This window comes from Brenneria sp. L4-2C, from assembly GCF_040240335.1.
In the GTDB taxonomy this organism is placed as follows: domain Bacteria; phylum Pseudomonadota; class Gammaproteobacteria; order Enterobacterales; family Enterobacteriaceae; genus Brenneria.
In genome coordinates this window covers 57672-115342 of the sequence record NZ_JBEIAC010000014.1, presented here as the reverse complement: position 1 = coordinate 115342, position 57671 = coordinate 57672, and the positions used below count along the sequence as shown (strand labels likewise).

The window sequence follows — 57671 nt, the reverse complement described above, 5'->3', positions numbered from 1 at the left end:
CATTCCGCGCGGGTTGCCTTTCTTGGGCCAAAAGGCTCATATTCACACCTGGCGGCCCGCCAGTACGCCGCCCGGCATTTTGAGCAACTCGTTGAGTGCGGTTGCCAGAAATTCCAGGATATTTTCAATATGGTGGAAACCGGTCAGGCTGACTATGCCGTATTACCGATTGAAAATACCAGTTCAGGATCCATTAACGACGTCTATGACCTGCTACAACACACCGGGTTATCCATCATCGGCGAACTGTCGAATCCGATTAATCACTGCGTTTTAGTGGCTACCGATACCAGCCTGGATCAAATAGAAACGGTGTATAGCCACCCTCAACCATTCCAGCAGTGCAGTCATTTCATCAATCGCTACCCTAACTGGAAAATTGAATATTGTGAAAGTACCGCCGCAGCAATGGAAAAGGTGGCTGCGCTCAACTCCCCCAAAGCCGCGGCGCTGGGCAGTGAAGCAGGCGGAATGCTGTATCAACTGAAGGTGCTGGAACACAACCTGGCCAACCAATCCCAAAACATTACCCGCTTTATTGTGCTTGCCCGTAAGCCCATTGAGGTTTCTGAGCAGGTTCCGGCAAAAACCACGCTGATTATGGCCACAGGGCAACAGTCCGGGGCGCTGGTTGAAGCGCTGCTGGTGCTGCGCGAGCACGGCATCATTATGACGAAGCTGGAATCCCGACCGATTAACGGTAATCCCTGGGAGGAAATGTTCTACATTGATGTACAGGCGAACTTGCGCAGCGATGCGATGAAAAAAGCCCTAAAAGAGTTAGCGGCGATTACGCGTTCATTGAAAGTTTTAGGCTGCTACCCCAGTGAAAACGTCGTTCCCGCAGACGTCGCCGAGTAAAAAAAACCATCCCGGCTAACGGCCGGGATGGCTGAATGTGAAGATGATGAATCGCCTGCGCGGCGCTTATTGGCGGATGTCGTTGGCCTGACGTAATAACGTCCGGCTTTCGGCCTGGAATCGACCCGCATAGTCGCCAAACCAGTGCTCAACTTTTTTGAAGCTATTGATAAACTCGGCTTTATCGCCCTGTTCCAGTAGCTCGATAGCCTCGCCAAAGCGTTTATAATAACGCTTAATCAACGCCAGATTATTCTCGGAAGACATAATGATATCCGCATACAGTTGCGGATCCTGAGCAAACAGCCGTCCTACCATTATCAATTCCAGACGATAAATCGGCGATGACAACGCCAGCAGCTGTTCGATCTGCACGTTCTCTTCCGCTAAATGCAGGCCATAGGCGAAAGTGGCAAAATGGCGCAGCGCCTGAATAAACATCATATTCTGATCGTGCTCCACCGCGCTAATACGATGTAGCCGCGCGCCCCATACCTGAATCTGCTCCAACAGCCATTGATAGGATTCTGGCTGACGGCCATCGCAATAGACCACCACCTGTTTCGCCAAACTGCCGCTGTCCGGCCCAAACATCGGATGCAGCCCAAGCACCGGTCCGTTGTGCGCCGCCAGCATGGCCTGCAAAGGCGCATTTTTCACCGAGGCTAAATCCACCAAAATACAATCGTCAGGCAGCTTAGGCAGACGGGCGATAACCTGCTCAGTCAGATGAATCGGTACGCTGACGATCACCATACCGGCGTCAGCCAGCAGGGTTTCCGCCTGCGGCCAGTCCTCTTGTTCCAGGATCTTGACCTGATAGCCCGACAGCGTCAGCATTTTTTCAAACAACGACCCCATTTGCCCACGCCCCCCCACAATCACTATCGAGCGGAGTTGCGGACATAGCGTTTTAAATCCCTTCTCATTCTCACTGGAATAGGACTCGCGCATAACCCGGCGCAGGATATCCTCAATCAGGTCGGGCGGCACGCCTAATTGGGCCGCCTCTTTACGGCGCAAACTGAGCATTGTTGATTCACGATCTGGCACATAGATAGGCAAGCCGTAACGGCTTTTGACCTCACCTACTTCCGCCACCAAACGCAACCGGCGTGACAATAGCGTTAACAGCTCTTTATCTACCTCATCTATCTGATCACGCAATGCGGTCAGTTCAGCTACCATTACTGTTACTCTCCTGAAAGTTTTACCCGCTCTGCGCCGATTTCCTGATGAACGGAACGCAGTAGCGTTTCTGTATTTTCCCAACTGATGCAGGCATCCGTTACCGATACGCCATAGCGCATTTTCGAACGCGGCTGTTCTGATGGCTGGCTGCCTTCATTAAGATGACTTTCCAGCATCAGGCCGATAATAGATTGGTTGCCTGCCTTAATCTGCTCGACTGCCGACTCGACCACGATAGGTTGCCGACGGTAATCTTTATTTGAGTTGCCATGGCTACAATCTATCATCAGGGAGGGTTTCAGTCCCGCCTCAAGCATCTGTTTTTCACATTCTGCAACATCTTGCGCACTGTAGTTCGGCTTTTTACCGCCGCGCAAAATAACGTGACCATCGGCATTTCCCTGCGTGTGCAACAGGCAAACCTGTCCGGACTGGTTGATTCCCATAAAACGGTGCGGCATAGACGCAGCCCTCATCGCATTAATTGCCGTTCCAAGGCTGCCGTCCGTACCATTTTTAAAACCGACGGGCATTGACAAACCAGACGCCATTTCCCGGTGCGTTTGTGACTCCGTGGTGCGGGCGCCAATTGCCGACCAACTGAACAGATCGCCCAGATACTGCGGATTATTGGGATCCAGCGCTTCAGTCGCCAGCGGTAACCCCATATTGACCAGTTTGAGGAGTAATTCACGAGCGATATGCAACCCGGCTTCCACATCGCAGGAACCATCCATGTGGGGATCGTTGATTAACCCTTTCCAGCCGACCGTGGTGCGTGGTTTTTCAAAATAGACCCGCATAACGATATACAGCCGATCGCTCAACTCGGCGGAGAGGGATTGCAAACGACGACCGTATTCCAAAGCCGCATCGGTATCGTGGATGGAACAGGGGCCGCACACAATCAGTAAACGGCGATCGCGTCCATGAATGATATCGGCAATCGTTTCGCGCGCGCGGGCAATCGCTTTTTGTTCGTCATCACTCAGAGGAAATTTGGCTTTTAACTCATCTGGGGTGATAAGCACTTGTTCTTCAACAATATTGATATTATTAAGCGAATCTTTTTGCATGTTCATATATTCCTGATAAATCCTGTATGACGTGATAGATGAATGCGCTCTATGCATTATGGCTACACCATATCACGAACCGTAAATTTTTCAATCCATAGATGTAAACTAAATTTACCACCACACAAAAACATCTGAAAGAGAGTCCCCTGCTCTTTACTGCTGTTTTTCATCATTCCAATCCCTAACCTGAATAATGCTAGAATCAGCGGAATATAAAGGGGGTTACGATGCTGAAAGCCATCATCATTGATGACGAACTACCCGCTCGTGAAGAGCTTGCCTTACTGCTGGAAAATGAACCTGACATAACGATCCTGGCCCAATGCGGCAACGCGCTGGAGGCGATACCGGCCATTCATCGCTTGCAACCTGACGTGATTTTTCTGGATATCCAGATGCCGAAAATCAGCGGACTGGAATTAGCCGCAATGCTGGATCCGGAAAACATGCCGTATGTCGTGTTTGTCACTGCCTATGATGAATATGCCGTGCGCGCGTTTGAAGAACATGCGTTCGACTATCTGCTAAAGCCACTGGACTCGCAGCGACTCGGCAAAACGCTGACGCGTTTACGTCGAGGCACAAGTGTAAATAAAAATATACAGCTAATTACCGAACCCTACCTGCGCCACATTCCATGCAACGGCCATAACCGCATTTTTTTACTTAAGGTCGATGAAGTGGAATATCTCAGCGCTGAATTGAGCGGAGTACATGTTGTTGGGATAAATGAGTCAGGCTATACGCAACTTTCTCTGAAAACGCTGGAAGAAAAAACGCCTTTCGTCCGCTGCCATAGGAAATATATGGTCAATACGGAGCTACTGAAAGAAATTAAGCTCCTGGAGAACGGTGCGGCGGAAGTGCTCACCAACACGGGAAAACATATTCCTGTCAGCCGACGCTATCTGAAATTATTAAAAGAAAAATTAGGCATCGTATAAAAATAGTGTGATTTTTATGATAATGCCCACACTGACGAAAGGTCTCATTATGAAATGCAGTTACGTCCTGGCTGTAATTCTTATTATCGCAGGGTGCCAAAATAACGTCTCTACGCCAATGGCCAGTGGAGAAAAAGACTTCTGGTATGAGGCCGGTTACCAGGACGCCGTGTCGGGCATGGTCGTCAAAGACAATAGCGTGCTGGAGGAGTGGTTCGGCAATCCGCAGGTCGATCGCGAGTCCTATTTGCGTGGATACGGCGCGGGACAGGCGAATTTTTGCCGAATCGACAACATGCGTGCGTGGGGGAAATCCGGCAAAAGTTTCCCCGCCAGTTGTGATGGCGTTGCCGAGGCCGAGAGCCTGAAAAATCAATGGCAACAGAGTGTCGAGTAATCCCCTGCCCCGTCATATCCAACCGCACACGCTCTGGCACAATTTCAGAAACCGCTGAATGCCATTGTAATTTCAATATGAGATAATAACGAAGGTAAAACAACCAGCGGAATAGTTAATTACTAACGGAGTAGTAACATGTCAAAAACCAATCAGCCCGGCGGCGCAACCCCTCACGCCGAACTGTTATCTCACCAAGATTCCTCTTTTGACCACCATGATGCCCTGATGGAATCCGCCAGAGACAGGATCCGTCAGTCAGGCGATCTTCCCGCCGCGTCCATTGAACAGCAACTCGCCATCCTGGAAGAGCTTGCCACCTTCGAACTGGGACGCTTTTTATTGCAGCATAATGGATTGAATGCCTACTGGACGCATCATCTGGTGACATACCGCGACGATGGATCCGCTGCCAATTTCAGCGGCCAGCTTGAGGCGCTTATTCACCAGCAGTTGCCTAGCGTACTGGCGACCCGTGAACGGTTCGGCATTTTCCGGCAGCAGTTGCAGCAGTTATTACGTCCCGGTATCGTTATGGCATCCGTTCCCTGCGGATTTATGGGCGATCTGATGCTGCTCGATTATAGCCATCATCAGGATGTCAGCTTAATCGGGGTCGATCTGGATCAGCAGGCGCTGGAAGGCGCACGACAACTGGCGGTTCAACGGGGTCTTGAAAAACAGTTATCGCTCTATTGCCATGATGCCTGGTCACTCAATCTGGGAACCCACGTCGATGTATTAACCAGCAATGGGCTGAACATTTACCAACCCGATGACGAACGCGTGACCGCATTATATTGTGCGTTTTTTGATGGATTGAAGCCCGGAGGTACGCTGGTGACCAGCTTCCTGACGCCGCCGCCGGCGCTGTCAGCAGACTCGCCCTGGCGAGAGGCCGACCCAACCCTGCTGGCGTTTCAGCAGTTGCTTTTCTCGCGTATCCTCAATGCGAAATGGACATCTTTTCGCACCCACGCGCAAACGAAGTTCCAATTGAGAAAGGCAGGATTCAGCGACATAGAGTTTATCAACGATCGCATGCACATGTTCCCCACGGTCGTCGCGCGCAAACCTCGCTAAGTATTCAATCTCGTCACATAAAAAAGGGCTTAGCCATTGGCTAAACCCTTCATTCGTAACAACTTTCGGATGTTGCGAAAGCGCTATCTTAGTTAAGACGCTCTTTAATACGGGCAGACTTACCAGTGCGTTCACGCAGATAGTACAATTTGGCTTTACGTACGGCGCCACGACGTTTAACAGTAATGCTATCCACTACTGGAGAATGTGTCTGGAAAACACGTTCTACACCTTCGCCGTTGGAAATCTTGCGAACAGTGAATGCAGAATGCAGACCGCGGTTACGAATAGCGATAACCACGCCCTCGAATGCCTGCAGACGTTTTTTGCTACCTTCAACAACCCATACCTTCACTTCTACGGTATCACCCGGACGAAATGCAGGTACGTCCTGCTTCATCTGTTCTTGTTCAATTTGCTTAATAATGTTGCTCATAATATGTCTCTTACCCTAGGTAAACTGATATCTGGGTTCGTCTGGTCTCGCCAAAACGACCACCTAATACTTTTGCTGCTCAGACTGATATTCCTTCTGGAACTCAGCCAGCAACGTTGCTTGCTCGTCAGTCAGAGCTAGGCTTTTCAGAAGTTCAGGTCTTCTAAGCCAGGTTCGGCCCAGCGACTGCTTCAAACGCCAGCGACGTATTTCAGCATGGTTGCCTGACAGTAAAACTGGCGGAACATCCATACCGGCCAACACTTCAGGACGAGTAAAATGAGGGCAATCCAACAATCCATCAGCGAAAGAGTCTTCTTCTGCTGAGGCCTGATGACCCAGAACACCCGGTATAAACCGGGAAACAGAGTCAATCAGGGTCATTGCCGGGAGCTCCCCACCGCTGAGAACGTAATCGCCGATTGACCATTCTTCGTCAATTTCGGTTTTAATTACGCGCTCATCGATTCCCTCGTACCGACCACAAACCAGGATCATTTTCTGATTCGTCGCGAGTTGGCGCACGCCTTCCTGATCTAATTTACGACCCTGAGGCGATAAATAAATCACTTTGGCACCTTCGCCTGCCGCTTCTTTTGCCGCATGAATCGCATCCCGCAAGGGTTGCACCATCATCAGCATACCGGGACCGCCGCCATAAGGGCGATCGTCCACGGTGCGATGCCGATCGTAAGCGAAGTCTCTCGGACTCCAGTACTGTACGTTCAGCAGGCCATTTTTAACTGCCCGGCCAGTGACTCCGTAGTCAGTAATTGCGCGGAACATCTCTGGAAACAGGCTAATAACCCCAATCCACATAGTCTCGTTCCACTTCGTACTACCGGTCAATTCAGAGTTCAAAAACCAGGATCCCAATCTACTTCAATAGTTTGAGCAGAAAGGTCAACATGCTTGACAACCTGTTCAGAGAGGAACGGAACCAACCGCTCCTTGACCCCAAAGGCATCTTTCAGGTTAGCCCTTACCACCATCACGTCATTTGAACCGGTTTCCATCATATCGATGACTTTCCCCAGTTGATAACCTGCTACGGTCACGACCTGACAGCCAATAAGATCTTTCCAGTAATAATCACCTTCATCCAGCGCGGGCAACTGCGACGAATCGACGTTAATCTCGCAATTAGTCAGTAGATTTGCCGCATCACGATCGTCAACACCTTTGATCTTGATGATCAGATCCTGATTGTGATGTTTCCAGCTTTCAATCTCGACAAGCTGCCAACCACTTTTTGTCTGGATAAACCAAGGTTGATAATCAAAAATGCTCTCGGCATCTTCGGTGGATGAAAACACTCTGAGCCAACCTCGGATGCCATAAGTAGACCCCATCTTACCCAAGATAATCGGGTTAGCGGGTCCCGTCGGGCTGAGTTGCTTGCTCATTGTCACCACCGCAACAGATTATGCTGCTTTTTTAGCGTCTTTGATCAGCGAAGTTACGCGATCAGAAACAGTTGCGCCCAGACCGACCCAATGTTCGATACGATCCAGATCCAAACGCAGCGCTTCTGCCTGACCGGTTGCGATCGGGTTGAAGAAGCCTACGCGCTCAATGAAGCGACCATCGCGCGCATTGCGGCTATCGGTCACGACAACTTGATAAAACGGGCGTTTTTTAGCGCCGCCACGTGCCAAACGAATTGTTACCATAACATCCTCTTTAGTGAATAAAACAACCGGGCCCCATCGAGGAACGGGGCCCAGTGTCATATAAAAAGCCCCAAAATTTTACTCATTTTGGCGCAAAAAGCAATCTAAAGCGTATAAGCTTGCGAGACTTTGTCTATTCGCCGGGTTTTCCGCGCTTAACGTCCCGGAAATCCTGGCGGCATCATACCTTTCATGCCACGCATCATTTTCGCCAGACCGCCATTTTTCATTTTCTTCATCATCCGTTGCATATCATCGAACTGTTTGAGCAGTCGATTGACATCCTGAACCTGCATCCCCGACCCCATCGCGATTCGACGTTTGCGCGAACCTTTAATGATTTCAGGTTTTGCCCGCTCTTTATGCGTCATGGAGTTAATAATCGCTTCCATACGCACCAGAACTTTGTCATCCATCTGCGACTTAACATTATCGGGCAACTGGCCCATACCCGGCATCTTACTCATCATGCTGGCCATACCGCCCATGTTGCGCATCTGCTTCAACTGTTCCAGAAAATCGGTCAGATCGAAGCCGTCGCCTTTTTTCAGCTTCTTGGCCAGTTTCTCAGCCTGCGTGCGGTCAACCTTGCTTTCAATATCCTCGATAAGGGAAATCACATCTCCCATGCCAAGAATACGGGAAGCCACGCGCTCGGGATAAAATGGCTCAAGCGCTTCCGTTTTTTCGCCTACGCCGAGGAATTTGATTGGTTTGCCGGTAATATGGCGGATAGACAACGCCGCGCCGCCGCGGGCGTCGCCGTCAATTTTGGTCAGGATCACGCCGGTCAACGGCAGCGCTTCATTAAAGGCTTTGGCCGTATTCGCCGCATCCTGCCCGGTCATGGCGTCAACGACAAACAGGGTTTCCACCGGATTAATCGCCGCGTGAACCTGTTTGATTTCGTCCATCATGGCCTCATCGACATGAAGACGACCGGCGGTATCGACCAACAACACATCATAGAATTTCAGCTTGGCGTGCTGAAGCGCCCGATTGACGATATCGAGCGGCTTTTCCTGGGCGTCTGAGGGGAAAAAATCGACCCCGACGCTTTGCGCTAGCGTTTCCAACTGTTTGATGGCCGCCGGCCGATAGACGTCGGCAGAAACCACCAGTACTTTTTTCTTTTGTTTTTCTTTAAGAAACTTGCCCAACTTACCAATGCTGGTGGTTTTACCCGCCCCTTGCAGGCCGGCCATCAAGACCACGGCCGGCGGTTGAGCGGCAAGGTTCAGCTCCGCGTTAACCTCGCCCATGGCGCTGACCAGTTCATTTTTAACGATCTTGACGAACTCTTGCCCTGGGGTCAGGCTCTTATTGACTTCGTGGCCGACAGCCCGCTCTTTTACCCGGTTAATAAAATCCCGCACCACGGGTAAGGCGACGTCAGCTTCGAGTAACGCCATACGAACTTCACGCAGCGTTTCTTTTATATTGTCTTCAGTCAACCGCCCGCGGCCGCTGATATTGCGCAATGTGCGCGATAGTCGATCGGTTAAATTTTCAAACATATCTCATGCTCAATGTAAGACAAAGCCGCTACCGCGACGCGAATGGAACGGATTATAACACGAAAGCCGCGGCGATCTCTGCGCCGCGGATGGAGAACAGTTGGTGCCTATCACGACTAACGCTATACTGACTGCTCACTTTACTCAGTTGATAGTTAATAACCTACTCGTATGTCTGTTTTCGCTATTGTCGCTTTGGTCGCCTACACACTAAGCCTTGGACTGATTATTCCCGGTCTGCTGCGCAAGAACAGTGCATATCGTCGGCTGGCAATACTTTCGGCCAGCGTTGCGCTTATCTGTCATGCGGTAGCGCTTTATCAACGTATTTTTGATGTCCAGGCCGGACAAAATCTCAGCCTGTTGAATATCGGCTCCCTTGTCAGCCTGATTATCTGCACCGTGATGACCATCGTGGCTTCACGCAATCGCGGATGGTTCCTGCTGCCCATTGTGTATACTTTTGCGCTCATCAACCTGGCGTTTGCCAGCTTTATGCCTGGCGAATTCATTACGCATCTGGAAACGACGCCGGGGCTGTTGTTCCATATCGGCCTGGCGCTATTCTCCTATGCGACGCTGATCATCGCCGCGCTCTATGCGCTACAGCTGGTATGGCTCGATTATTTGTTAAAAAATAAAAAGCTGCGCTTTACTGCCGATATGCCGCCGTTGATGAGCATCGAGCGTAAGATGTTCCACATCACCCAGGTTGGCGTGGTCCTTCTGACCCTGACGCTGTGTACGGGGTTGTTCTATATGGATGACCTGATCAACAACAAAGAGAATCTGCACAAGGCAATCTTTTCGTTGTTTGCCTGGTTCATCTATATCCTGCTGCTGTGGGGACACTACCACGAAGGGTGGCGCGGACGCCGCGTGGTCTGGTTCAGCCTGGTTGGCGCGCTGCTACTGACATTGTCCTACTTCGGCAGCCGGGTGATACAGCATTTCGTGGCCGCCTGACGACGGTCTAGCATCAGATAAAAAAGAGAGCCGTAACAGCTCTCTTTTTTATTTTGCCGATCAGATATGTAGTTCCGACAGCTTCTCTTTCGGCAACGCCAGTTCATCATTATGGTTGATGCCGATATCGCGATCCAGAATATGCCGGGCAATCTCCTGGGCTTCGGCCAGCGAATGCAGTTCATACGAACCGCACTGATATTCGTTAAGCTCAGGGATTTTACGCTGGTCGGTCACTTTCAGCACATCGGCCATAGCGGCTTTCCAGGCATCGGCGACACGCTGCTCATCAGGCGTGCCGATTAAGCTCATATAGAAGCCGGTACGACAGCCCATTGGGGAAATATCAACGATCTCTACGCCATCGCCATTCAGATGATCGCGCATAAAACCGGCAAACAAATGCTCCAGCGTATGAATCCCTCGTTCCGGCATCACTTCGATATTCGGGCGGCAAAAACGCAGGTCAAATACCGTGATTGTATCGCCATGAGGGGTTTTCATGGTTTTGGCAACCCGGACAGCGGGCGCAGCCATACGAGTATGATCTACAGTAAAACTATCTAGTAATGGCATCAGGCCACCTCCTCATAGAAAAAATTCATTTTTTCTCATTTCCGGGAACTTTTCTTTTTCATGCAAGTCTGAATACTTGAAAGACGCGCATTTATCATCATCATCCCTATTCGAGATGTTCATTTGGCCACATTGATATGTGGCCTTTTCTTTTTTATTGCGCCGCCAGGTACGCTTCAAAACTTATCTTATCATCTGCTTCGATCTGCCGCTGACGTCGCCATGAGCGTTCACTTTCCGCCGCCAGCTGTTCTTCTGTCAATATCTGCAACGGTTCATCGCACAGCATCTTACGATATTCTTCCGCCAGATGAAGTCCGACCCCGCGATTACCGCCCTCTTTCATCAAGTTCAGCAAGCGACCAGAGAAGGTGCTTTCCGGATCGTCAAAACCAATAATCAGTTCATCGCAAACCTGCTGATAATAGGGCTGAGCGTTGCCGTTATCCAAAACTTCCGCAACTCGACGTAAATCGTTAAACAATGATTTCCCGACCTTGGCAATAGCATGCTGCGCTGTTTCACAGCCCATGCCGATCGTCTGCCCCGGTTTACGGCCTTCCAGTATCACCCGATTCCAGTTTTTACGCGTGCATAACAGTTCATCCGCACTCATCTCCGGCGCGTCCGCCAATGCGCACCAGATCAGGAATAAATCGAGGAAACGCACCTGACTGGCATCAACCCCGGTAGGCGAGAAAGGATTGATATCCAGCGAACGCACTTCAATATATTCAATCCCGCCGCGCAACAAGGCATCAGAGGGCGATTCACCGGCCCGGGTCACACGTTTCGGCCTGATTGGTGCATAAAGCTCATTCTCAATCTGCAATACGTTGGTGTTTAATTGCAGGTAGCGCCCCGCTTTCTTCATCCCAATCTTCGCATACTCTTCCGAAGGGGTTTTGATCGCCTGTTTCAGCGCCGCCACATAGGTGTTCAAATCGTTAAACGTAATGCCCAAATTGCTTTGTGACTTATTAGTGTAGCCGAGATCGCTCAGGCGCAGAGATGTTGCATAGGGCAGATAGCACAATCCCTTCTCGGTACGTTCAAATGGCAGCGACGTTTCGGCGCCTTGCAGGAAGGAAGAACAAATAGCGGGTGACGCGCCGAACAAATACGGAATGACCCAGCCAAAGCGGTAGTAATTTCGGATCAGGCGAAAATATCCGGCGGAAACTTCCGCTTTACCGCTTTCCATATCGCTGACGCCGGCTCGGGCTTGCCAGAATGACACCGGCAATGAAAAGTTATAGTGTACGCCGGAAATCGTCTGCATCAGCGCGCCATAGCGATTCTTCAGCCCTTCACGATAAAGAGTTTTAAACCGCCCGATATTGGATGAGCCATATTGCGCCAGTTCGATATCTTGTTCATTAGCGATAAAGCACGGCATACTCAATGGCCACATCAGTTCGTCGCCCAAATTACGAGCGACGTGACGATGAATATCGCGCAAAAATGCCAGCAGATGATCGACATCTTTATCGACCGGCGTAATGAACTCTAACAATGCTTCAGCAAAATCCGTGGTAATCCATGGATGTGTTAATGCCGCACCTAATTTCTCTGGATGACTGGTTGCGGCAAGCTGTCCATCTGCCATAACGCGCAAAGTTTCGCGTTCAATTCCACGCTGGATACAGTTCACTGCCTGAGGATTATTTTCCAGCCAGGAAAGAGCCTGTGATATATCCGGGATCAAATCGACCTCCCGATGTTAAATGTAATGTTTGTAAGCATAATTGAAACTTGATGGACCGCACCAGACCTCATTTTCCGGTTAAGACCACCATGCGATGCCTTGTAAGGTTATCCCTGTCAGGACGATATAGCGCAGCGCTTTGCCAATACAAATAAAAATCGCCGAGCTCATCCAAGGCATGCGTAACCAACCCGCCAATACACACAACAAATCGCCAACTACCGGAACCCAGCTAAATAACAATGCAGCCGAACCGTAACGCTGCAACCAGCGTACAGCCAGACCATATCCCATCTGTTGTTTTGGTTGAGGTAGCAAGCGCCCTATTAAAACATTGGTTAATCCGCCCAGGGTATTCCCCACCGTTGCGACCATAATCAGCAAAAAGGGTCTGGCGCTTTCAGAAACCAACAAAGAAACCAGCACGACTTCCGAACTGCCGGGCAACAACGTCGCACTCAGTAGGCTACTCCAGAAGAGAGAAAAAGCGGCCCATAACTCACTCACCGTTTACGAACATCGACCACGGCCATTTTTGCCCTTACGGCAGCTTCAATGCCATAATCCGCATCTTCAAATACCACGCAGTTTTCCGGCGCGACGGCGATCAATTCGGCGCAACGTAAAAAGGTATCGGGAAAAGGCTTATGATTATCTACGTCATCCGCCCCTACGATAGCATCAAAATAATCGCGTAAACCAAGGTGGTTCAGGAGCTTGTCAGCCAGACCATGGGTACTCCCGGTGCCAACCGCCATCGGACGGCGTCCCCGATAGTCTTTAACGATATCGATCAACGGCAACGGTTTTACCGTATCCAATAACATCTCCTCCACCACCGCCGCTTTTTCGGCCGCCAGTTGGTAGGGGTCGATATCAACCTGATGACGACTAATAATAGCCTGAGCAATTCGCCAGGTGGGCGAACCGTTAAGCGCGGTCATCGCAGCGGCATCATAGTTAACCCCATATCCCGCCAGCACTTGCTGCCATGCTTTCTGATGCGTGGGTTCCGTATCGAGGATGGTGCCGTCCATATCAAAGATCAGCCCTTGATAGCGATCGTACATCATGACTCCATGATCACTGAAAAAAGAGAGATCTACTTTAGCGTAAAGTGAAAACATTGTCGCTCACTCAATAACCATATAAGAATCATGCCATTAGCCGTGCAGATAATAGTTTTGCCGCACGAATGCCGTGAACGCCACGCGGCATCACGCAAAATAGGGAGTTAATAACACAGGTAAGTGTAATACACACAAGCCGGTAGGCCGGACAGATGGCGCAGAATATGCGGACGCTTGAAATGTTTAAGCGATGTACAACAAGATTAACGCAGAAGAAAAATGTAACCGTTCGATACAGAAGTGAAAAAAGGAAGAAGAAGATATAGACCAGACGAGGCGTGCTGCTGTTCCGATTAAAGATGGTGCATCCGGGAGGATTCGAACCTCCGACCGCTCGGTTCGTAGCCGAGTACTCTATCCAGCTGAGCTACGGATGCATCGGAATGAAAACGTCTGTTTAGTGAATCAGCGCATGGCGGTTAAGCCAGATAACCCAAGGTATTCAAGAATGGTGCATCCGGGAGGATTCGAACCTCCGACCGCTCGGTTCGTAGCCGAGTACTCTATCCAGCTGAGCTACGGATGCATTAATAATTCTTTGTATAGCGTAGTGTTTGCTTGTCACTATCGGCATCAGGGATACCGTTTATTACCTGCCATTTATAATATGGTGCATCCGGGAGGATGACTCGGCAAAGCCTCGCCCTTCGGGCCGTTGCTAAAGCAACGTTATCCTCCCTTGTCATGATATGCCGCTAAAAGCGAAACAGATCAGACTGGGTTGCTGCCATTCCAACTTAGTATGGTGCATCCGGGAGGATTCGAACCTCCGACCGCTCGGTTCGTAGCCGAGTACTCTATCCAGCTGAGCTACGGATGCAAAATAAATGGCGGTGAGGGAGGGATTCGAACCCTCGATGCAGCTTTTGACCGCATACTCCCTTAGCAGGGGAGCGCCTTCAGCCTCTCGGCCACCTCACCAAACCTTACCTGCGATTGTCATCAGATGTTTCTTGCTGACCCTCACCGGTACTGCGTGGCGCACATATTACTTTCCCGGTCTTATAAGTCAAATACTTTTTCCCAAGTTATGTTTGTTTGCGCAATTCGCACCCAAGACGAGCAGATTCACAGCAAAAAGGGCATTTTATCAACAGAAAAACAGACGCTTATCTTGTCGTAAGAAAAGATAATCAAAAGCGCCAGGGCGTATTGATAAACATGCGAAGAGGGAAAAACACGGGAAAGCGACAATAGCGTCTCGTTTCCGCGAGACGCTTTGTCAATCAATAGGATGTCGGTTGCGATTTTTCTGCCTGAATTCGCTGATAGATTTCTTCACGGTGGACAGAAACATCTTTAGGAGCGTTAACACCAATACGCACCTGATTGCCTTTTACCCCTAGTACGGTAACCGTTACCTCATCGCCGATCATGAGGGTTTCGCCAACTCGACGAGTCAAAATAAGCATTCTTTGCTCCTTGAAAGATTATAAAGAGTCGGGTCTCTCTGTCTCCCCGTCATCATCCATCATGTGCCGTGAAAACGTAAACCTAGATGGAGGATATCACCCTCGCCATCTCACTCATAGTTTGTCGCTACTGTTAGTTTAGTCGATATAAGTAGCTTGTGCCTTTGTTATCACAACAAGACTTGCAAGCCGATTCAACTTCCTAACATCGAAAGTAGCCTCGTATTCATCTTGCTTGCCGGAAGCCTTTTCGGCAAGACAAAAACGCCAAAACCAATGAAGTTATGGCGTTTTGTTAGGATAACACTCTGATTTAATATTTATAGCTTATCAGCCACCCAAGGTTCAATGCTGGCCAATGCTGCGGGTAACGCGGCGATATCGCTGCCGCCGGCCTGCGCCATATCAGGGCGCCCGCCGCCTTTACCGCCTACCTGCTGAGCGACAAAGCCAATCAACTCGCCGGCCTTCACGCGATCGGTCAGATCTTTCGTGACGCCGGAGATGAGACTGACCTTACCTTCCGCCGTCGTTGCCAGCACAATAATGGCCGATCCTAATTGGTTTTTCAGATCGTCCACCATGGTGCGGAGCATTTTAGGCTCAACATTGTCCAACTGAGTGACCAGCAGTTTCGCACCGTTAATCTCTTTCGCTTTGCCTGAAAGCGAGGAGCTTTCCTGCGCGGCCTGCTGTGCCTTCAACTGTTGGAGCTCTTTTTCCAGCAGACGAGTACGCTCAAGTACAGACCGTACCTTATCAACCAGATTATTACTATCACCTTTTAGAAGCTGAGTGACATCCTGTAGGACGTCGCTCTGGCGGTGCAACGCAGACAGCGCGTTTTCCCCGGTAACCGCTTCAATACGACGGATGCCGGCCGCCGTACCGGACTCGGAGACGATCTGGAACAGGCCGATATCCCCCGTACGACCAGCGTGAGTCCCGCCGCACAGTTCGATGGAAAAATCACCCATGGTAAGAACCCGGACGTGATCTTCATACTTCTCGCCAAAGAGCGCCATCGCCCCTTTTTCCCTGGCATCCGACAACGCCATTACCTCGGTCTGTACGGCCAGGTTACGGCGAATCTGCGCATTGACGATATCTTCCACCTGGCGAATCTGCTCCGGCTTCATCGCTTCCGCGTGCGAGAAGTCGAAACGCAGGTAGCTGTCATTAACCAGAGAGCCTTTCTGAGCGACATGATCGCCCAAAACCTGACGCAACGCGGCATGCAACAAGTGAGTAGCGGAATGATTCAGACGAATGCGATTACGGCGTTCGTTATCAATAACCGCTTCCACGCTGTCACCGACCTTCAGCGTCCCCTGAACCAGCTTACCGATATGACCGATGGCCTGCCCGTATTTCTGTGCATCCTCAACGGCAAAGTTAACGTTGGCGCCTTTTAATTCGCCCCGATCGCCTACCTGACCGCCGGACTCGGCATAAAATGGCGTTTCATTCAGAATAACAATGGCCTCCTGGTCCGCGTTAATCTGATCAACCGCGTTGCCATTATGGTAAAGCGCGATGATTTTCGCCTGTTGCTGGTTTTGTTCATAGCCGGAGAACGGCGTCTTCACATCGACGCGCACAAGATTATTGTAATCGACCCCAAAGCCACTGGCCTCGCGCGCGCGCGCGCGCTGCGCATCCATGGCGCGCTCAAACCCTTCTTCATCGACTTTCAGACCACGTTCACGACAAACATCGGCCGTCAGGTCAAGCGGGAAACCATAGGTATCATACAGACGGAAAGCGGTTTCTCCGTCCAGCGTATCCCCTTTCAGCGCTTTGATTTCTTCATCCAGCAGGGCCAGGCCGCGCTCCAGCGTACGAGCGAACTGCTCTTCTTCCGTCTTCAGCGCTTGCTCAACCATCGTCTGCTGGCGCTTTAATTCATCAGCGGCGGAGCCCATCACTTCAATCAGCGGAGCGACCAGCTTATAGAAGAACGTATCGGTCGCGCCAAGCATATTGCCATGTCGAATCGCTCTGCGAATGATACGACGCAGAACGTAACCCCGGTTTTCATTTGACGGCATCACGCCATCGGAAATCAGGAACGCGCAAGAACGGATATGGTCGGCAATAACGCGTAGCGACTTGTTGTCCAGGTCAGTTGTTCCCACCGCTTTGGCAACGGCGGCGATCAGCGTTTTGAACAAATCAATTTCATAGTTGGAGTTCACGTGTTGCAACACCGCGGAAATACGCTCTAAACCCATGCCGGTATCCACGGAGGGCTTGGGTAGCGGCAGCAATGTGCCATCGGCCTGACGGTTGAACTGCATAAAGACGAGGTTCCAGATTTCTATATAACGATCGCCATCCTCGTCCGGACTTCCCGGCGGCCCTCCCGCGATATGCTCGCCGTGGTCGTAGAAAATCTCGCTACACGGGCCGCAAGGGCCGGTGTCGCCCATCTGCCAGAAGTTATCTGAAGCATAGGGCGCGCCCTTATTATCCCCAATGCGGATAATACGTTCATGAGGAACGCCGATTTCGTTGGCCCAAATGTCATAGGCTTCATCATCGGTGGCGTATACCGTTACCCACAATTTCTCTTTCGGCAGATTAAACCATTTGGGATCTGTCAGCAGTTCCCATGCATTGTGGATAGCATCGCGCTTAAAATAATCGCCGAAGCTGAAGTTACCCAACATTTCAAAGAAGGTATGGTGACGAGCGGTATAGCCGACGTTTTCCAAGTCATTATGTTTACCCCCGGCGCGCACGCAGCGTTGCGACGTAGTCGCCCGTGAGTAACTACGTTTATCCAGCCCAAGAAACACGTCTTTAAACTGGTTCATACCCGCGTTGGTGAATAGCAATGTTGGATCGTTATTCGGCACCAGAGAGCTGCTAGCAACAATCTGATGTCCCTTACTGTGGAAAAAATCGAGAAACGCTTGACGGATCTCAGCGGTGCTCTTGCTCATAATTGTCCTGGAATCAAACTAAAAGAACAGATCGTGGGCAAGGTTAGTGCAGCATGCTGACGCTACCGTGCAACTCACGAACAAAAAGTGGGAATAAGATAAATTTTCTTCGATGGGAAGTAAAATCCCGTATGCACTCAATCTGAAAAATTAGTGTAAATGGAGTTGATTTCTTCATGGGAAAAGCCGCGATATTGCAAATATCGTTGAAGTTTTGCTTTTTCTTTCCATTCGACAGGCAGGAGAGGCCCGAATTTTCTTTCTGCTGCGACTTTAGCCAGTTCGAACCAGTCAATATCACATTCGTTTAATGCAACAGCGATCGTCGTCTTATCGATGCCCTTCTGACCTAACTCTGCTTTGATACGCTGGGCGCCATAGCCTTTACGACTACGGCTACCGATATAACGACGAGCATAGCGCTCATCATCCAGCCAGCCGTGCTCCGTACAATAAGCGATAGCAGATTCGATTTCCTCCACAGCAGCGCCGTCCGCCATTTCATCACTCTCTGGCTCCGCAGTGATCGCTTTTTGCAAATACGCCGCAAGCTTGCGGCGTATTTCAACTTCACTATGGTCGCGGACGGAAAGCACATTCATCGCATAACGTAATGGTTTACTCATTCACAAATCCGATGAACACCGTTGCGGTAAACAACTTAACCAACTTTAAAACTCTTTATCGCCTTCGCCGACGGCGACTTCATCAAAAGCATCGCCATCAATCGCCGGGGATAAATCGCTGCTCTTATGCAGCAGCATTCCACGCAGTTTTTTATCCAGTTCATCCGCAATAGCAGGATTTTCCTTCAGATAATTGCACGCATTGGCTTTACCCTGTCCAATCTTGTCGCCGTTGTAGCTGTACCAGGCGCCCGCTTTCTCAATCAGCTTATGCTTAACGCCCAGATCGACAAGCTCGCCGTAGATGTTAATCCCTTCACCGTACAAAATCTGGAATTCGGCCTGTTTAAAAGGCGCGGCCACTTTGTTTTTCACGACCTTAACGCGGGTTTCGCTACCGACGACTTCGTCGCCGTCTTTGATCGAACCTATACGGCGAATGTCCAAACGAACCGACGCGTAGAATTTCAGCGCGTTACCCCCCGTCGTCGTTTCCGGGTTACCGAACATCACGCCAATCTTCATACGAATCTGGTTGATGAAAATCAACAGCGTATTGGCCTGTTTCAGGTTGCCGGCTAATTTACGCATCGCCTGGCTCATCATACGCGCAGCCAGTCCCATGTGCGAATCACCGATCTCACCTTCGATTTCAGCTTTCGGCGTCAATGCGGCGACGGAGTCGACAATGATGACGTCAACCGCGCCGGAGCGTGTCAGCGCGTCGCAGATCTCCAACGCCTGCTCGCCGGTATCCGGCTGAGAACACAGCAGATTATCGATATCGACGCCCAGTTTCTTGGCGTAAATCGGATCCAGCGCGTGCTCCGCGTCAATAAAGGCGCAGGTTTTGCCTTCACGCTGAGCCGCTGCAATCACCTGCAACGTCAGCGTTGTTTTACCCGAGGACTCCGGGCCGTAAATCTCGACGATGCGTCCCATCGGCAAACCGCCGGCTCCTAATGCAATATCAAGAGACAGGGAGCCGGTAGAAATGGTTTCAACATCCATTGAGCGATCTTCGCCCAAACGCATGATAGAACCTTTACCAAATTGTTTTTCAATCTGACCCAGCGCTGCTGCCAGTGCCTTTTGTTTGTTCTCATCAATAGCCATTTCTGCTCCTGTCATACGGCGTAAAGCTGTCTCTCTACCGGCCGTTTAGTCATGGATTACCGAGTAATTGTCGACATTATACTGTATACGCATACAGCATCAAGATTATTTTTGCAGAAACTCATCCAATAGCGTTTGCAACGCAAAATGGACCGACTGCAAACGCACGGCGTGCCTGTCTCCGCTGAATAACGCTTTGCGCGTAAAGGCCCGCCCCTGGTTATCAGTAAATCCGAACCAGACGGTGCCGACGGGTTTTTCATCCGTTCCGCCATCCGGCCCGGCGATACCGCTGACAGAGACGGCGAAATCCGCCCCGGCGACGGTCAACGCGCCGGCGGCCATTTCCCGCACGACCTCCGAACTTACGGCGCCGTAGTCAGCCAACGTCTTTTCATTCACACCGACCAGCACCTGTTTGGCCTGATTACTGTAGGTGACAAACCCGTAATCAAACCAGCCGGAGCTACCGGCCACATCGGTGATGGCTTTCGCCAGCCATCCGCCGGTACAGGACTCCGCGCAGGTCATCTTGGCGCCGCGGGCCTTCAGCCGATCGCCGACCAGACCGCTTAATCGTGAAATATCAGTTTCCGTCATTGCTCCATCATCCTAATCAGGCATAGATAAGTGAGGGTAACACTTTTCCCCGGAGAAAGAGGTCTTGCCATCAGAGTTGCGAACCCCATTGCAGGAAAATCGCGCATGTTGCATAGACCTCATGCCGTCTTCCGACTTTGCTTAATGGTCAATATTAGTCACAATGGCGTTAAAGATGCTCTACGGACCAAAAATTCATTAGGAGGACTCTTGTTAAGACCGCCTTTTCTAAAAAATATCGGGGGTAGCGGCAATAGCGGCTCGGATGAAATTCGTAGCAGCATTACGATTAATCGACCTGCTGAAACGTTGTTTGCGCTCTGGCGCAAGCCTGAAACGCTGCCGATTCTGATGAATCATTTCGCCACCATCGATATTCTCAACCATACCGACTCACGCTGGCGTGTGAATACCCCCTTCGGCGCGCTCATTGACTGGCGGGCGAGAATTGTTGATGAAAAACCGGGGGAATATATCTATTGGCGTTCTCTGGAAGGCGCCCGCATCCCCAATGAAGGCAGACTATCATTCAAACCCGCCCAGCCTGGCCTGGGAACCGAAGTGACATTGATGATTCGCTTTGATCCTCCCGGTGGTTTGCTGGGGAAAAAAATCAGCCAGATGTTTGATATTTTCTCCAAAGACATGCTGACAAAAACGCTCCGCCGCTTTAAAACCCTGGCGGAAAATGACGAGACAGCCTGAAAAAAACAACTGCAATTGCAGTAAGATAGCGCCAGACCATCTTTACCTTAAAAAGGAAACTTGCAGGCCAGCCTTGCATTGTTCATAGCCAACAGGAGATTAAATGCTGGAGTTAATTCAGACAATCGGAGTGGGTTTAGTATTAATTTTACCTCTCGCCAACCCTCTGACAACAGTGGCGCTGTTCCTCGGGCTGGCCGGGAGTATGAGCTACCGCGAACGGAACAAACAGATATTTCAAGCATCCCTGTATGTTTTCATCATTATGACCGTCGCCTTTTATAGCGGGCAACTGGTCATGAATACTTTCGGAATTTCTATTCCCGGATTGCGCATCGCTGGCGGACTGATCGTTGCCTTTATCGGCTTTCGCATGCTGTTTCCGCAGCAGCAGCCAGAGAACTCGCCTGAAGTGGCAAGTAAAGCCGATGAAATCCATAACAGCGAATCCTCCAGCGCGGTCAATATCGCCTTCGTTCCGTTGGCGATGCCCAGCACCGCAGGCCCAGGTACCATCGCGCTTATCATCAGCTCCGCATCACAAATCAAGAGCGGTTTAGATATTACGCCATGGGTGCTTACGGTCGCGCCGGTGCTGACGTTTCTGATTGTCAGCCTGATTTTGTGGTTGAGCCTGAAAAGCTCAGGATTCATCATGCGGCTTGTCGGCAAAAGCGGTATCGAGGCCATTTCCCGCCTGATGGGTTTTCTGTTGGTGTGCATGGGCGTTCAGTTCATCATCAATGGCACATTAGAGATTGCCACAAAGATTCATTAATGCATGAACCGACGCCCCGGCATTAAGGGCTTCTTGTCCTTCCTGCGCTGTACGGGGCGAGCCGCCCCATGATATCCGAATTCAAGCGGCGGATTAGCGTATGAACACATCATCGCGCGGCAATCATCCGGTGCCGTTATTTTCAATCATTGAACGGCGGAGAAAGATCTTATCTACCCTTTCTCATGCACAATTAAATCAGGCCACGTCTCAAGCCAGCCCTTACTATTTATTCGCTGGTTAAACGCTTCAAAACTGCTCTTCACGTTAAATGTAATTGTTTTGTTGAATAGACGCTCAAGACCGAACGGCGCAATAAATTGAATATCGTCATTTATCCATCTTACAGCGACGGCCGTCTCGATCTCAGGCCAGTATGACATGGCTTCCAGCGTGCTGTTATATTGCGTTTTCTTTAACTTACCGTGCATTCTCGCCTGATTTTTTACCGAAAAACCAAGCGACGCGTTTGTTAATGCGCGTAGTTGCGATTCATAAAATAAATCCGCTGACTTATCCGTCTGTTCTGCATCGTAATAAATAACATCGATATCATTCAATGGGGTGGAATATGAATAACGATGTAATTTATCCCAGACCAAATTACGGATAAACCCGGCGGCGACCCAACAATCAGAAAGGGTTAACGAGGATACGGCCTTGATGACGTCAAGTCTCATTTCATCTTGCATTAGCCATAATCTAATTTGCGCTTCATAATCCACCTGCACCCTCCTGGAACACAATCAATCCCGATTAATAATGATGCATAACGTCGCTTTTAAGCGCGGGATAGCCATACTAAGACGGATATAACAACGTGATTAATGCGACCGCCCACAACGCAAGCGTGGCAAACATCGCCCGGCGAAATAACCGGCGCGCGCCCAGCCAACGTTCCGCCAGCGTACGCGTTTTATCCTGTTTCATCGGCCATAAATAGGCCATTCCCTCGTCAAATGAAGCGAGGTCGCCTTCATTATCCAGCAACAAAAAAAGCCGCTCATCAAGCCACAAGCGCCAGCAAAAATAATGGCTAATGAAAAACAGAATCAACAACAATACGCTTTGCAGGGAATATGCCGAATTAAAGGCGATGCCTAAAGGCGGCAGCGTCAGGAATGCGAAGTAACGCCAACTTGAAAGATGGATCTGCATGATACGGTTCGTCAGCGCGATGTTCGGCATAAAGTTTCCTGCAATTGTTCCAGCACAGCAAGATGGGCTGGCGTTAACACTACCTGCGGACGCCGAGTTCTTATCAGCTCAACGGCCTGCTTAACGTTGGCGACTTTCCCCTGGGCCAGCAACCAGGCCGCGACGACAACCGCGCTACGTGATAAGCCGAGCGCGCAACAAACCAGAACAGTATCGTGCGTTTGTCGCAAGCGGCCAAGTTTTGCCAGCGCATGCAAAATGCTTCGCGCATCAGGCGCCGCTAAATCCATTAACGGATACGCGCACCAGGGATGGCGAGTCCCTTGATGAAACTCAGCCGTCAAATCCAGGATGGCGCTTTGCTGCACCGCAGCCTCAGGGAAACCGCCGAGATAGAGCCCGTCGCAAATCGCAGACGTTTTAGGGATGGTGCGAGAAAACCAGCGCATGGATAATCTGGCGCCCGCTAAATAAGGCCACAACAGGATCCGGGCGGAAAGCGATAATTTCCCTTGCGCGTTTTTTTGGAAAACCGCAACGCCTAATCCCGCATAACCGGCAGCGACCAGAAACAGTGATATCGCCGGCCATAACAATATCTCGCCATAAGGTATGATGAAGCCGGCAAGCAGAAGCATAACGCCGCCGCCCGCATATTTTAAAGACAGGCGGACAGAGTGAGAGGATGGGCGCCGCCAGCGCCATTTCCCCGCGATCGGAATGGCGTAGCTAATCAAAACCGCCGCGATAAAACCGCTGAATACGTCGATAAAATGGTGTTGCCATGTGGTTAGCACAGACGCCGCGATCAGTAAAAACCAGCCTCCCGCCACTATTCTTGCATTTCTGCTCAAATGCTGACGAAAACGTAACCACAGCAGCCAGGTGAGAATAATATGTAATGACGGCGCCTGATTGTAAGGCAGGTCGAATTGCTCCAACTGACGAAACAGCCAACCGAATATCCCTTCGGTTTCCGGGCGAACAAAAGTGAATTTCAAAGGGAATAATAAAAAAACGGCGCAGGCGGTCAGCGATGCCGCCAGCAACCGGTAGCCGTGACGCGTCAGTTCCTGCTTTGAAGTACAAATAAACAGTGAAATGCCATACAGAATATCGATACTCCAGTAAGGCACGATGGTCCACGGAATAAACGGAATCGCATGTTCCCAGCTAAAGACGATCCAGCCGACATCCTGCCTCGTCGCCGTGAATTGGTTGACCTGCCCGTAGGTCAGAAAAAACAGCGGCCCCAGCAATAGCAGCCAGCATAGCCCCTGTTTCCAGAGGCTGAATGGATTTCGTGAGATTGCCGACTCAGTCATGCCGTTTTCTCACCGCCAGCGACACGGTAAATATCCCGTACTCGTCAATAAGCTGTCCGCACTTTTCAAAACCGGCCTGCTCCACCAGCGTATCCAGCTCTTTCTGGCTGCGAACCCGCATCATCCAGGGAATGCCGTTCTGGTGGCTGGTTAAGGTATAAGCGATGGTTTTTAACTGCGGATGCCAGGGCTGCCCGGTGTAAACCAATACGCCGCCCGGAGGAATCGCCGCCGCAAGCCCGGCCAAAGAAGTTCTAAGTAAGTCATTATCCGGGAACAGCTCATACAGGCCGGAAACAATCCCCAACGTCGGGACCGGATCAATTGACGCCAGAGAGTCATAGTCGAAAGCATTGCCAGTCTTGAACTGCGCAATCCCGCTCAGCCCCCGCGCTTCAATCATGGCCTGACCTTTCGCCACATTCAGTTCGCTGTAATCGCGCAGCAGAATACATTCAATATCGGACTGTTGTTCCAGCGCATCCAACACATAGCGGCCATGCCCGGCGGCGATATCGACAACGCGAATCGGCATATTTTTTTCGCGCAATGTCGCCAAAGCCCGTTGGATCATCTGCTGTATATGAACTTTACGTAGCCGAATGCCGCGCCAGCCGATACTGTTAAGATAATTACGGTCAATGACGCGTCCAAGGAAGCCCTTGCCTTCCGGTTCGTTGCGATAGACATAATCAAGCGTGCTGCCGGAATCAAAGCCGGTATCATAGCCCAGTTGCATCCCTGCCGAGCGCCGGCCGAGGGTGTTCATCGCATAGCTCAACGCGGAGTAGTACAGCCCTTCCGGCGAGAGTGATTTCGGCGGCGCCTGTAATTCACGATAGGCGTCGGCGCTTGGGCTCCAGCGATCTTCATGGCGGTAATCAAATGCGTAAACTTCGCTGCCGTAAAGTCGCGAGATAAAATCCTTCATCTTATCGAAAGCAATACGGCGGTCTTTCTCGCCCAACGTATCATGGTAGAAACCCGGTAAAATATGCTGTTCTTTTATCGCGCTGCGCAACCCTGCATAAAATTGCTTTTGCGGTTTAGCATGTACCACGAAGTCATCGCCGGAAATAAGCAGTTGGGTAGGCAACGTTATCGCTGAAGAATCCGACACAATACGTTCAGCGGTTTTATAGAGATCCAGCAAAATATTGACGGCGATTTGGCGCGTGATTAATTCATCCTGTTCAAAGCTGGCGATACGCGCTGGATCGTGACTGAGAAACTTCCCTTTCACGTAAGAGTTTACATAAAACAGGCCGCGTATCCGCTGCAATAATCCCAAACCGGCTCGAGCGAAAGGGACATAGAGTTTGACCTTAAACGCCGGCGACGCCAGCACCATGCCCCGAATTTTGGGCGCATAATCATGAACCCAGGCGGCAACCAGCACCGCCCCCACGCTTTGTGCAATGACGATGATATCTTCGCTGCCTACATTGGCATCCGCCGCCGCAAAGCGTACGAACTCATCGACATCCCGCACGGATCGCGCCAGGCTGGGGCTGTAGCCGCGATCGCCGGGAGACTTTCCATGTCCGCGCGCATCCCAGGCATAAAAATGCGTGTCCGGCATGTTTAGTTCATCGACGACATGCTGTAGCCGCCCGGAATGCTCATGCCCGCGATGAAACAACACGATCACTTTACGGCTATCGCTTTCCATCGCGGGCCAATGACGAAAATATAGCGATATATCGTCACTGGTTAAGAATGTCCCTTCCTGAAATAAACGCGTTTCCTGACTCATCATATTTTCCTTGTGGCATGTTGTTGTAATGCAAGAAAGCGGTTTAATAACTTATCTTTAAAAGACGCTTTGTCGGCGTTGAAAAATAACGGGTCATCAATGTAAATATCGATAAAAAACGGTACCGGTATTTTTTGGCCTTTCCCCATCGAACGATCCAACCCATGCATATAGACGGGAATGATAGGGACTTCAGGGCATTGCTGACTTAAATGCCAGATACCTGACTTAATATCCGAGAGTTTTCCCGGTTCGCCACGGGTTCCCTCGGGAAATAGAATGATTATTTTATTTTCAGCTAATGCATCCACACAGGATTGCAAGGGATTCGCCTGATGAGCGCCACGATAAACAGGAATGATGCCGATAACTTTAAGGGCGAACCAGGCAATCAGTTTATTCTTCAGAAAATAATCGGCCGCGGCCACAGGCTGCACATTAACAAGGGTAGACAGAGGAAACAGCGTAAATAATGTCAGCACATCCAGATGGCTATTGTGGTTCGCCACAATAATCGCCGGACCACCGACCGGTAGTTTTTTTCTATTGGAAATGGAAACCCCAAGCCAAATCCATACCACGGGATAAGCGATACATAAGGTAAACAGCCAGCGCAGCATCCGGTTCATCAGCGCTCCTTAGACATAGAAATAATAATAAAAGTGGAAAAATAGCGGCGCGGTATAAATCAGCGAGTCCAGACGATCCAAAATACCGCCATGACCGGGCAGCAGTTTGCCGGAATCTTTGACGCCGAAATCCCGCTTGATGGCGGACATCACCACATCGCCGCAAAATCCGCTTAAGCCGATAAGCATGCCCGCGCCTAATGAATGCGCCCAGTCCATCTGCGTGAGCATCGGCCCCAGTAAGGTCGCCAGAAGCGTTGTGGTGCATACCCCGCCGAGCAGTCCCGCCAGCGTTTTATTGGGGCTGACTTTCGGCGTAACCTTGATTCTGCCCAGCGACTTCCCCCACAGATACTGAGCGATATCATTTATCTCGGTCAGAACAACGAGGAAAATAACCAGCAGCGCGCCTGCTTTAACCGCCTCTCCCGGCAACGCCAGCAAAAAAGCGACGTGGCTTAATGCGAAGACGGTCGTCATCATGCCCCAGTGCATAATCGACGCCGAATGCAAAAAACCTTTGGTATCGCCAATGATCACCATTCGAGCGGGTAAAAATAAAAAGACATAAATAGGAATAAAGATAATAAACATGCCGTACCAGGACATGCCTATCCAGATGTACTGCAATGGAATAGCGGCATACATCCATAGCAAGGGGACATTATCCGAACGCCGCGTGGGGGCCAACGTTAAATATTCTTTTAAGGATAAGAAACTGATAAATCCGAAGAAGGTCAGCGCCAGCCATTTTGGCGACAGCATCGCCAGAGAAAACAGACAAACAATCACCCACCAACTGTTGATGCGCTGCTGCAACTCAAGCCAGTCACGTTGAGGTCGACATTTTTTCAATATGAATATCGTGATTGTCGCCAGTACCAGGACACTGAAAATGCCGCCCAGACAATAATATAAAGCTTGCGCGCTATCAGACATGCTCCGCCTCCAATGCGCTACGGCAACGGTTGATGCAGGTCCAAACCAATAATACCGCGGCAATAATAAACACAGCATTGGCAACAGCCACATACTGCGGCCATAAAGCAATCCCCAGACCTAACGCCCCGAACAGAAATGCACGATCGCTTTTGCCGAGCGGGCCTCGATAGTTTCTTTGACGCGTTAACGTTTGCGTGATGACGCCGCAAAATTCAGTCAGCCAGGAGAGCAAAACAACCAAAACCACCAACCAGGGCCATACCCCTGCCAGGAAAGCGAAAGCAAGGTAAAGCGCGGCATCTGAAATAATATCGCCTACTTCATTAAGCATCGCGCCTAAGGTTGTCTGTTGGTTAAACTCTCTCGCCAGCATGCCATCAATCGCGTTGAGCGCCATACGGAAAAATAAATAAATCGGCAGAGAAATAAAAAAGAAAGGCACGGGGAATAACATCAACAATCCCCCCAAAATCACCGATATCAACATCGCCAGCAGCGTCACCTGATTTGCTGATACCCCCCAACGATGCAGTTTGACGACTATCGGTCTTAATAGGTTTTGAAATTTAGGCTTAATCTCATATAACGTCACTTGACGGCTCCTGTCGTTTTTTAAAGTAATGCATCCCTGAATGGGTTCAGAATCAATGTTGCATGAGTACAACTGATATTACTTAAAAAAGATTGGTATGGAAAAGCTTCCGCCGCTGTAAAAATAGATCTATCGAGTATGAATCTCGGATGAATCTTTTTGGATGCGTTTTTCGGTTCTCATATTAAAGGGTTGTCATCCAGTGTATCCAGTAACGAATCTTACTCGCAAACAATGATTTCCGACTTACTTTGGTGAAACCGTTCGAAAACGCTGTGGATAAATAAGAATAAATGCGGTGATGTGGATCAATTTTTTGCGGGATGGGCTGAGAAACATAATCCGTCGTGAATGTTGATTTTAATCGACAGACTACGCCTTGGATTATACGCACTACGGCTCTAAAAGCTAACACGACGCAGCTATTGAGAGCCTTCAAAAAAACGCACGCCCTTAACCGTCGCAGACCATGAATACCCGGTCAAAGCGCTGAGCACGTTTTTCTTTACCTGCGATACGGTATTTCATGCGCCAGCTTTTAGTGCCGTTTGGGAACACCTCCAGATACATGCCCCACCATCCGCTAACTTGTAGGGTTTATCTTTAGGCTTGGCAGTCTCGACTTGTCTGGCATTGAGCTTCATCCGGGGGTATCTCCTCTAGACCGAACACGACATGCCCCCATTGACACCCCCAAATCACCGTAGATTTCAGACAATAGTAGTCAAACGCAACACCATAAATAATTGTTTTTAATAAATATATTTAGTTATTAAAAATTCATTTATACACATCGGCGCTTGAGCCCCGTTAAAGTGGATACAAAATCTCAAGTAGGCAATATGACGCTTCCCCAATAAAATTATTTTTCTAAAAACTGTTCACCCTCTTCACCTTGTATTTTTTATCTTTATTTTTAGCGAGTTAAGTGGTGAGCAGCCAATGAACAGGTGATGAGTAACTCACCACCCTTGCAGGTAAGGTACGCCCAGGCCGTGATTGTGGTACTCTTTATCGCATATATATGCGGATTAAAGGTGAAAGCACATGCGATATGAAATGGCGGTACTCGCGGCTCTGGTACAAGAGGATTCCCCTAATACGCACTCTATCGTAACCGCTACAGGTATCTCTGAAAGAAAAGTACAGGAAGTGTTAAGCACGCTCCAGTCAACGATGGATATCAGCATTACTCGTGTAAAAAGTGGCAAACGGCAAGCCCTGTCTATCTCGTCATGGGGTGTGTTCGGTGACGGGGAACGGCTGGTTGAGAAACTTAAAAATACCGACCTGTTGATATTCAAGCAACATCGGAAAATAGCGCCAAAAACGTTGCCAAACAAAACGCGCTCCCCACGTATGGTGACACTGGAAGAAAAGCGCGATTACTACAATCAGGTGAAACTCAAAAACTACCGGGACAGTATGCGTCTTGAAGGATTCAGCGTTGAGGATACGCCGCTTCCCGCAGACAAACAGGAAAGGGAAGCGCTGAGAAAAAACCTGATTGCCATGTATAAGGCGAGTGGTTATGTCTGATAAATACGGCTCAGGGCAAGATCCTTACACCTACCCCGATAGCGATGTTCTGATAAACAAGCTCGGCATCAACGATAACAGTAAATTCGACTATGCGGAGCGTCAGTTATCCGAACTGGCCGTTCTCGATATTGAATTTGAAGAACCACCTTACGACCTGCATTACTGGTGCAGGCTGCATGGGAAAATATTCGGGGATTTATTCGATTGGGCAGGAGAAATACGGCATATCGATATTTCTAAAGGCCAGACACGTTTTTGCACCGTATCCCGTATTGCAATTGAAGCCAATAAAATTTTTACACAGCTATCCAATAATGATTTTTTACAAGGCCTTGAGTGTCCGGCTCTGATAACTCAGTTAGCAGAATACTATTCAGATTTGAATGTAATTCACCCGTTTCGGGAAGGTAATGGACGTTCTCAGCGTTTATTGTTCGAGCATATAATTATCAACTGTGGCTATGGTGTCTCTTTTGAAAAGATCGGCGTTCAAGAATGGTTAGCGGCTAACGTGGCCGGATACCACGGCAATACTCGGCCATTAGCCGATATTTTTGAGAAAAGTATTCTTTGACCTCCCAATAAAAAGATTTTTCACAAAACTGATCACCCTCTTCACCACGGATTTTTATTTTTACTAATCAATAAATTAATGGGTGATGAGTCGGTGAACAGGTGATGAGTAACTCGTCACCCTTTGACGTTTTTTGGCGTAAAAAAACCGGCCGGAGCCGGTTGTATCGTTGCTGGCGTCTATCTCGCCACCTCACACTTGGGCAGCCAGTCGGCATCCGATTCATCTTTCAGCTCAAGGTTAGTCTGTCTGCCCTGTTTGGTTCTGCCCTTGAGGTACACCTGCCCGTATTCCGACATCATATTAGGCAGCACCTTGCCAAAAGCCGTCAGACTGATGGGTTTTTGATGGCCGTGTGACTCCATAAACGACAGGTAGGCGTGGTACAGGTATTTTCGCGGGTTACGCGGCGTGATGTTAGCGTTGTTGATGGTCTCTGCCGTGGTGTTGTCCTCCCCGGCCAGCATAGTGGCAATTTCGGCCAGAATACGCGCCTGTTTATCCGCGTTGTTCCCTGCCGCACGGGTCAGCCAGCGCCAGAAGTGCGGGGCGTTGTCGGCAAGGTTTTCCCCGGCCTTAAACGGCGTGTAGTCCACGTCGTTGACGGTATGCAGCCAGTGCTCGCGGCGATGGGGTTTAAACGCCCCGCTGACGGTATCGAAGGTGGAGCGTAGCGACATCCGCAGTTAGCAGTTAGCAGTTAGCAGTTAGCAGTTAGCAGTTAGCAGTTAGCAGTTAGCCCTTCACAGGGATGAACGAGCCATATGTGATCCCCTCACGGGAATGATGATGCCTTGTCATGGCCTCTTATCAGGTAGCCGTTGTGATCCGGTGGCTGAAACCGGGGCAGAGCCGGATTCTTTCCCGATCCGGTTAGTCTTCCCAACATTAACGCCTGTTTATTCGCTGCAACGTCATCGCGACGTGTTGCATCATGGAGCGCAGCACGAAGCGCGAGCCACATTGACAAGGGGTCTGGGAAAAGATTAGATACGCTGGCGACGTCATCGGCTTCAAGTTGTTGGTGGAACGATGCGACGGTTCACACTTTGTACGTGTTTGAGCCTGGAAACGACACGCCGCTATGAGTTAATATCCCAATTGCCACTATTAACCACAGCGGCAACTGTTACTGAAAGAATCACTGAGAAAAAGATCGCATATTGAGAGAGAAAACCTCTTCAATTGATTGATTTATAATGATTTTAATGTGATGGTGCGATAATAGGAATGAAACCTAACCCACAAACTACTGATAAAGATGAATATTTAATGTTTCGAATAATCACATGCCCCCAATAATGCCCCCACTATCACCGAAGCTCAAAAACACGCATAACATATGCACCAATGCCCCTATCATCTCGAATCTGGTTTTGGGCGAGCTTGTAGCTAATGGTATGCCATTTAGTAGAAACATCTGGTCCGTTTAGAATTGAAGCACTTCAAGCTATAGCTATACCTCTACACTTCAAAGAAGATGAAATACGCCAGCGCTCTTCAAGTCCTATAGATTCTTCTTGCGATATCACTCTATGTACGTATGTCCTCTGATTGCCGAGGCAAGATACTTCAATAGTTTTCTGGCAACTCAAAAGCGAGCACTCAAAATCCCCTGCAAAAGCTTTTTGCCATTACCTTGATGATTTAATGAAGGTAAGAACCTTATAGCTTCAAAAGGGATAAAGAGGTTGAAATTGCTTAAAAAATGATCAATTTTGTTGGGGGTTTGTTCGCTTTTGACTGGTCGGAGAAAGTGTAATGGGTGATGAAAGTCAGAAAAATCATAAAATTAGAGTCGCTCAGTATCTGAGGATGTCCACAGACCATCAACAATTCTCAATCGACAATCAGGCTCTTTATCTAAAAAAATATGCAGAAGATCACAATATGGTGATTGTAGAAACTTATGATGATGAAGGTAAAAGCGGAGTCTCCGCTTCAGGTAGAAAAAACTTCAACAGACTAATAGAAGATGTCGTTACAGGAAGAGTAAAAATAGAAGCTGTTCTTGTTTATGATGTCAGTCGATTTGGTCGATGGCAAGATAATGATGAGGCAGGGCATTATAGTTATCTACTGAAATATCATGGGGTTAGGATTATTTATTGTGCTGAGAACTTACCAGATGAATCGCCTGAAATCCAAATGCTTACACTTCCTGCTCTTAGATATGCTGCTGGAGCTTTCAGTAGGAATCTTTCAGTAAAAGTTTTTGCGGGACACGTAAACCTTGTTAAAAGGGGATACTATCAGGGAGGAATACCAGGATATGGATTAAGAAGAAAGTTAATTGATAATAACAATAGACCAAAAATGATACTTTGTCCTGGTGAAAGAAAGAGCTTGCAAACTGACCGAGTAGTTCTTACCCCTGGTACAAAAAAAGAAATAAAGCTGGTAAAAAAGATATTTAATATGTTTATTTTTGATGGATTAAATGAATATCTTATCGCAACAAAACTAAACAGAGAGGGGTATGCATATAGTGATAAAACAGAATGGAACAGGAGCAGAATACATTCAATTCTAATTAATATTCGCTACACAGGGAAATACACTTATAATCGTACTTCACAGAAATTGAACGCCCAAAGAATTCAGAATCCACAAGAAGAGTGGATCGAATATGATTCATTTTTCAAGCCTATAATTTCACCAGAGAAATTTAGATTAGCTAAAGAAATCATTGATAATCGTTCAAAAAAAATGACCAATGAAGAAATACTTAATTTTTTGAAAAAAGTTCTCATTAAACATGGTAAAATTTCAGGTTTTATTATCGATGAAGATGATAATGGTCCGTCGAGTAGTGTCGTAGCAAGTCGTTTTGGTGGGCTTTTGAATGCCTATAAACTCATCAATTACACACCAGAAAGAGATTATCGATTTATAGAAATAAACTCAGCCTTAAGGGTTAAACATGCCGACACTATTAAGACAATATGCAAGGAAATTACAAATAGTGAAGTAACAATATCTGAAAACAAACTCATTACGATCAATAAAAGCTTAACCTTTACCATAATACTTGCACGCTGTAGAAAAACCTCTACAGATAAATGCAGATGGATTGTGAGATTAGACAGAAGCATTAATTCTGACATCAACATAATTGTAAGGATGAATAGTCTTAATAGCGTCCCCCTTGATTACTATATCCTCCCTTCTATTGATTCATTTGAAAATGAATTAAACCTAAAAGAAAATAACAGCCTTCTCTTTGAGATGTATCGATTCGACGATATCAACATATTTTTTAAAATGCTTTCGACCAATAAAAAGGAAGTAGCTTAAATGAAAGATGATCAAATCCACATGATTAAGATATCCGACATAAAAGTAGTCATCCCACGTTCACGAAATAAACTTCGACATTCGGAAATTACTGAAAGTATCGACACAAGTGGACTGAGAAAGCCAATAACCGTACGTCGAATCGTGGACAAAAAGTATCAATTCGCTTTAATTTGTGGTCAAGGAAGGCTCGAATCATTGACAGCTTTAGGAGAAGAATTAACACCAGCAATCGTACTTGATATAGATGAAAACAAAGCCTACATAATGAGTCTGGTTGAAAATATGGCAAGAGTAGTTCCTCGTGCTGGTGAACAGTTCCAACGTATAAAGGAAATGACAGAGCAAGGATTAACCAATAAGGAAATATCTAACTCGACTGGATTATCATTACACTGGATAACAAGTCTGACAATGCTTATCAGTAAAGGTGAAAATAAATTATTATCCGCTGTAGAATCAGGAAGCATACCTATCTCGCTTGCTGTTGAGATTGCAAGAGTCGATTTTGAAGGTGGTCAGGAATTGTTAATTAAAGCATTTGATAAAGGTCTAATAAAACACAAAGATGTAGGAAAAATACGTGAAATACTTGACTCACGAGATGAAGGCTTGAAAGGATACCTAAATAATAACTTTGGGATAACAAAGAAAAAGAAAAAAATGACTACAGATGAATTAAAAAAAATCTATCAAGATAACATTTCTCAGCACAGAAAGATTAAAAACAAAGCAGAATACGTTGAGATGAATTTGTTGATAGCAAATCAAATCTTTAAAGAACTTGTCAATGATGAAGAGTTTTTACGGATATTAGATGAAGAAAGCCTAAATGAAGTAGTAAATATTATATTTAAAAACACGACCAATTGAGGTGCAAAATGATTAAATATTGCTTTAGTGAAAAAACAATCACTTTCAAATTATCTGATCTTGTTCATACTAAAAAGCTGCCTACTAACTTCAAAAATAGTAAAAAATATTCCCAGATCAAAAGCACCATATCAGCGTTGGGACTTGTTGAACCGATATTAATTTACATCGATCAAAGTGATAAAACTGCTAAAATAATCGATGGACACCTTAGAGTCGAAGCACTAAAAGATATTGGGGAAGATAAAGCAAACTGCCTAATTTCAACTACATATGATACTTATACACCGAACAAAAAAGTTAACCGTATAACAATTATACAAATACAGAGAATGCTGAAAGAAGCTGTAAGAGTGGGAGTTCCTGAAGAAATGTTATGTACATCACTAAATATAAGTATAGATTCTCTAAGAACCAACATGTCCGTATTGAAAGGGATATGCCCTCAAGTAGTTGATTTATTTAATGATAAAGATATTCCCATAAATACTTTTAGAGTTTTAAAAAGAATGGTTCCTTTCAGACAAATAGAATGTGCTAATTTAATGATAAGGTTTGATAATTACTCAAAACTTTTTGCTGAGTCTCTATATCATAGTTCCTCCCCTGAGTTGTTAATTGACAAAACTAAAAATAATATAGATACAAAAACTGGTAATAGAAAAGCTATTGAACGACTTGAGAAAGAAATGGCTCAGGTTCATTTTGACACGCAATCAATACAAGAGAGTTATGGCTCAAATAGCTTGAAACTGACAATTCTCATTTCTCACATTAAAAAACTTCTTGAGAACCCTAAAATATTTCACTGGCTCCTTAGGAACAAAAATGAATACCTTAATGAACTGACTAAAATCTCTGACATTGATAAATTAAATTGAATCTTATTTTTTTTGGGGTTTACAAATTTTCTTTTTATAAATTGTGGGGTCTACATCTATCTTGCAGATCCTAACTTCGTATCCGAAATTAGAAATAGTTTTATTAAAATTCTTCAAATTTATCTTAGAAAACAAAGGCAAGTCATCTGGGAGGTTTTTACTTGTGGCAATCGCGAAAACTATTTTGTATTTCTGAGCCTCTGGCCTTAATGTATGGTCAGCTAATTTTATATGCGCTGGCAATTTTTCATTAAGCTTCCATCGAAATTCAGAATCGCTTATGAAAAGTTCAGAGCTTATAAATCCTTGTGAAAATAGATGGCTCATGCTTTGCGCACCGCTATAATATTTCACATGAATAAAATCAGTTGCACCTCTAATAATATCGCAAAATTCAATTTTACTTCGCCCACCACCATGATATATGAACTTTTGATCCATATGAGTAAAGCTTTGATCAGCAAGACAAGTTTCTTTATTGTATTGCTCTTCTCTTTTATAAGAATAAATCGGGAATTTGTCGGCTTCCTCATACAGCTTAATTCGTTTAATTTCATTATCAATGGTGGAAACAAACTTTCTATCAGCCACGTACCAAATTGAATCTCTCAGGATATAGTTTTGATCACCTTCCTTTATCTCAGCATACAGACATCTATAAAGAGACCATTTTTTTAAAGACTGATAATCTGCATCTAAAACATGCAAACTGCTTCCTTTGAGATCATTTAAAGTAATTTCAATCTTTTTGCTTTCAAAATACTCACAAATATGACTAACCGACAAACTTTCATAAATCATGCTTCTTTGCCGCTTCTCAAAACAATAGCCTATCTGATTCTCCCAATCTACAATTTCAGGTTCACCCAGCCATATGTCATTAAAATCTTTTGCTTTTATTAAATCGACCAGAATTGAATCAAGTATCTCAACTTCTGCTTCATCTGCCTCTTTTATATTATTAACCCATTCAAACTCTTCAGGGAGAGGCTGAGAATAAATGGAGTCTATTTTATTTAACAACTCCGGGATGGATTTCAGGTCAATATCAGGCATAATTACAAATGCATCTTTACCCGTTATTTTATTACCTAAAACATCTTCAGTGGAAGTCCCTGTCAGAGTGGTTAGTATATCCATCTCGGAATCAATTTTAAGGTTAAAAATATCAACCTCTTTACTACTTTGACTACGAGTTAATAGATTTGTTTCATTATGGCTGCCTTTATCCAAACTACGAATTTTGTTATGTTCAATACAATTAAGTGTAGTTTTAAGACCAAAACCTTTGACAATACTATTATCATTAATTAAGTGATGCCCTGTCCCGAAAGGAATTAGATATCTTGAATTATTCATTTCAACAACCAAGACTGCACCAGTGCTACTATTTTTCCCGAAGAAATTATGATCCAATTCTGGCTTTTGGCTTGTAAATAAAGTTGTCCACTCAGGAGGCTTGGGATCTAAGAATTGTTTTGCATACAAATACACCCTAGCCTCATCTATGTTGAACTCAATCGGATTTCTCACTCTCTCCAAATTCAAAACTTTTTCAATATCATCATTGAATCTTTTTGCTTTATATATTGAGAGTTTAATCTTCATTTCATTCCATCCTGAAATCTTTAGCGGGCCAGAATATTTAACGAGTTCAATAATTGAGTATCCAGTGTTTCAGTTGCAGGCGTTGGTAGTCCCTTCGCAATTCGGTAATTTTTTATAGACTGCCTTGTGGAGGGCCCCATTATGCCGTCAATATTCCCGTTGTAATAACCTTTGTCCAGCAAAGCGAATTGAACCCGCATGATTAAGCGCTTACGCTTCTCTGTACCAGAAGTCAGCCCATTACTTGCACGGTTAGCTTCTGTAGTTCCAACAGAATTCGTAGTAGTAGCGTTGTTATTGTCGTTAGAACGAAGCGAACGCACAGAGGAAGAGGACGATGAGGAACTTGTTCCTGAACTTGAAGACCCAGATGAGCTTGGTGAGCTGTATGTTTTTGGATAATAAGGAGTGCTGCCACCATAGTACCCGCCACCTGATGATGATCGGTGAGAACTATGGCTTCGATGGGAGCTATGACTGCGATGCCCTGCAATGTAGAATGGAACTTCGGTGTTAAGTGGGGCTATCACTAAATCATGTTCATTAAGAGTCATACCAGGCAAATCACTTGCTCCGGTGGATGAATCACTTGCCCATACAGAATTATTGAGCGCCAAAAATCCCGGAAGTAGAGCAGCAAAATTAAATTTTTTCATAAAATTGGTCTCGGTGGTTGATGAAAACGGCCTGTTGAGGAACTGAAATAACCAGTACAGGAAGACTTCTGAGTGCATTCATCACATTCTTTAGGATAGTAATTTTTCCAATCAGAGATCGACTGAGCAGCAAGCTCCCAAGCTCTTTCGGGAAGATGACACAAAGGATAATTAAAAATTGTTAGAGGTATACCTGACCTGTGCGCAGCATCTATGGCGGAGATTATTTTCTCACTATAACTGCTGTGCTCAATGAAGATTGTTGACCAGTTCTTTCGTGCCCAACCGATAGATTCCAGCCCCATAAGGGAAATCTGATTGATGTTGGAGAACACACGGCCAACGAACTCTACAATATCATCCAATTCTGTATAGTTAGCCAGTGTCGGAATAACTCTAAGTTCGATATTAATCCCTGAGTTTCCTGCATTAATTAACCCCTTAACCGTTTCATTAAATGCGCCATCATTCCCTACCAGATGATCATGCACAAGTGGTCTTGATGAGTAGAGCGGGATACCAAAGGTGATTTTTATCTTTGTGCTTCGCTTTGCCATTTCCTGAGTAAAGTTGATATCAGAAAATTTGCGTCCGTTTGTTAAAACATGCAAAGCAGTATCTGGTGAATTCTCGATGATAAAATCAATGAAGTGAAGGAAATCATCTCCATACAGCAAAGGTTCTCCACCGCTGACCCCAACAACTCCATCCAAACCAAATGAAGCTATAGCAAGAGCTGATTGGGTAAGTAGCCAGTCATCATTTGATTTCTTAGGTGGCTGCGAACAAAACAGACACAAGTTATTGCAGCGTTCCGTTACTAAGACAGTATTATGATTGGCTCTGCGGGACAGAATTACGCGTACCATATTGCCATTGTTGATTATCCCAATATCTCCATCTTCAATTGACTCATATAATTCAGTGCTAATAACAGAGAAATCAAAGCATGGTTGAATGGCATCATTATTGCCTTCAGCAACTACCAGTAAATTGGGCAAAAAGAATAAAGGGTTCACTGGTTTTTGTTTGCATAACCGATAGAACCCCGTGGGCACATTCTTTTTTGAAGCAAAATGAAAGATATCGTTCCTGATAACCTCAGACATATGCCCATCCTTTTAGCATCTCAGCCTTCGGACCACCTTCTGAGATGCAGTTCATCAGATACCTGAACATCCCCTTGTGATACTGACAAAACGTTGAACGACTCCTATCACCGACAGGCTCACCCTGTACACTTATGTTCTGGCATGGATCTGCACCGCAAAATGGTTGATATGCACATGTATCACAACCCGGCAGAGCAAAATTGAACGATGAACTCAACACTGCGTTATAGTAAGGACTCTTAGAAAATGATAGCGTTTTAACCTCACCCGCACTGAACTCCGTTTCAGGGTTCACCTTCTGCAACATACGGCTCTCATCGCTACCATATACTCGACCGTCATAATTGAAAAGAATACTGTTAAGCACGACCCCGCTTGGCGACTTTAAATCCGCATAACCACTAAAGCCGGGATTGAAGATCCTTTTCAGATGAATGGAGGCCGAATGTTCCACAACCCTTATCCCTTCATTATTCATCTTAAGGATTTCATCTATCAACGAGGCATAGAAACTGAAGTATTCCTCCATAGAAAATGTGAACGATGCTTTTTGTGCAAACCCATAGGGGCTAACAGGTCGGATAAACATGTCCTTGAGGCCAAGAGACAAGTGAGCCTGGACAATCGATTCAGGATGCCTAATGAGATCTTTAGTAACTGTAGTAACCGTTGCAACGCGACCAGCGCCTAAAGACCGTTTGATAGCCTCTACCCCTGACACTGTTCTACTGTACGCAAGCCCATGACCAAGAATTCGATTACTGTTGTGAACAACTTCCTCACCATCAAGCGAAACAGAGAACGTTATGTTCCTATCTCTCGACCATTCAAGCATATCCTCATTCAAGACAGACAGGCTTGAAGCTACCACCATCTCAAAATCGGTGCTTCCCAGCGTTTCAGAACATTGCTCATAGATGGACTGAATTAAATCGAACCGCAAGAGTGGCTCTCCACCCTGTATCTCTATCTTGTAAGGTGGAGTTGATAGTTTTTTGATAGTAGAAATGATATCAGGGATGAGAGCGGGATCTAAATCATAACCCGAGGCGTTCACTGAAGCTCTACTGACCTGACAATACTTGCAGGTATGGTCGCAACGTAATGTGGGCACAATCATGAAAATTGGCCTGATCGCCAGTTCATTCATCAATCGTTTTGCAAAAGCAGAACTTAAAGCATAGGGAGCAATAGCTGATGAGCTTTCGTTGGTTATGAACAGCTTGCTTTCAAGTGCGTTTGATTGTTCCGCACTGATTTGCTCATCAGAAAGATCAAGCAGCTCTTGCTCATCAATGAAGTGATGAAAACCAGCGAGGTTGCTTATAAACACCTGTCCATTAGGCAATCTGTCAAAATTGAATGGCATCAATTCCATCACGAAAGCCTTTCATCGACACTGCGAAGCACTTTATGGACAATAGAATCTCTCAACGCCCCTGTTTTATGCTGTAGTTTTTCTCGCAAAGTGTAATCATTCAGCAGCCTCTCGAATTCATAGAGGCATTCGGGACTATCGTTTTCAAAAGAGATTGTCCAAGAGGATATATCTTCACAAAGCTTCCACTGAGTAAGCGAAGTCATCCAGTACAGGCTATTGCGTATAACCCATTCAGAATAAACATCTTTTTTTAACATCCTTTCGCACATTGCCATTGCCTCACAAAGCTAATAATCACAATCAGCAACCGCTTTAAAGCGGATTTTTCCTATAGAAATGAGGATACACCATTTAATTAATATGTTACAGGATGTTAGCATCTGAATGGCGATTCCGAAAAAAGATGCTGCTTATCCTCTGATAATCAATAAAGTTTTCTGATTTTCATATGCCGCTTGAACCGGCAAACAGCTAAGAAGCTAACATGACGTTAAAACGCAGGGGTTTCAAAGAGTTGTTAGTGGCTTATAGTATGAGACGTATCCTTTCAGTAATCACAATGCGAAAGGATTCTGTACTGACTTGCTCGAAGAAGCGTTGACTAGTATCGTGGGCACAATTGATGTCAGGGAAGCCTACAATCGCTTTCACTATCTTGAGCAACGTAGAGAGAAGACGAATAGTTCAACATTACAAACAGGAATGCCGTGATGGAAAATAAAAAAATTAGTGATTTTTTATTTCATGGATATATCATATCATTAATTGCAACATTTTTATTAGTAATTTGGGTTAAGTTCCAACCAATAAATAGCATGTATTGGTTACTAACACCTTTAATCCCTGCAATAATACTTTCAATCTTTATTTTATTTTCAACGAATAGTCAACTGCGGAATATTATAAAATCATGCAATGATGCTATTCTTTATTCAATAAGTGCATTAACAGCCTCATTGTTAATATTAAAAACTCTACCTCCCGTAAAAATAGATTTATTTCAAACTCTGATGACCAACATCTTTGGGTATATTCTCTTACTCGCTTACACTATTTTACTAATCATTAAAGCGAGTATTGCTGCATCAGAAAGCATAGACAATTTTAAGTCTTATCGCTCGTCTTCTCAGAACACTCATCAAAAAGAACCTTTGCAATAATCATAATAAGTGGTAATAGTATTATACAAATTTCTGTTACCACGGCTAAAATAACATATCTATCATTAACATAATCTAGATTACTAAAACTAAAATTGGGAGTGATATTCAAAAAAAACAATGACGATATAATGAATAAAAAATAAGAAATTATTGAAATGATTATGACATTTTTCTTTTTCATATGCGTGCCTTTTTGAAATTTATTTTATATATAGATATCAAATTAATATTAATTGTCAATATCAATTCAATAATAAGCAAGGGCTAACTTATCGAAGCTACGCTTCACTAAGTTCCCTTGCTTTTCTTCCCTTCGGTTGAAAAGGAAGACAAGTCTATTCTTTGATCACATAGCCGCTTCCCAGCTTCACCATCAGAAAACGAAGACAAAAGAATACAGATTCTTTAAAGAAAGTTAGCCACAGGTTGCAAACCCCGCCACAAACGTGATATTGATCACATTTACAATAATTAAAGCTAAATCCTATTGATGTTATAATAATAAAATATCCACAGAGAGTCATTTCCCCTTAGCAAGGAGTCATTAGTGGGTGAAGAACGCAAGAACATCAATCATAATACGCATATAGTTTTATATGATGAGGTAAGTGGTCTTTGCCCAAAATGCTTTAAACCTTTAATGGTTCAGAATGGCAAACGAAAAATAAAGCTCTATGAAGTAGCACACATATATCCATTTTCCCCTCGTGAAGAGGAAAAGGAATTACTTAAAGATGAGCAACTTCTTTGCGATGATGTTGATAGCGAAGATAATTTAATTGCCTTGTGCAGAGACTGTCATAAGTTGTTCGACAACCCAAGAACGATTGAGGGTTATCGGGAAATGTACGCTATCAAAAAGCAGTTGAGACAAGCAGCACAAATCAAAAACAGCCAATTTAATTTTAAGATTGAAGAAGAGATCAAAGAGATAATTGATATACTATCAACTCTTGAACCAAGTGAGGGTTCTCAATTATCGTACAAAGCTATGAGAGTTGATGATAAAATTCTTCCCGACTCTGGCCCTGCATTCAAGATAAAGGTCAAAGCTCAAGTTGCTTATTTTTACACTGAAATAAAAAAATTATTCCAACAACTCGATCAACGAGTTCCAAACACATCAGAAATAATATTCAACGAAGTTAAAACATACTATTTGATTTTAAAAAGAGAGAATTTATCTCAATCCGAAATATATAACCACTTGATTAATTGGATAAAAACAAACACAAAGGAAACTAATAGTGTAGCCGCCGAAGTTTTGGTGTGTTTTTTCATCCAAAATTGCGAGGTTTACTCATGATTACACCAAGTAAATCTATCTCAATCCAAGATTCAATATTATACAAGATGACAATCATCTTAGAAACTGAGTTTAATGAAATTAAGATTACTGATTTATACGAAAAAACATCAAGCAACTTCTCATCTCTGGACGAATTTGTTTACTCACTCGATTTTTTGTTTATTTTAGAGAAAATCATACTAAACCCAGCTAATGGGACGGTAATAAAATGCTAAAGAACATATACTGTGAAAAATTAATTAGAAAAGAACTGATTTTCAAAAATGGTTTGAATGCCATATTGGGACCTAAAAATGGTGCCAACTCTATCGGTAAATCATCAGTTCTAATGTTAATTGATTATGTTTTTGGTGGTGATGATTTTATCACCCTATGCAAAGACGTTATTTCTCAAGTTGGTCATCTAAACATCGAATTTACTTTTGAATTTGATGGAAAATCCTATCACTTTATAAGAAATACCGAAACCAATAATAGTGTGTTTTTTAGAAATAACGAAGAAAAATTAGAGTGGTCAATTGAAGATTTTAGAATCTTCTTGGCTCAGAAATATGGTTTTTCATCAAACGATCCTTCATTAAGAAATTTAGTTTCCAGATTCACGAGAATTTGGGGAAAAGATAATTACAATCCAAATAAACCTCTTCTACGCTATTCCGGGGAAGGATATGCATCTATCAAAGAATTTCTCATTAAGTCCTTCGGCTATTATAACTTAATTGAAGAAATTGAAAAAAAGAAAGCCGAAAACGAAGTAAACAGAAAGAATATTGATATAGCGTTCAAGCAGGGTTTTGTCAAAAAAGTAAATTTAAAAGAATATAGGCAAGCAAAACAAGATTTAAATGTTATCGACAATAAAATTGATACTATAAAAAAAGATCTAGACCTTTTTGCAGCCAACATAAAAGCTATCCTTGATGAAAAAAGCCTAAGTTTAGCCATCGAAAAAGATAAATATCTCAAACAAAAATACTCTCTCGAAAGTAAGTTATTTAGAATTGAAGAAAATATTTCTGATACAAAGCCTATTCCAAAAAGATATTTCAGCAAAGTTGTCGATTTTTTCCCAACTGTTAACATTGATAAACTAAATGAAGTCGAGGGTTTCCATTTATCAATTTCAAAAATCTTGAGTGATGAGTTAAAAAAAGAAAAAGAACGCCTTATATTCCAATTAAATGAGATTGATGCTGAAATTAGTATAATCGATCTCAAAATCAAAGAAATAGCTGCATCAGTCGATAGACCAGACGAGATTATTGATGAAGTTTTGTCATTATCTATAAAGAAAAAAGAAGTTGAAGATACGGTTAATTACCGCGAGCGCCAAGATGCTCTTAAACAAACATCAAGCACTATAAAGGTAGAATTAAAAGAAAAGACAGAAGAAATTCTGTCAAAAATATCTAAATTATTAAACGAGAACCTCAAATTATACAACACAAAATTCTATGGTTCCGACAGAATACCACCACAGATCATTTTTAGTGATACAAATTATATTTTCGAACATCACTCTGACTCTGGGACAGGTAAATCTTATGCGAATATGCTGGCTTTGGATGTAAGCTTTTTACATACAACAAAATTACCCATAGCAATTGAAGATTCCATTGTTTTCAAAAACGTTGAAGTCGCAGCTATAGAAAAAATAGTTAATACATTAAACACTATTGATAAACAAGTTTTTATATCACTCGATCAATTAAATATTTATAGTGAAAAAACAAGATCAACTTTGAGAAAGGCAAGCTTTATGCGTATAAGCAGAAAATACCCTGCATTCAAAGTTTCATGGAACATTCAATCCAACAACAAATAATTATTTATAATGGCCTCCATGTACTAATGTGATGGCCATTATTATATTGTTTATTACAAAATAACACCTTCACATTGACATCCCTCTTGAATAAAATATAAGTAAATAAGAACATAAGGAATATGTTTTTGATAGAAAACATGAAAGGAGTTCGTATGAAAAATACTTTTAATAAAATATATAAAAAAGAATCACCTGAAAGTTTGTTAAGAACACATTGCATCAGTGTTAGGTTGAACCATGAAGAACTACAGCTTCTCAATGCAAGGCGTGGAGACAAAAGTAAAGGTGAATGGTTTCGCTTGGCTTTTCTCGATAAGATTCCAGTAGCTGTGCCGCCTATCAACATTGAAGCCTGGAAATCCCTTAGCGAAATTTCACAGAAGCTGAACAAGCTACTTATTCATCTCGAAAGTAAAAGCACTGGTGGTCAGCTTACAAAGACAGAAATCTTCGCAGTGAAGCGCCAGATCTCAGAGCTTCGCTCATGCCTTACCGCTTCAAGCACATCTGTCAGGTAGGTTGCATGAAAGGGATGCAAAAAATCAAAAGAGGAAAAACCTTTAATGGACTTATTTCTTATTTATTAAAACCTGCTTCGCACCACAAGTCAGATCCGTATGTAGTCGGCGGCAATGTCATAGAAAGCTTCGCAGAAGCACTAAGTGCAGAGTTCAACGCTACGAAGCTCCTACGCTCCGATGTCAGTAAACCTGTTTGGCACAATTCTCTGCGTCTGCCTGCTGGTGAGAGTCTACCTATACACCGATGGAAGCTGTTAGCCGATGACTATATGAAGCGTATGTGCTTCTCTGATACGCATCTACGCGCTTATGTCCTACATGATGATAAAGATGGACAACATATACATATAGTTGCAAGTCGCATAGATGCAACTTCGGGGAAGCTCTACTTAGGTAAAAATGAGAACCTTATCAGCACCCGTATCATCCAGGATCTTGAACAAGACTACCAGCTAACAAGAACCAAAGGACCGAAAGCATCTCTAGCAGCGCCCTCACCTAAACCGAAGCTCAAAAAATCCCGTAATGAGATGATGATAGAAAAGAGAACTGGTGAGCTATGCCCAAAAGGATTCATCCAAAACGCCCTTAACGAACTGCTTGATACCAGGCAATCGATTACCGACTTCGTGCAACAGCTTGTGGCACAAAATATCAGGCCAATCCCTAATATTGCCTCAACTGGACGCATGAACGGCTTCTCATTCGAATACAACGGGATTGCTTTCAAAGCATCTCAATTGGGAAAAGGGTATTCCTGGTCTGCCTTGCAAAGCAGAATCGACTACCAACAGGAACGTGATAATGCTTTCCTGTTTAAACTGAAATCATCTGTCAGAGAAACATCTGTTAGTGCAACTCATGATATGGTCATAACTATAGATGCTCCTGAAACCACGACAGAATACGTTAACCGCCCCTTAGAAGCACTTATCCTCGATAAACGAGCTGCTGGTCAGGACGAATACTCTATCGCTTCTGTCGAAGCGCTTCTCCCAGAAGCTGTTGCAACTAACAAAGAAGCGATAGCAACCGAAGCGTTAAAAGTAGCGCCCAAGCGAAGCTATCCAGTGTCAGCGTTCAGGTGGTTGGAATACATCCCCTACCTCGATGTAATTTATCGTATGTTGAAAAACCTCAAAGTCCCCACGCTGAAACGTCCTCGAAAACACAAAACCATCACTTGTGTGAAGACGATAGAGATAACACCTCTACCCAAAAAAAATCCCATTGAATCAATATCTCAATCTAAAAGAGCTTCGCTTTCGATGTAAGGCTGGCAAGCCTTTTTGATAGATACAGGTCAATAAATTGATCGTTTATACCGATCGATATTCTCTTGTTGATAGCCTGTATCTATCATTAATCTTTAATCGATCGGTACAAGTGATTTGCCTTTCCTGTAAACCCAGTCAAAATGTGATTTCACACCAAAGAATATAAAAGACTGATTTAACTAGCCTATTTACGTACTCAACTAACATGCAGGTTTTGAAATGGCAGATACCATCTCATCTGTAGTCCCTGATTTCTTCATACATCGAATATGAATTTAACATCTAACACAAAGGAACTTGTATGAGCATCTCCACCACGAAACGCCGCAATGAAGAAGTCAATGTTGGTCTTTCTGATCGCCGGAAAGCAGAGATTACAGCCCCAAAGTTTGATCTGTTTGGTGAAACTTACACGTTTGTTAAGACTTTCTCTGGCACTGTCATTAATTCCAACCCAAGCAATAATCAGATCTGGGTAAAAACCGACGCTGGGGATGAGAAGCAGATTTCCGACTATGGTATCCCCTTCAGAAGTTCACACACTATTTATAAATACGAGCTTCGCCAGTATAGTGAGGATGGTTCGTATAATGTGTATAAAGATGCACTTATCGTTAATAAGAACACGGGAGAACATGAAGTAAACTTAAACAGGAAAAAAGTTGTCATCCCCGCTTTTCTGACAATGCTGTTCCATAATGCTTCTACAGCATCGTATTACAGAGCAATGCCTGTTTCGAAACTATTCTCTATTGTTTTCATTTTACTTTGTGCTGCTGCACTTATTTCATTTCTCACATTGCCTTGGGGCTTTAAAGATGGATATGTGTGGGATGAGCACAAGTATATGTGGCTCACATATTTCCTATCAAGGATCGGAAGCTTCGTTTGTATCAAATGGATTAAAAGAAGAAGCGCTAGATTTGATCATGAAATCAGAAATCTTATCGATTTAGTAAAAAAATAAAAAAATATAAGCAAAAAAGAGTTAGCCCGTAGATTCCTACTACGGGCTTTTAAAATAATTACAATCCATATTTTCTTTTCTTCTCTTTGATGGATAACGATCTTTTTTGGGTCGAAGCATCATATTTCCTTTTCTCATTAGCATAGACTTTCTCTGTTCGGCTACCATTACTGACTATAAAGTTAATCAATGAAGAGCATACATGCTTCATACGCTCTTTGTTGATCAAATCATCATCAAGTTTATTTATATGAGTATAATATGAAAGTAGCAGAAAGGTTAAAACAATCTCCCTGTTGGAGAAGGTCATTTTTTCGATACCACTTTGGTATTTGATATAAAATCCTGCACAAAAAAGATATGATTGTTCTATAATTCGTTGCTCTGAGAAACCTGATTCAGCGAGTTTATCAACGAATCGATCAAGCAGAAGAAGATACCTTTCCATAAGATTAATATTTATTTTTTCCATAATATGCATCCTTGCAATTTATTTTTGTCATCCTGACAATTAAAGAAATATCATAATTATTAATCATGTCAATAGTTAAAACCTATCAATTTTATTAAAGGTATTTTGCAGGTAATGGATTATTAAGTTCTTCAATCGTTATTTGTTTAAGGTGAGCATTATAAAGCCATACTTTGAACTGCTCTAAATAGCGTTCATTTAATGCTTTCAAAGCTTCATTTTCTGCTTCAAGTCTTCTAATTCGTTGAGAAGCCACTTTTAAATTAGCAGGTTTTACAGTATGTATTGCACCAGATTTGATAGTGGCCTTTTTCACACTGAAGCTTTCTGCAATCCTTACATGACTACTTAAGGATTGTCTTGATGGTCTTTTCCCAATAATCCTTACTAGCCTGTCGCACAAAGCATCCCAGGTTAGTTTTTCATCTATAGACCATGTGTTAATAACATCTACAATCTTCTTCTCATGATAACCATTTATATGCTTAGCCATTTATTCTCCTTTTTTTATTCTCTTATGGAATTCATACCATCTATCAGCATTTATGTTCCCATCATTTTTATCATACAGTGTTCTTTTTGATATTTTATCGTGAATGTTTGAAATCGTTTCGTTATCTAAACCAGAATTCTCAATCGGATAATGTTCACACGGCTTAAACGCATATGAATGCTTGCAGTAGCCATGTTTTGATACAAGTACTGCACCACTGCTAAGTGAATCAAACTCATTAAGATCCACCACTGGAATATCCTTTATTCTGTGCTCATTAACACATACTGATAACTTTTGTTCTCTTATTGCTTTAGACATTTGAAGATGCGATCTGTGGTCATAAGAAACATTTTGAGAAATGAGCTTACGTCCAGACCAGCGAGCAATACTAAATTCATCCATACCATTTATTTGAGCAAATGTGTTGAGAAGATGCCTCAGTTGATGTGTTCTTAGCAAATATGGGCTACCATCTTCATTTATATAACCATGTCTTTTAAAGAGATTAAAATTTCCTTTTATATAATCTGAATCAATAATGTCAGTTTTAAAATAACTCATTGTAGGTTTGAATAACTTATCTAACATTCTCTTTTTGTTTTGATTTAATTGTCCTTCAGTTAACAAGCAAAGCGCATTAGAATATTCAATTTTCTTCTCTCTATCATACCAAGGGAAATCTTTAGGTATATTCTCTTTAAGAGTTCCCATCGTTGAATTAGAGTAATTTTTTTGAATTTCAGCAGCCAATAACCTCGCTTGACTTGATAATTCTTTTAATCTGCTAATAGCTCTTTTAGCTACAGGTATCATTAAACTTGGAATCCATTTTATATTACCTTCATACCCTTTTGCTGAAAAAAATCTCAATCCGTATCTTTGAATGCCCTTTCCATCAAATTCTGTAATTTCACAATCCGCTGGCAAAGCTAAAATTTCTGATATCCTACTCGGTGCGCACATAAGTAAAGCAAGCACAGATGTAGTAAGTATATCTCTTGAAGATAATTGTTCATCCTGCTTTGAAAAAATCTCAGCAATCGCAATAACTGATTTGATATCAGGCAATCTAGAATGGCCTTCCAGTGAAGAATCATAACCAGTCCAAGACTGAGTAATCCTATACCTAATTGGACTTACCCAAAATAAATAAGATGAGTTAGTCATCCTATTATCATTTAAAAATGAACTCAATTTCTCAAGTTCTTTCCCAATAGCAAATGCATGTGCTTTAGAATACTTTTCAGAGGCTATTCTTATGCATTCATCAAAGATTGAATTGTTGCAATAGTTTACATTAGCTTCCATATTGGTTTTAAGTAAAACGAATTCGACAATCTTCAACATTGATAATGTTGAGTGTTTCGTCTTAGATTTATTGAATGAATGCACATGCAACATATATGCTTTAGCAAAATTAATAAAGCTATCATCCAAGCATTCTTTGCTGTTTAGGTTGTTTTTTGAGTTAAACTTAGTAAACCTATATAAACCTTTCCATTTATTGCTTTCCCAAGAAGTTGTTAAATTATTATTAGAAATAGTACTCTTACAAAACTCGATGAACTTAATAACATTATCGTGAGGGTTGTTTTTATTGCTTGGTTCAAAAAAAAATATTTTGTTCATAATGCTCTCCAGGGATTGAATTTTTTACACGTTAAACATTTCAAATCCTCTTTCGTATCTTCTAATAAGAAAAATGCATCTGAAACATACTTGATAAAAAAGTTCTTGTTTTCTTCAATCTCTATGCCCATAAGTATATTAGATAAGGGGTTAAAAAACGCACTTAGTCTCTTATCGATGTCATAAACGTTGTCAGGGTTATTTTTTATATATATCATAGAAGAGTTTACTGATTTATGATCTAATGCTTTAGCAATCACCTCAATTGAGGCTCCTTCGTTAGCCAGTCGACTTCCTAACGTATATCTGAATCTTCTAGCATTAAGTTCTATATAGCTGTTAGTCCTTTCTGACCTTACATCGAATTTTGACGGAAAGTGTTTTAATAGTTTTGACATAACTGAATTTTTCATATGGAAAAAATCTGTTGTTAAATCAGATAAAAAAACTTCAATCATTTTTGTTTCCGTAATCTTATCTAAATTCATGAATATTGGTAATTCGCCTCTATAGTTACTAATCCCAACACTGAATTTATCTTCAACAAACGCCTGATTTTGATTAATTAACATTGATAAGCTGTCATATAAGAACGGTTCTATCATTACCATGTTAAATTCTTTTCTGAAACATTTTCTTTGTTTTACTTTTGGTACATTTAAAAAGCACCCTTTCTCATTTTTAATGAGATCTTTAGCTTTTAGAGATATTAATTGTAATGGCCTTCTTCCTGTTATTGCCAACAAAAGGATATAACAATACAAAAAGCATTGAATTTTCTTCTCATGATAAAGTTTTCCAACGGCGTTAATAATATTATTGAATTCCGCTTCAGTTAAAGGTCCTTTATTTGGATCTCGTCTTTTGACTGCATCTCCTGTTTGGTTTGGAATGATTTTTATTTTCTCCAGCATTCTAATGGCAGTCGCTTCTACCCCAGGATAATTGAGATTTTTCCATTTAGTGATGAAAGCCTTAATTATGTTTAGTTTGTAGTTTCTTTCTGAACCTAAATAAACATTCAATTGATATATTGCTTTGTCATCAATAGTATCGATGGTCATTGCACCAAACCACTTATAAAATAGATTGTTAATATTTTGTATATAAAAAGAACTATATTCAGACGCATAGTAAGCTAATGTTTTTAAGTAGCTAAGTTTCATTTTTGTAGGCATTCTATCTACAACTTTATGAGGGTATACGCAGTTTTCTTTATCAAGTTGCCATTTCTTATCTGACAGTTTGAAACTATATCTATTCATCTTAGCCAAAAAAGTTTGCTCATTTTCAATACATTTGATTTCCACACTAAACCCCACTAATTATTTTACTTACTGATTTATAGACCTTTAAGACGACATTCTTCTCTTGTTGAGATATATATTTAAAATTGTATCTATCACACATGATTGACTCCTTTGACCAACCCATCAGATAATTCCTTAAATCTTTCCTTCTACTATATTCTAATTCAGCACCTTCTATGCCTTTAGAATACATATAATTCCAAGTGTGCCTTAGCTTATGACCTGAAAGATTATATAGATCTGGACATCCTCGTTTCAGTGTTGATATCACCTTCTCATAAGCTGAAATGCTTAAGGGTTCCCCTGCGTTTTTTCCGGTGCAATGAGCCACCAATAAGAAATTATGCTTTTTTCTTTTTGTCATTTTTTCTCTGCTATTGCTTATGTAATCAAAAATTTCACAGGCTAACTCATCAGATAACGGAATAACCCTTTCTCCAGTCTTTACTAATGGTTGATAAGATCTTCCATCTTCTTTTGAATCATGTCTTCTGACTACACTTAAAGTATTGTCTCTGAGATCAAAATCATCTATTTTAAGATTGAGCAACTCTCCAGCCCTTAAACCTAAATTTAAGAGCAAGGTAAATATTAGTCTGTTCCTGACCTGTACTTCCTTATGGAAAGGGTTTTCAATCCCGCCAATTTCTAATAGACGGAAAAGCACTTTGATCTCTTCTTCATTTAACGATTTTTCAGATATTTCATTCATATTCAATGAACTGTTTCTTGGAATATGTGCTCTGATACTTTCAATAAATACGTCTACTTCATACCTTGCATGAATCCCCTTTGACGAATGAACTAATCCACATAACCACTTAAGGTAGCGTGAAAAAACGTGTATTCTATAACTAAAGGTTCTCTTCGCAATAAACCTATTACTTGCTGATTTTATATTTATAATTTTTTGTCTATCGAATCTTTGTTTCGCATATCTTACCAGATCATCTATTTCTGCAACGCTGAGATACTTTTTAAGCTCAATTCTCTCAACTATATTAATTTTCCTACTATCTAAGAAATTACTAAAAATTAGTAAGTTAGTTGCAACTATTTCCATAGTTGAGGCGGTTGCGCCTCTATTTCTTATGTCTATAGTAAGAAATAGATTTTGATAGTAAGCTGGTAGATTACTATTTTTATCAAGGATCAGGCATCCTCGCTCGCCATTACTCATGATGAATTTCTTTACTTTATATCCCATTTTGACCTCATTCTTTACAAATTAATATCACTCTCACTTATTAAATATATTCCAATTCAAAATAATTCAAATTCTTTACAATGATTTTAGTTTATTTGGTATATATATTAATGGTTTGAAAAAATTTATTTGACGTCAAATAAACAGGTACGGCTAGTATAGCGTATCCATACCCGATATTAAGAAAACCATCTCTAAACCTTATAGCAAAAGCTCTGCCAGAAAAAAAGTAAAGAATTCCGTTAAATATAGTAATTTTTTAGATTTAAACTTTACAAAACCTCGTTTTTTTTGAAACTCAGTCAGTGAACTTATAATGCCTATAAATTTATTTTCTTAATATTATTAAAAATTAAAAGATCGATGTAGCAACATTCCTCTTAAGCAACATGCTTTCTTGAATTCTCTATAGTTAATTGAATCCATTCATCGATTTCGCTTTCGATAAAAGCAATAGCACGAATACCGATCTTTACAGGCTGTGGAAACCGATTTTGGCTGATAAGACGATAAATCCAAGCCTTACCAAATCCGGTTTTATTCATCACTTCTGACAGGCGGATAAGACGTGTGCATGGCTGATTCATGGTATTTCCCTCATCTATGTTGACGGAAATGAATATACGATTGAATCACCAGCAAAAAGAGCGACCTTCAGATCGCCAAGGGTATGGATATCAGTCTTTATCAGAATCCGCGATTTTCATCACGTCTGAAACTCTGATGTTTTTGAGATGACTGTTTTTGTTGATGAACAGATGGAACTGACGGATGAAAGGTATACTGGCTGCTTTTATCGCCAGTGGTCTGTCTGTGTCCCGAATTTGGTGATTGAGGCGGGTCTGTTCTTCATCATCATCGTCGGTGTAAAGGAGGCGTGAAAGTCGATCTTCTGATATGCGAACCTTGTGCAGAGTAGACCATACAAGGATGTCAATCATGGGTATGAGTCTGTAGTTGATGATTTTCTTGATGGTTCCATAGCCAAACCTGATCGAATCAGATGTATCGGCTTCAATGCCCCGTACTTTACGCCATTGAGGTAGCGCGGCTTTCAAAGATTCAGCTATTTCCTCATCAGTTCCATTCGCAAGGTCTATTTCGACCATGACAGTATCTCTGAACAGCTTAGGGAGAGCTTCGGATACAGGGCTATCGAGAAATTCACGGTTAACCGAATACTCATCACTTCCATCCCAGAAAAATAATGAATTCCGTAATCCAACGATGCTGAGCTGAGCCAGCCGTTCTGTCGTGGTCAAAAAGAAATGTGGGGGTTGGTAAAGGGTGTCCTCTCTCGTGAGGTATCCGAGATGTTGCTCTGTAATAAGAAACGGTTTTCCGCTGAAAATTCGGTCAATATAGAGGTTCACGGCTTTCGCTTCGAATTCCTCATGATAAGGCTTAAAGAACAGTGTCCTTGCAAGCAGCTCATGGTAAAGCTGTATGAGAGTCAGATCTTCAAATCCTCGATAGGTATTGATATCCAACCATTTTTTAACTTCTTTGGTGTGTTCCGTTGACCAGTTTCTCATGATTGCCATTTGGTGCCTTTGTTATTCCATTCAGAAATGGATAGTTGAACTCATCTGAGCGACCAGAAGCAATAATTATAAAAAATGCAGTCATAAAAAAGAGCTACGCTCTACCGAGACATAGCCCTTAGTTCAGCATCAGCTTCCTCTATGCACGTCGATTAAACGTCCCATGCATCACATTGCCACCATTCTCAAGGCTATCCATATAATCAGCATACCATTGCAGCATCTCACGTCTGCCATCAAGATATTGCGCATGGTTATAGGTACCACGGATAGCATTCTTATCAAGATGCGCAAGCTGGGTTTCAATCCATGCGGTGTTGTAGCCTTGTTCATGAAGAACGGTGCTCATGGTATGACGGAATCCATGCCCCGTAACGCGGCCGGTATAGCCAATTCGCTTAAACACCTGATTGATACTGGCTTCGCTCATTGTTTTACTTGGATCATTACGACCGGGGAACATTAGATGAAAATTACCAGTCATTGCCCTGATTTTTTCAATAATTTCCAATGCCTGCACGGATAACGGAACAATATGAGGACGCCGCATTTTCATGCGTTCGGCAGAAATTTCCCATAACCCTTTATCAGTATAAATTTCAGACCATAACGCACCACGTAATTCACCCGTTCGAACACCAGTGATGATCATTAGTCGGGCGGCTAACACTACCAACTCACTACCAGAGTAGCCAGCAAGGGCTTTAAAAAAGGCTGGAAGCTCCTCAATGGTCAGGAATGGATAATGTTTAGACTCATGCCCCTGCATAGCACTGGTGAGATCTGGTGCGGGGTTATACTCGGCTCTGCCTGTAACTATGGCGTAGCGAAACACTTCACCACACCGCTGACGTACTTTCTTAGCTTTCTCAGTCGCACCTCGCTCTTCCATCTTTTTAAGCACGTTAAGCAATTCCAACGGCTTGATGTCTGCAACAGGACGTTGACCGATGAACGGGAAGACATCTTTGTTGAAGGCTTCAAGAATGTCAGAGGCATATCCCGCAGACCATTTCTTCACTTTCATGTTGTGCCATTCGAGCGCAATTTGCTGAAAGGTGTTTTTTACTACTTCGATTTGGGCTAGTTTGCTTTCTTTCTTAAACGCACTCGGATCAACGCCATTAACCAGCAGCTTTTTAGCATCATCTCTTTTGCTTCTGGCATCAGCTAAGGTAATGGTCGGGTAAACACCAAACACCACACGTTTTTCTTTACCTGCGATACGGTATTTCATGCGCCAGCTTTTGGTGCCGTTAGGGAACACCTCCAGATACATGCCCCCACCATCTGCTAACTTATAGGGTTTATCTTTAGGCTTGGCAGTCTCGACCTGTCTGGCATTGAGCTTCATTTGGGGGCATCTCCTCTAGACCGAATACAACATGCCCCCACCGATGCCCCCAACTCACCGTAGATTTTCGTGAACGTGAGTAGACGAGCAGAGACAACAAGGGCCGTGAAACGGCGTATTATAAGGATTTAAAGGGTGTTTGAGTAGACTTAGGGAGACGTTAAAATAGGTAGGATGGTGCCGATAATAGGAGTCGAACCTACGACCTTCGCATTACGAATGCGCTGCTCTACCAACTGAGCTATATCGGCGTTGAGATCGTCTTGGCGAATGCATGACGATGGACTACGGGGTGACAAACTATTGAAAATGAGGGGGCAAGTCAAGCGTTTGCCTCTCGTCTGCTGGTTTTATAGTCGCTGTGGCGAAGATAGGGAATCTCTGATAATTTTCAATACTATTAACAGAGATCCCTATAACTTTACGGATTAAAAACGCGGTTATGGACGAACCAGATCGTCGCCGTAGCCTATCCATTTATATGTCGTCAACGCGTCTAATCCCATCGGGCCGCGCGCATGCAGTTTTTGCGTGCTGACGGCCACTTCCGCGCCCAGACCAAATTGCCCGCCGTCGGTGAAACGGGTGCTGGCGTTGACATAAACCGCCGAGGAATCCACTTCGCGGACGAAACGTTCCGCGTTGCTCAGCGAGCGGGTTAAAATCGCGTCAGAATGCTGCGTGCCGTGCTCGCGGATATGCGCCACCGCATCTTCCAGATCGTTCACCAGCGCGACGTTGAGGTCGTTTGACAGCCATTCATCGTCATAGTTGACCGCTTCCACCGGCACCACCTGCGCCGGTCCATCGGCCAGATACGGCATCGCGGCTGCGCTGGCATGCAAGGTGACGCCGGCCGTCGCCATTTTTTTGCTCAGCTCGGGCAGAAAGTCGGCCGCGATGCTTTTATTCACCAGCAGAGTTTCCAGGCTGTTGCAGGCGCTGGGACGTTGGACTTTGGCGCTTTCAATCACAGTCAGCGCTTTGTCGAAATCAATGCTTTCATCCGCATAAATATGGCATACCCCGATACCGCCGGTAATGACCGGGATTGTCGATTGCTCGCGACAGAGCCGATGCAGGCCGGCGCCGCCGCGCGGGATCAGCATGTCGACATAACGATCCAGCTTCAACAACTGGTTCACCAGTTCGCGATCCGGACTTTCAATCGCCTGTACCGCCGCCGCCGGCAAGCCGGTCTGCGCCAGCGCTTTCTGAATCACCTTTACCGTCGCCGCATTGGTGCGATAGGTTTCCTTGCCGCCGCGCAGAATAACCGCATTGCCGGTTTTCAGGCATAGCGCTGCCACATCAATCGTGACGTTGGGACGTGCTTCGTAAATCACCCCGACGACGCCGAGCGGCACGCGGCGGCGCTCCAGCTTTAATCCGCTGTCCAGCATACGACCGTCGATCACCTGCCCCACCGGATCCGCCAGGCGGCATACCTGACGAACGTCGTCGGCAATGGCCGCCAGTCGTTCCGTCGTCAGCAGCAGCCTGTCGAGCAGCGCTTCGCTCATGCCATTTTGCCGCGCCTGCGCCACATCCTGCTCATTAGCCGACAGGATCTGCGCGCTTTCCAACTCCAGCAAATCGGCTATCGCGACCAGTGCGCGATCTTTCTCAGCCGTACTGAGCACCGACAGTTGATAAGACGCGGCTTTCGCCGCTTTGCCCATTTGTTCAAGCATCGGGTACTCCTTAATTGATAATCATATCGTCTCGATGGACGGCCACCGAACCGTATTCGTAGCCGAGAATATCGGCAATCTGCTGGGAATGGTGTCCGGCGATCATCCGCAGCGCATCGCTATTATATCGGGTCACGGCATGCGCCAGATCACGACCGGTCAGACTGCGGATACGAATAACCTCGCCGCGGGAAAAATCGCCCGTCACCTCGCGGATCCCTTTCGGCAATAGCGAACTGCCGCGCTCAAGGATCGCCGACAGCGCGCCGTCATCCACCGTGATCTCGCCGGCCGGCGGCGCGCCGAAAATCCAGCGCTTGCGCTTTTCCAATGGCGCTTCCAACGCATGAAAACGCGTCCCGACGGAGACATCCTCGATAACATCGCCAATCACGCCCGGCTTGTTGCCCGCGGCAATCACCACATCGATACCGGCCCGGCAGGCGACATCGGCCGCCTGAAGTTTGGTAGACATACCGCCGGTGCCAAGACCGGATACACTGTCGCCGGCCACGCTGCGCAACGCATCGTTGATGCCGGTAACCTCACGAATAAGCTCAGCGTCCGGATTTTTACGCGGGTCGGCGGTATATAAGCCAGCCTGATCGGTCAGCAATAAAAGTTTATCCGCATCGGCCAGAATGGCCGCCAGCGCGGAGAGGTTATCGTTGTCGCCGACTTTGATTTCCAACGTCGCTACCGCATCATTTTCATTAATAACCGGAACGATATGGTTATCCAGCAACGCCCGCATGGTGTCTCGCGCATTAAGAAAACGCTCGCGATCTTCCAGATCGGCGCGAGTCAGCAACATCTGGCCGATATGAA

The 57671-nt window shown here is 44.5% G+C and carries 57 protein-coding genes, 5 tRNA genes and 2 pseudogenes (2 of these 64 cut by a window edge); 19 read left to right on the top strand and 45 right to left on the bottom strand.

Translation table 11 applies throughout. The annotated features are described in order from the left end of the window. Nucleotides 1-861, top strand: the 3' portion of a protein-coding gene (gene pheA / locus ABRZ26_RS18290) for a bifunctional chorismate mutase/prephenate dehydratase (RefSeq protein WP_319605554.1). 300 nt of this gene lie to the left of the window's left edge; only the last 861 of its 1161 coding nucleotides appear in the window; the start codon falls outside the window, past its left edge; the stop codon is at nucleotides 859-861. 66 nt (nucleotides 862-927) lie between these two features. Here the strand turns inward: pheA and tyrA are convergent, their stop codons facing one another. Beyond that, nucleotides 928-2049 (bottom strand): bifunctional chorismate mutase/prephenate dehydrogenase, encoded by a 1122-nt coding sequence (gene tyrA / locus ABRZ26_RS18285; RefSeq protein ID WP_319605553.1) that lies wholly within the window; start codon nucleotides 2047-2049, stop codon nucleotides 928-930. A 5-nt stretch (nucleotides 2050-2054) separates the two neighbouring features. Further along, complete coding sequence (locus tag ABRZ26_RS18280) at nucleotides 2055-3128, bottom strand: 3-deoxy-7-phosphoheptulonate synthase (RefSeq protein ID WP_319605552.1); 1074 nt, start codon at nucleotides 3126-3128, stop codon at nucleotides 2055-2057. 230 nt (nucleotides 3129-3358) lie between these two features. On the opposite strand from ABRZ26_RS18280, the gene btsR reads away from it, so the two are divergent. The 3 genes from btsR (at nucleotide 3359) to ABRZ26_RS18265 (ending at nucleotide 5555) form a co-directional block, all read left to right on the top strand. Further along, entirely contained in the window at nucleotides 3359-4075 is a 717-nt protein-coding gene (gene btsR / locus ABRZ26_RS18275; RefSeq protein WP_319605551.1) for a two-component system response regulator BtsR, read from the top strand. A 16-nt stretch (nucleotides 4076-4091) separates the two neighbouring features. Next, a complete protein-coding gene (locus ABRZ26_RS18270) occupies nucleotides 4092-4472 on the top strand; it encodes a DUF2799 domain-containing protein (protein ID WP_319605550.1) in 381 nt (126 codons plus the stop codon). A 138-nt stretch (nucleotides 4473-4610) separates the two neighbouring features. After that, nucleotides 4611-5555 (top strand): SAM-dependent methyltransferase, encoded by a 945-nt coding sequence (locus ABRZ26_RS18265; RefSeq protein ID WP_319605549.1) that lies wholly within the window; start codon nucleotides 4611-4613, stop codon nucleotides 5553-5555. An 88-nt stretch (nucleotides 5556-5643) separates the two neighbouring features. Here the strand turns inward: ABRZ26_RS18265 and rplS are convergent, their stop codons facing one another. The 5 genes from rplS to ffh all read right to left on the bottom strand — a co-directional run bounded on the left by rplS (nucleotide 5644) and on the right by ffh (nucleotide 9181). Further along, a complete protein-coding gene (gene rplS, locus ABRZ26_RS18260) occupies nucleotides 5644-5991 on the bottom strand; it encodes a 50S ribosomal protein L19 (RefSeq protein ID WP_048637765.1) in 348 nt (115 codons plus the stop codon). A 63-nt stretch (nucleotides 5992-6054) separates the two neighbouring features. After that, entirely contained in the window at nucleotides 6055-6810 is a 756-nt protein-coding gene (gene trmD, locus ABRZ26_RS18255) for a tRNA (guanosine(37)-N1)-methyltransferase TrmD (protein WP_319605548.1), read from the bottom strand. Nucleotides 6811-6848: 38 nt separating this feature from the next. Continuing rightward, nucleotides 6849-7397, bottom strand: coding sequence for a ribosome maturation factor RimM (gene rimM / locus ABRZ26_RS18250; RefSeq protein WP_319605547.1), 549 nt, complete (start codon nucleotides 7395-7397; stop codon nucleotides 6849-6851). A gap of 18 nt (nucleotides 7398-7415) precedes the next feature. After that, complete coding sequence (gene rpsP, locus ABRZ26_RS18245; protein WP_048637762.1) at nucleotides 7416-7664, bottom strand: 30S ribosomal protein S16; 249 nt, start codon at nucleotides 7662-7664, stop codon at nucleotides 7416-7418. Between the two features lie 155 nt (nucleotides 7665-7819). Then, complete coding sequence (ffh, locus tag ABRZ26_RS18240) at nucleotides 7820-9181, bottom strand: signal recognition particle protein (RefSeq protein WP_319605546.1); 1362 nt, start codon at nucleotides 9179-9181, stop codon at nucleotides 7820-7822. Nucleotides 9182-9352: 171 nt separating this feature from the next. On the opposite strand from ffh, the gene ABRZ26_RS18235 reads away from it, so the two are divergent. Further along, nucleotides 9353-10147 (top strand): cytochrome C assembly family protein, encoded by a 795-nt coding sequence (locus ABRZ26_RS18235; protein WP_319605545.1) that lies wholly within the window; start codon nucleotides 9353-9355, stop codon nucleotides 10145-10147. Nucleotides 10148-10207: 60 nt separating this feature from the next. Here ABRZ26_RS18235 and luxS read toward each other — a convergent pair whose 3' ends face one another. The 13 genes from luxS to pncC form a co-directional block, all read right to left on the bottom strand. Continuing rightward, nucleotides 10208-10723, bottom strand: a complete 516-nt coding sequence (gene luxS, locus ABRZ26_RS18230; RefSeq protein ID WP_319605544.1) for an S-ribosylhomocysteine lyase — start codon at nucleotides 10721-10723, stop codon at nucleotides 10208-10210. Between the two features lie 154 nt (nucleotides 10724-10877). Further along, nucleotides 10878-12431 carry a glutamate--cysteine ligase gene (gene gshA, locus ABRZ26_RS18225; protein ID WP_319605543.1) on the bottom strand — a complete coding sequence of 518 codons (1554 nt, stop codon included), beginning with the start codon at nucleotides 12429-12431 and terminating at the stop codon, nucleotides 10878-10880. Between the two features lie 78 nt (nucleotides 12432-12509). Then, nucleotides 12510-12938 (bottom strand): YqaA family protein, encoded by a 429-nt coding sequence (locus tag ABRZ26_RS18220; protein ID WP_319605542.1) that lies wholly within the window; start codon nucleotides 12936-12938, stop codon nucleotides 12510-12512. Next, complete coding sequence (gene yqaB / locus ABRZ26_RS18215) at nucleotides 12935-13501, bottom strand: fructose-1-phosphate/6-phosphogluconate phosphatase (protein WP_319605563.1); 567 nt, start codon at nucleotides 13499-13501, stop codon at nucleotides 12935-12937. The genes ABRZ26_RS18220 and yqaB overlap by 4 nt, the downstream gene beginning before the upstream one ends. A gap of 360 nt (nucleotides 13502-13861) precedes the next feature. Continuing rightward, nucleotides 13862-13938: transfer RNA gene (locus ABRZ26_RS18210), tRNA-Arg, on the bottom strand. A gap of 72 nt (nucleotides 13939-14010) precedes the next feature. Continuing rightward, nucleotides 14011-14087, bottom strand: a tRNA-Arg gene (locus tag ABRZ26_RS18205). 217 nt (nucleotides 14088-14304) lie between these two features. Further along, a tRNA-Arg gene (locus tag ABRZ26_RS18200) sits at nucleotides 14305-14381 on the bottom strand. An 8-nt stretch (nucleotides 14382-14389) separates the two neighbouring features. Continuing rightward, nucleotides 14390-14482: transfer RNA gene (locus ABRZ26_RS18195), tRNA-Ser, on the bottom strand. Nucleotides 14483-14787: 305 nt separating this feature from the next. Further along, entirely contained in the window at nucleotides 14788-14973 is a 186-nt protein-coding gene (gene csrA, locus ABRZ26_RS18190) for a carbon storage regulator CsrA (RefSeq protein WP_048637755.1), read from the bottom strand. Nucleotides 14974-15293: 320 nt separating this feature from the next. Beyond that, complete coding sequence (gene alaS / locus ABRZ26_RS18185; RefSeq protein ID WP_319605541.1) at nucleotides 15294-17921, bottom strand: alanine--tRNA ligase; 2628 nt, start codon at nucleotides 17919-17921, stop codon at nucleotides 15294-15296. Between the two features lie 137 nt (nucleotides 17922-18058). Continuing rightward, nucleotides 18059-18547 carry a recombination regulator RecX gene (recX, locus tag ABRZ26_RS18180; protein ID WP_319605540.1) on the bottom strand — a complete coding sequence of 163 codons (489 nt, stop codon included), beginning with the start codon at nucleotides 18545-18547 and terminating at the stop codon, nucleotides 18059-18061. 45 nt (nucleotides 18548-18592) lie between these two features. After that, nucleotides 18593-19663, bottom strand: coding sequence for a recombinase RecA (gene recA / locus ABRZ26_RS18175; RefSeq protein ID WP_319605539.1), 1071 nt, complete (start codon nucleotides 19661-19663; stop codon nucleotides 18593-18595). A gap of 105 nt (nucleotides 19664-19768) precedes the next feature. Continuing rightward, nucleotides 19769-20263: a nicotinamide-nucleotide amidase gene (gene pncC, locus ABRZ26_RS18170; protein ID WP_319605538.1), complete on the bottom strand. Its 495-nt coding sequence runs from the start codon at nucleotides 20261-20263 to the stop codon at nucleotides 19769-19771. A 210-nt stretch (nucleotides 20264-20473) separates the two neighbouring features. Between pncC and ABRZ26_RS18165 the strand changes: the two genes are divergently transcribed. Together ABRZ26_RS18165 and ABRZ26_RS18160 are read left to right on the top strand one after the other, a co-directional pair. Then, on the top strand, nucleotides 20474-20968 hold the full coding sequence (locus ABRZ26_RS18165) for an SRPBCC family protein (RefSeq protein WP_330521097.1): 495 nt from the start codon (nucleotides 20474-20476) through the stop codon (nucleotides 20966-20968). 103 nt (nucleotides 20969-21071) lie between these two features. After that, nucleotides 21072-21746, top strand: coding sequence for a MarC family NAAT transporter (locus ABRZ26_RS18160; RefSeq protein WP_319605537.1), 675 nt, complete (start codon nucleotides 21072-21074; stop codon nucleotides 21744-21746). 173 nt (nucleotides 21747-21919) lie between these two features. Here the strand turns inward: ABRZ26_RS18160 and ABRZ26_RS18155 are convergent, their stop codons facing one another. From ABRZ26_RS18155 to ABRZ26_RS18120, 8 genes and pseudogenes are all read right to left on the bottom strand, one after another. Next, nucleotides 21920-22471 carry a nucleotidyltransferase family protein gene (locus ABRZ26_RS18155; RefSeq protein WP_319605536.1) on the bottom strand — a complete coding sequence of 184 codons (552 nt, stop codon included), beginning with the start codon at nucleotides 22469-22471 and terminating at the stop codon, nucleotides 21920-21922. Nucleotides 22472-22547: 76 nt separating this feature from the next. Continuing rightward, nucleotides 22548-22934 carry a hypothetical protein gene (locus ABRZ26_RS18150; RefSeq protein WP_319605535.1) on the bottom strand — a complete coding sequence of 129 codons (387 nt, stop codon included), beginning with the start codon at nucleotides 22932-22934 and terminating at the stop codon, nucleotides 22548-22550. Beyond that, nucleotides 22916-24229, bottom strand: coding sequence for a phosphatase PAP2/dual specificity phosphatase family protein (locus ABRZ26_RS18145; RefSeq protein WP_319605534.1), 1314 nt, complete (start codon nucleotides 24227-24229; stop codon nucleotides 22916-22918). Before ABRZ26_RS18145 ends, ABRZ26_RS18150 begins: the two co-directional genes overlap by 19 nt. Then, entirely contained in the window at nucleotides 24222-25985 is a 1764-nt protein-coding gene (locus tag ABRZ26_RS18140; RefSeq protein WP_319605533.1) for a bifunctional alpha/beta hydrolase/class I SAM-dependent methyltransferase, read from the bottom strand. The genes ABRZ26_RS18145 and ABRZ26_RS18140 overlap by 8 nt, the downstream gene beginning before the upstream one ends. Then, nucleotides 25985-26614: a lysophospholipid acyltransferase family protein gene (locus tag ABRZ26_RS18135; protein ID WP_319605532.1), complete on the bottom strand. Its 630-nt coding sequence runs from the start codon at nucleotides 26612-26614 to the stop codon at nucleotides 25985-25987. Before ABRZ26_RS18135 ends, ABRZ26_RS18140 begins: the two co-directional genes overlap by 1 nt. A 9-nt stretch (nucleotides 26615-26623) precedes the next feature. Further along, nucleotides 26624-27553, bottom strand: coding sequence for a phosphatidate cytidylyltransferase (locus ABRZ26_RS18130; protein WP_319605531.1), 930 nt, complete (start codon nucleotides 27551-27553; stop codon nucleotides 26624-26626). Then, a complete protein-coding gene (locus ABRZ26_RS18125; protein WP_319605561.1) occupies nucleotides 27546-28148 on the bottom strand; it encodes a CDP-alcohol phosphatidyltransferase family protein in 603 nt (200 codons plus the stop codon). The genes ABRZ26_RS18130 and ABRZ26_RS18125 overlap by 8 nt, the downstream gene beginning before the upstream one ends. 498 nt (nucleotides 28149-28646) lie before the next feature. Beyond that, a pseudogene (locus ABRZ26_RS18120) lies at nucleotides 28647-28792 on the bottom strand (Arm DNA-binding domain-containing protein); the annotation flags it as partial. Nucleotides 28793-29195: 403 nt separating this feature from the next. On the opposite strand from ABRZ26_RS18120, the gene ABRZ26_RS18115 reads away from it, so the two are divergent. Together ABRZ26_RS18115 and ABRZ26_RS18110 are read left to right on the top strand one after the other, a co-directional pair. After that, nucleotides 29196-29687: a YhfG family protein gene (locus ABRZ26_RS18115; protein WP_319605530.1), complete on the top strand. Its 492-nt coding sequence runs from the start codon at nucleotides 29196-29198 to the stop codon at nucleotides 29685-29687. Then, nucleotides 29680-30264, top strand: coding sequence for a Fic/DOC family protein (locus tag ABRZ26_RS18110; protein WP_319605529.1), 585 nt, complete (start codon nucleotides 29680-29682; stop codon nucleotides 30262-30264). Before ABRZ26_RS18115 ends, ABRZ26_RS18110 begins: the two co-directional genes overlap by 8 nt. 179 nt (nucleotides 30265-30443) lie before the next feature. Here ABRZ26_RS18110 and ABRZ26_RS18105 read toward each other — a convergent pair. Next, nucleotides 30444-30926 (bottom strand): annotated as a pseudogene (locus tag ABRZ26_RS18105) (winged helix-turn-helix domain-containing protein); the annotation flags it as partial. Between the two features lie 1099 nt (nucleotides 30927-32025). Here ABRZ26_RS18105 and ABRZ26_RS18100 point away from each other — a divergent pair. The 3 genes from ABRZ26_RS18100 to ABRZ26_RS18090 are packed head-to-tail and all read left to right on the top strand — an operon-like array spanning nucleotide 32026 to nucleotide 35315. Then, complete coding sequence (locus tag ABRZ26_RS18100; RefSeq protein WP_131489554.1) at nucleotides 32026-33561, top strand: recombinase family protein; 1536 nt, start codon at nucleotides 32026-32028, stop codon at nucleotides 33559-33561. Beyond that, nucleotides 33562-34434 carry a ParB N-terminal domain-containing protein gene (locus tag ABRZ26_RS18095; RefSeq protein WP_042927645.1) on the top strand — a complete coding sequence of 291 codons (873 nt, stop codon included), beginning with the start codon at nucleotides 33562-33564 and terminating at the stop codon, nucleotides 34432-34434. A gap of 8 nt (nucleotides 34435-34442) precedes the next feature. Beyond that, entirely contained in the window at nucleotides 34443-35315 is an 873-nt protein-coding gene (locus tag ABRZ26_RS18090) for a plasmid partitioning protein RepB C-terminal domain-containing protein (RefSeq protein WP_009652943.1), read from the top strand. A 3-nt stretch (nucleotides 35316-35318) separates the two neighbouring features. On the opposite strand, the gene ABRZ26_RS18085 is transcribed toward ABRZ26_RS18090, so the two are convergent. The 5 genes from ABRZ26_RS18085 to hxsD are packed head-to-tail and all read right to left on the bottom strand — an operon-like array spanning nucleotide 35319 to nucleotide 40341. Continuing rightward, nucleotides 35319-36923: a TIGR04141 family sporadically distributed protein gene (locus ABRZ26_RS18085; protein WP_001737750.1), complete on the bottom strand. Its 1605-nt coding sequence runs from the start codon at nucleotides 36921-36923 to the stop codon at nucleotides 35319-35321. Nucleotides 36924-36943: 20 nt separating this feature from the next. Next, nucleotides 36944-37579: a His-Xaa-Ser repeat protein HxsA gene (gene hxsA, locus ABRZ26_RS18080; protein WP_319605528.1), complete on the bottom strand. Its 636-nt coding sequence runs from the start codon at nucleotides 37577-37579 to the stop codon at nucleotides 36944-36946. Beyond that, nucleotides 37576-38688, bottom strand: a complete 1113-nt coding sequence (hxsC, locus tag ABRZ26_RS18075) for a His-Xaa-Ser system radical SAM maturase HxsC (RefSeq protein ID WP_319605527.1) — start codon at nucleotides 38686-38688, stop codon at nucleotides 37576-37578. Before hxsC ends, hxsA begins: the two co-directional genes overlap by 4 nt. Next, a complete protein-coding gene (gene hxsB, locus ABRZ26_RS18070) occupies nucleotides 38681-40069 on the bottom strand; it encodes a His-Xaa-Ser system radical SAM maturase HxsB (protein WP_319605526.1) in 1389 nt (462 codons plus the stop codon). Before hxsB ends, hxsC begins: the two co-directional genes overlap by 8 nt. Next, nucleotides 40069-40341: a His-Xaa-Ser system protein HxsD gene (gene hxsD / locus ABRZ26_RS18065; RefSeq protein WP_001610846.1), complete on the bottom strand. Its 273-nt coding sequence runs from the start codon at nucleotides 40339-40341 to the stop codon at nucleotides 40069-40071. Before hxsD ends, hxsB begins: the two co-directional genes overlap by 1 nt. 441 nt (nucleotides 40342-40782) lie before the next feature. Between hxsD and ABRZ26_RS18060 the strand changes: the two genes are divergently transcribed. The 7 genes from ABRZ26_RS18060 (at nucleotide 40783) to ABRZ26_RS18030 (ending at nucleotide 47137) form a co-directional block, all read left to right on the top strand. Further along, nucleotides 40783-41232 (top strand): hypothetical protein, encoded by a 450-nt coding sequence (locus tag ABRZ26_RS18060; RefSeq protein WP_025693472.1) that lies wholly within the window; start codon nucleotides 40783-40785, stop codon nucleotides 41230-41232. Nucleotides 41233-41782: 550 nt separating this feature from the next. Next, nucleotides 41783-42541: an ABC-three component system protein gene (locus ABRZ26_RS18055; RefSeq protein WP_000503535.1), complete on the top strand. Its 759-nt coding sequence runs from the start codon at nucleotides 41783-41785 to the stop codon at nucleotides 42539-42541. Continuing rightward, on the top strand, nucleotides 42538-42759 hold the full coding sequence (locus tag ABRZ26_RS18050; protein ID WP_000632589.1) for an ABC-three component system middle component 7: 222 nt from the start codon (nucleotides 42538-42540) through the stop codon (nucleotides 42757-42759). The genes ABRZ26_RS18055 and ABRZ26_RS18050 overlap by 4 nt, the downstream gene beginning before the upstream one ends. Beyond that, the gene (locus ABRZ26_RS18045; RefSeq protein WP_319605525.1) at nucleotides 42753-44369 is read left to right on the top strand and encodes a hypothetical protein; all 1617 of its coding nucleotides are present in this window, start codon (nucleotides 42753-42755) and stop codon (nucleotides 44367-44369) included. Before ABRZ26_RS18050 ends, ABRZ26_RS18045 begins: the two co-directional genes overlap by 7 nt. A gap of 155 nt (nucleotides 44370-44524) precedes the next feature. Beyond that, nucleotides 44525-44890 carry a hypothetical protein gene (locus ABRZ26_RS18040; protein ID WP_023327753.1) on the top strand — a complete coding sequence of 122 codons (366 nt, stop codon included), beginning with the start codon at nucleotides 44525-44527 and terminating at the stop codon, nucleotides 44888-44890. A gap of 5 nt (nucleotides 44891-44895) precedes the next feature. Continuing rightward, nucleotides 44896-46167 carry a relaxase/mobilization nuclease domain-containing protein gene (locus ABRZ26_RS18035; protein ID WP_319605524.1) on the top strand — a complete coding sequence of 424 codons (1272 nt, stop codon included), beginning with the start codon at nucleotides 44896-44898 and terminating at the stop codon, nucleotides 46165-46167. A 304-nt stretch (nucleotides 46168-46471) separates the two neighbouring features. After that, nucleotides 46472-47137: a hypothetical protein gene (locus ABRZ26_RS18030; RefSeq protein ID WP_134864021.1), complete on the top strand. Its 666-nt coding sequence runs from the start codon at nucleotides 46472-46474 to the stop codon at nucleotides 47135-47137. Nucleotides 47138-47195: 58 nt separating this feature from the next. On the opposite strand, the gene ABRZ26_RS18025 is transcribed toward ABRZ26_RS18030, so the two are convergent. The 11 genes from ABRZ26_RS18025 to proB form a co-directional block, all read right to left on the bottom strand. Beyond that, complete coding sequence (locus tag ABRZ26_RS18025; RefSeq protein WP_319605523.1) at nucleotides 47196-47609, bottom strand: hypothetical protein; 414 nt, start codon at nucleotides 47607-47609, stop codon at nucleotides 47196-47198. Nucleotides 47610-47703: 94 nt separating this feature from the next. After that, nucleotides 47704-48102, bottom strand: a complete 399-nt coding sequence (locus tag ABRZ26_RS18020) for a hypothetical protein (RefSeq protein ID WP_001052044.1) — start codon at nucleotides 48100-48102, stop codon at nucleotides 47704-47706. Further along, nucleotides 48103-49734 carry a DNA-binding protein gene (locus ABRZ26_RS18015; RefSeq protein WP_113374789.1) on the bottom strand — a complete coding sequence of 544 codons (1632 nt, stop codon included), beginning with the start codon at nucleotides 49732-49734 and terminating at the stop codon, nucleotides 48103-48105. Beyond that, nucleotides 49731-51044 (bottom strand): tyrosine-type recombinase/integrase, encoded by a 1314-nt coding sequence (locus ABRZ26_RS18010; protein ID WP_113374790.1) that lies wholly within the window; start codon nucleotides 51042-51044, stop codon nucleotides 49731-49733. Before ABRZ26_RS18010 ends, ABRZ26_RS18015 begins: the two co-directional genes overlap by 4 nt. Nucleotide 51045: 1 nt before the next feature. Further along, entirely contained in the window at nucleotides 51046-52251 is a 1206-nt protein-coding gene (locus ABRZ26_RS18005; protein WP_113374791.1) for a site-specific integrase, read from the bottom strand. 380 nt (nucleotides 52252-52631) lie between these two features. Continuing rightward, complete coding sequence (locus ABRZ26_RS18000) at nucleotides 52632-52838, bottom strand: helix-turn-helix transcriptional regulator (protein WP_001075424.1); 207 nt, start codon at nucleotides 52836-52838, stop codon at nucleotides 52632-52634. Nucleotides 52839-52928: 90 nt separating this feature from the next. Then, nucleotides 52929-53786, bottom strand: a complete 858-nt coding sequence (locus ABRZ26_RS17995) for a DUF6387 family protein (protein WP_001412615.1) — start codon at nucleotides 53784-53786, stop codon at nucleotides 52929-52931. Nucleotides 53787-53934: 148 nt separating this feature from the next. After that, entirely contained in the window at nucleotides 53935-55149 is a 1215-nt protein-coding gene (locus tag ABRZ26_RS17990) for a tyrosine-type recombinase/integrase (RefSeq protein ID WP_319605522.1), read from the bottom strand. A gap of 175 nt (nucleotides 55150-55324) precedes the next feature. Beyond that, a tRNA-Thr gene (locus ABRZ26_RS17985) sits at nucleotides 55325-55400 on the bottom strand. A gap of 189 nt (nucleotides 55401-55589) precedes the next feature. Further along, nucleotides 55590-56843: a glutamate-5-semialdehyde dehydrogenase gene (gene proA, locus ABRZ26_RS17980; RefSeq protein WP_319605521.1), complete on the bottom strand. Its 1254-nt coding sequence runs from the start codon at nucleotides 56841-56843 to the stop codon at nucleotides 55590-55592. Between the two features lie 10 nt (nucleotides 56844-56853). After that, nucleotides 56854-57671 carry the 3' portion of a glutamate 5-kinase gene (proB, locus tag ABRZ26_RS17975; RefSeq protein WP_319605520.1) on the bottom strand. Its footprint extends 286 nt past the window's final position, so the window shows 818 of its 1104 coding nt (coding positions 287-1104); its start codon lies off the right edge, out of view; its stop codon occupies nucleotides 56854-56856.

Coding starts and splice junctions, on each gene's coding strand:
- ABRZ26_RS18100 (WP_131489554.1), top strand. CDS start 32,026: ATGGGTGATGAAAGTCAGAAAAATCATAAAATTAGAGTCGCTCAGTAT.
- ABRZ26_RS18085 (WP_001737750.1), bottom strand. CDS start 36,923: ATGAAGATTAAACTCTCAATATATAAAGCAAAAAGATTCAATGATGAT.
- rimM (WP_319605547.1), bottom strand. CDS start 7,397: ATGAGCAAGCAACTCAGCCCGACGGGACCCGCTAACCCGATTATCTTG.
- ABRZ26_RS18160 (WP_319605537.1), top strand. CDS start 21,072: ATGCTGGAGTTAATTCAGACAATCGGAGTGGGTTTAGTATTAATTTTA.
- hxsC (WP_319605527.1), bottom strand. CDS start 38,688: ATGTCTGAGGTTATCAGGAACGATATCTTTCATTTTGCTTCAAAAAAG.
- ABRZ26_RS18035 (WP_319605524.1), top strand. CDS start 44,896: ATGAAAGGGATGCAAAAAATCAAAAGAGGAAAAACCTTTAATGGACTT.
- hxsD (WP_001610846.1), bottom strand. CDS start 40,341: ATGTGCGAAAGGATGTTAAAAAAAGATGTTTATTCTGAATGGGTTATA.
- ABRZ26_RS18015 (WP_113374789.1), bottom strand. CDS start 49,734: ATGAACAAAATATTTTTTTTTGAACCAAGCAATAAAAACAACCCTCAC.
- ABRZ26_RS18095 (WP_042927645.1), top strand. CDS start 33,562: ATGAAAGATGATCAAATCCACATGATTAAGATATCCGACATAAAAGTA.
- recX (WP_319605540.1), bottom strand. CDS start 18,547: ATGAGTAAACCATTACGTTATGCGATGAATGTGCTTTCCGTCCGCGAC.
- rpsP (WP_048637762.1), bottom strand. CDS start 7,664: ATGGTAACAATTCGTTTGGCACGTGGCGGCGCTAAAAAACGCCCGTTT.
- ABRZ26_RS18145 (WP_319605534.1), bottom strand. CDS start 24,229: ATGACTGAGTCGGCAATCTCACGAAATCCATTCAGCCTCTGGAAACAG.
- ABRZ26_RS18040 (WP_023327753.1), top strand. CDS start 44,525: ATGAAAAATACTTTTAATAAAATATATAAAAAAGAATCACCTGAAAGT.
- ABRZ26_RS18045 (WP_319605525.1), top strand. CDS start 42,753: ATGCTAAAGAACATATACTGTGAAAAATTAATTAGAAAAGAACTGATT.
- alaS (WP_319605541.1), bottom strand. CDS start 17,921: ATGAGCAAGAGCACCGCTGAGATCCGTCAAGCGTTTCTCGATTTTTTC.
- ABRZ26_RS18090 (WP_009652943.1), top strand. CDS start 34,443: ATGATTAAATATTGCTTTAGTGAAAAAACAATCACTTTCAAATTATCT.
- ABRZ26_RS18020 (WP_001052044.1), bottom strand. CDS start 48,102: ATGGCTAAGCATATAAATGGTTATCATGAGAAGAAGATTGTAGATGTT.
- ABRZ26_RS18280 (WP_319605552.1), bottom strand. CDS start 3,128: ATGCAAAAAGATTCGCTTAATAATATCAATATTGTTGAAGAACAAGTG.
- rplS (WP_048637765.1), bottom strand. CDS start 5,991: ATGAGCAACATTATTAAGCAAATTGAACAAGAACAGATGAAGCAGGAC.
- ABRZ26_RS18005 (WP_113374791.1), bottom strand. CDS start 52,251: ATGGGATATAAAGTAAAGAAATTCATCATGAGTAATGGCGAGCGAGGA.
- ABRZ26_RS18000 (WP_001075424.1), bottom strand. CDS start 52,838: ATGAATCAGCCATGCACACGTCTTATCCGCCTGTCAGAAGTGATGAAT.
- luxS (WP_319605544.1), bottom strand. CDS start 10,723: ATGCCATTACTAGATAGTTTTACTGTAGATCATACTCGTATGGCTGCG.
- ABRZ26_RS18030 (WP_134864021.1), top strand. CDS start 46,472: ATGAGCATCTCCACCACGAAACGCCGCAATGAAGAAGTCAATGTTGGT.
- btsR (WP_319605551.1), top strand. CDS start 3,359: ATGCTGAAAGCCATCATCATTGATGACGAACTACCCGCTCGTGAAGAG.
- proA (WP_319605521.1), bottom strand. CDS start 56,843: ATGCTTGAACAAATGGGCAAAGCGGCGAAAGCCGCGTCTTATCAACTG.
- ABRZ26_RS18270 (WP_319605550.1), top strand. CDS start 4,092: ATGATAATGCCCACACTGACGAAAGGTCTCATTATGAAATGCAGTTAC.
- ffh (WP_319605546.1), bottom strand. CDS start 9,181: ATGTTTGAAAATTTAACCGATCGACTATCGCGCACATTGCGCAATATC.
- ABRZ26_RS18235 (WP_319605545.1), top strand. CDS start 9,353: ATGTCTGTTTTCGCTATTGTCGCTTTGGTCGCCTACACACTAAGCCTT.
- hxsA (WP_319605528.1), bottom strand. CDS start 37,579: ATGAAAAAATTTAATTTTGCTGCTCTACTTCCGGGATTTTTGGCGCTC.
- ABRZ26_RS18115 (WP_319605530.1), top strand. CDS start 29,196: ATGCGATATGAAATGGCGGTACTCGCGGCTCTGGTACAAGAGGATTCC.
- ABRZ26_RS18130 (WP_319605531.1), bottom strand. CDS start 27,553: ATGTCTGATAGCGCGCAAGCTTTATATTATTGTCTGGGCGGCATTTTC.
- ABRZ26_RS18060 (WP_025693472.1), top strand. CDS start 40,783: ATGGAAAATAAAAAAATTAGTGATTTTTTATTTCATGGATATATCATA.
- hxsB (WP_319605526.1), bottom strand. CDS start 40,069: ATGGAATTGATGCCATTCAATTTTGACAGATTGCCTAATGGACAGGTG.
- tyrA (WP_319605553.1), bottom strand. CDS start 2,049: ATGGTAGCTGAACTGACCGCATTGCGTGATCAGATAGATGAGGTAGAT.
- ABRZ26_RS18265 (WP_319605549.1), top strand. CDS start 4,611: ATGTCAAAAACCAATCAGCCCGGCGGCGCAACCCCTCACGCCGAACTG.
- ABRZ26_RS17990 (WP_319605522.1), bottom strand. CDS start 55,149: ATGAAGCTCAATGCCAGACAGGTCGAGACTGCCAAGCCTAAAGATAAA.
- ABRZ26_RS18110 (WP_319605529.1), top strand. CDS start 29,680: ATGTCTGATAAATACGGCTCAGGGCAAGATCCTTACACCTACCCCGAT.
- ABRZ26_RS18140 (WP_319605533.1), bottom strand. CDS start 25,985: ATGAGTCAGGAAACGCGTTTATTTCAGGAAGGGACATTCTTAACCAGT.
- csrA (WP_048637755.1), bottom strand. CDS start 14,973: ATGCTTATTTTGACTCGTCGAGTTGGCGAAACCCTCATGATCGGCGAT.
- ABRZ26_RS18135 (WP_319605532.1), bottom strand. CDS start 26,614: ATGAACCGGATGCTGCGCTGGCTGTTTACCTTATGTATCGCTTATCCC.
- ABRZ26_RS18150 (WP_319605535.1), bottom strand. CDS start 22,934: ATGCCGAACATCGCGCTGACGAACCGTATCATGCAGATCCATCTTTCA.
- ABRZ26_RS18025 (WP_319605523.1), bottom strand. CDS start 47,609: ATGGAAAAAATAAATATTAATCTTATGGAAAGGTATCTTCTTCTGCTT.
- yqaB (WP_319605563.1), bottom strand. CDS start 13,501: ATGTACGATCGCTATCAAGGGCTGATCTTTGATATGGACGGCACCATC.
- recA (WP_319605539.1), bottom strand. CDS start 19,663: ATGGCTATTGATGAGAACAAACAAAAGGCACTGGCAGCAGCGCTGGGT.
- trmD (WP_319605548.1), bottom strand. CDS start 6,810: ATGTGGATTGGGGTTATTAGCCTGTTTCCAGAGATGTTCCGCGCAATT.
- ABRZ26_RS18050 (WP_000632589.1), top strand. CDS start 42,538: ATGATTACACCAAGTAAATCTATCTCAATCCAAGATTCAATATTATAC.
- pncC (WP_319605538.1), bottom strand. CDS start 20,263: ATGACGGAAACTGATATTTCACGATTAAGCGGTCTGGTCGGCGATCGG.
- ABRZ26_RS17995 (WP_001412615.1), bottom strand. CDS start 53,786: ATGAGAAACTGGTCAACGGAACACACCAAAGAAGTTAAAAAATGGTTG.